General features: G+C 41.6%; 54 protein-coding genes (2 of these 54 cut by a window edge). 30 read left to right on the top strand and 24 right to left on the bottom strand.

Annotation, left to right across the window (positions count from 1 at the left end; all coding sequences use genetic code 11):
• The 3 genes from A3775_RS01290 to A3775_RS01280 form a co-directional block, all read left to right on the top strand.
• A protein-coding gene (locus A3775_RS01290) for a trans-splicing intein-formed DNA polymerase III subunit alpha N-terminal partner DnaE-N (RefSeq protein WP_066423511.1) crosses the window boundary here: on the top strand, positions 1-405 show its final stretch. It extends 2,223 nt beyond the left edge of the window; only the last 405 of its 2,628 coding nucleotides appear in the window; the start codon falls outside the window, past its left edge; its stop codon occupies positions 403-405.
• A 260-nt stretch (positions 406-665) separates the two neighbouring features.
• A complete protein-coding gene (locus A3775_RS01285) occupies positions 666-1,520 on the top strand; it encodes a sulfurtransferase (protein ID WP_066423510.1) in 855 nt (284 codons plus the stop codon).
• 68 nt (positions 1,521-1,588) lie between these two features.
• Positions 1,589-2,332 (top strand): DsbA family protein, encoded by a 744-nt coding sequence (locus tag A3775_RS01280; protein WP_066379172.1) that lies wholly within the window; start codon positions 1,589-1,591, stop codon positions 2,330-2,332.
• An 86-nt stretch (positions 2,333-2,418) separates the two neighbouring features.
• On the opposite strand, the gene A3775_RS01275 is transcribed toward A3775_RS01280, so the two are convergent.
• From A3775_RS01275 to petB, 6 genes are all read right to left on the bottom strand, one after another.
• Positions 2,419-2,790, bottom strand: coding sequence for a hypothetical protein (locus A3775_RS01275; protein ID WP_066379174.1), 372 nt, complete (start codon positions 2,788-2,790; stop codon positions 2,419-2,421).
• Positions 2,791-2,854: 64 nt separating this feature from the next.
• Positions 2,855-4,006 (bottom strand): glycosyltransferase family 4 protein, encoded by a 1,152-nt coding sequence (locus A3775_RS01270; protein ID WP_082803647.1) that lies wholly within the window; start codon positions 4,004-4,006, stop codon positions 2,855-2,857.
• A 520-nt stretch (positions 4,007-4,526) separates the two neighbouring features.
• Positions 4,527-5,528, bottom strand: a complete 1,002-nt coding sequence (locus tag A3775_RS01265) for a GDP-mannose 4,6-dehydratase (RefSeq protein WP_066379181.1) — start codon at positions 5,526-5,528, stop codon at positions 4,527-4,529.
• Positions 5,529-5,998: 470 nt separating this feature from the next.
• The gene (locus tag A3775_RS01260) at positions 5,999-6,427 is read right to left on the bottom strand and encodes an anti-sigma regulatory factor (protein ID WP_066379183.1); all 429 of its coding nucleotides are present in this window, start codon (positions 6,425-6,427) and stop codon (positions 5,999-6,001) included.
• Between the two features lie 288 nt (positions 6,428-6,715).
• A complete protein-coding gene (petD, locus tag A3775_RS01255; RefSeq protein WP_066379185.1) occupies positions 6,716-7,198 on the bottom strand; it encodes a cytochrome b6-f complex subunit IV in 483 nt (160 codons plus the stop codon).
• Between the two features lie 245 nt (positions 7,199-7,443).
• The gene (gene petB / locus A3775_RS01250; RefSeq protein WP_010997571.1) at positions 7,444-8,091 is read right to left on the bottom strand and encodes a cytochrome b6; all 648 of its coding nucleotides are present in this window, start codon (positions 8,089-8,091) and stop codon (positions 7,444-7,446) included.
• 545 nt (positions 8,092-8,636) lie between these two features.
• Here petB and ctpA point away from each other — a divergent pair.
• Complete coding sequence (gene ctpA, locus A3775_RS01245) at positions 8,637-9,893, top strand: carboxyl-terminal processing protease CtpA (protein WP_066423508.1); 1,257 nt, start codon at positions 8,637-8,639, stop codon at positions 9,891-9,893.
• A gap of 177 nt (positions 9,894-10,070) precedes the next feature.
• Here ctpA and A3775_RS01240 read toward each other — a convergent pair whose 3' ends face one another.
• On the bottom strand, positions 10,071-10,805 hold the full coding sequence (locus tag A3775_RS01240; RefSeq protein WP_066379191.1) for an MBL fold metallo-hydrolase: 735 nt from the start codon (positions 10,803-10,805) through the stop codon (positions 10,071-10,073).
• A 157-nt stretch (positions 10,806-10,962) separates the two neighbouring features.
• Between A3775_RS01240 and A3775_RS01235 the strand changes: the two genes are divergently transcribed.
• Entirely contained in the window at positions 10,963-12,441 is a 1,479-nt protein-coding gene (locus A3775_RS01235; RefSeq protein WP_066379198.1) for a site-2 protease family protein, read from the top strand.
• On the opposite strand, the gene A3775_RS01230 is transcribed toward A3775_RS01235, so the two are convergent.
• Positions 12,438-13,157, bottom strand: coding sequence for a Uma2 family endonuclease (locus A3775_RS01230; protein WP_066379200.1), 720 nt, complete (start codon positions 13,155-13,157; stop codon positions 12,438-12,440). The genes A3775_RS01235 and A3775_RS01230 overlap by 4 nt on opposite strands.
• A 356-nt stretch (positions 13,158-13,513) precedes the next feature.
• Here A3775_RS01230 and serA point away from each other — a divergent pair, with 356 nt between their 5' ends.
• Positions 13,514-15,094, top strand: a complete 1,581-nt coding sequence (gene serA / locus A3775_RS01225; RefSeq protein ID WP_066379203.1) for a phosphoglycerate dehydrogenase — start codon at positions 13,514-13,516, stop codon at positions 15,092-15,094.
• Between the two features lie 110 nt (positions 15,095-15,204).
• Complete coding sequence (gene prmA, locus A3775_RS01220) at positions 15,205-16,125, top strand: 50S ribosomal protein L11 methyltransferase (RefSeq protein WP_066423506.1); 921 nt, start codon at positions 15,205-15,207, stop codon at positions 16,123-16,125.
• 166 nt (positions 16,126-16,291) lie between these two features.
• Here prmA and A3775_RS01215 read toward each other — a convergent pair whose 3' ends face one another.
• The 3 genes from A3775_RS01215 to trxA all read right to left on the bottom strand — a co-directional run bounded on the left by A3775_RS01215 (position 16,292) and on the right by trxA (position 18,680).
• Positions 16,292-17,218, bottom strand: coding sequence for a GUN4 domain-containing protein (locus A3775_RS01215; protein ID WP_066379206.1), 927 nt, complete (start codon positions 17,216-17,218; stop codon positions 16,292-16,294).
• A gap of 15 nt (positions 17,219-17,233) precedes the next feature.
• A complete protein-coding gene (locus A3775_RS01210; protein WP_066379210.1) occupies positions 17,234-18,121 on the bottom strand; it encodes a hypothetical protein in 888 nt (295 codons plus the stop codon).
• A gap of 241 nt (positions 18,122-18,362) precedes the next feature.
• Positions 18,363-18,680 carry a thioredoxin gene (gene trxA / locus A3775_RS01205; RefSeq protein ID WP_066379212.1) on the bottom strand — a complete coding sequence of 106 codons (318 nt, stop codon included), beginning with the start codon at positions 18,678-18,680 and terminating at the stop codon, positions 18,363-18,365.
• 341 nt (positions 18,681-19,021) lie between these two features.
• Between trxA and fabG the strand changes: the two genes are divergently transcribed.
• The gene (fabG, locus tag A3775_RS01200) at positions 19,022-19,774 is read left to right on the top strand and encodes a 3-oxoacyl-[acyl-carrier-protein] reductase (protein WP_066423504.1); all 753 of its coding nucleotides are present in this window, start codon (positions 19,022-19,024) and stop codon (positions 19,772-19,774) included.
• A gap of 7 nt (positions 19,775-19,781) precedes the next feature.
• Here the strand turns inward: fabG and A3775_RS01195 are convergent, their stop codons facing one another.
• Positions 19,782-20,861, bottom strand: a complete 1,080-nt coding sequence (locus A3775_RS01195; RefSeq protein WP_066379216.1) for an MraY family glycosyltransferase — start codon at positions 20,859-20,861, stop codon at positions 19,782-19,784.
• A 157-nt stretch (positions 20,862-21,018) separates the two neighbouring features.
• Between A3775_RS01195 and groL the strand changes: the two genes are divergently transcribed.
• Positions 21,019-22,713 (top strand): chaperonin GroEL, encoded by a 1,695-nt coding sequence (groL, locus tag A3775_RS01190; protein WP_066379606.1) that lies wholly within the window; start codon positions 21,019-21,021, stop codon positions 22,711-22,713.
• Between the two features lie 198 nt (positions 22,714-22,911).
• On the opposite strand, the gene A3775_RS01185 is transcribed toward groL, so the two are convergent.
• Positions 22,912-23,628 carry a heme oxygenase (biliverdin-producing) gene (locus A3775_RS01185; RefSeq protein WP_066379219.1) on the bottom strand — a complete coding sequence of 239 codons (717 nt, stop codon included), beginning with the start codon at positions 23,626-23,628 and terminating at the stop codon, positions 22,912-22,914.
• Between the two features lie 511 nt (positions 23,629-24,139).
• Here A3775_RS01185 and glmM point away from each other — a divergent pair.
• From glmM to hpsP, 5 genes are all read left to right on the top strand, one after another.
• Positions 24,140-25,615, top strand: coding sequence for a phosphoglucosamine mutase (gene glmM, locus A3775_RS01180; protein WP_066423502.1), 1,476 nt, complete (start codon positions 24,140-24,142; stop codon positions 25,613-25,615).
• 120 nt (positions 25,616-25,735) lie between these two features.
• Entirely contained in the window at positions 25,736-27,379 is a 1,644-nt protein-coding gene (gene hpsL, locus A3775_RS01175) for a hormogonium polysaccharide biosynthesis protein HpsL (protein ID WP_066379225.1), read from the top strand.
• A 294-nt stretch (positions 27,380-27,673) separates the two neighbouring features.
• A complete protein-coding gene (hpsN, locus tag A3775_RS01170; protein ID WP_066423500.1) occupies positions 27,674-28,699 on the top strand; it encodes a hormogonium polysaccharide biosynthesis glycosyltransferase HpsN in 1,026 nt (341 codons plus the stop codon).
• A 190-nt stretch (positions 28,700-28,889) separates the two neighbouring features.
• Positions 28,890-30,065 carry a hormogonium polysaccharide biosynthesis glycosyltransferase HpsO gene (gene hpsO, locus A3775_RS01165; RefSeq protein WP_066379230.1) on the top strand — a complete coding sequence of 392 codons (1,176 nt, stop codon included), beginning with the start codon at positions 28,890-28,892 and terminating at the stop codon, positions 30,063-30,065.
• Between the two features lie 56 nt (positions 30,066-30,121).
• The gene (gene hpsP / locus A3775_RS01160; protein WP_066423496.1) at positions 30,122-31,312 is read left to right on the top strand and encodes a hormogonium polysaccharide biosynthesis glycosyltransferase HpsP; all 1,191 of its coding nucleotides are present in this window, start codon (positions 30,122-30,124) and stop codon (positions 31,310-31,312) included.
• Here hpsP and A3775_RS01155 read toward each other — a convergent pair.
• The 3 genes from A3775_RS01155 to A3775_RS01145 form a co-directional block, all read right to left on the bottom strand.
• Positions 31,309-32,430, bottom strand: a complete 1,122-nt coding sequence (locus A3775_RS01155) for a substrate-binding domain-containing protein (protein WP_066423495.1) — start codon at positions 32,428-32,430, stop codon at positions 31,309-31,311. The two genes, hpsP and A3775_RS01155, sit on opposite strands and share 4 nt — an antisense overlap.
• A 156-nt stretch (positions 32,431-32,586) precedes the next feature.
• Entirely contained in the window at positions 32,587-33,309 is a 723-nt protein-coding gene (locus tag A3775_RS01150) for a hypothetical protein (RefSeq protein ID WP_231866915.1), read from the bottom strand.
• 39 nt (positions 33,310-33,348) lie between these two features.
• Positions 33,349-35,061 (bottom strand): VWA domain-containing protein, encoded by a 1,713-nt coding sequence (locus A3775_RS01145; RefSeq protein ID WP_066379241.1) that lies wholly within the window; start codon positions 35,059-35,061, stop codon positions 33,349-33,351.
• A 370-nt stretch (positions 35,062-35,431) separates the two neighbouring features.
• Here A3775_RS01145 and A3775_RS01140 point away from each other — a divergent pair, with 370 nt between their 5' ends.
• A complete protein-coding gene (locus A3775_RS01140) occupies positions 35,432-36,070 on the top strand; it encodes a peroxiredoxin (protein WP_066379243.1) in 639 nt (212 codons plus the stop codon).
• A gap of 104 nt (positions 36,071-36,174) precedes the next feature.
• Positions 36,175-36,759 carry a Uma2 family endonuclease gene (locus A3775_RS01135; RefSeq protein ID WP_066423529.1) on the top strand — a complete coding sequence of 195 codons (585 nt, stop codon included), beginning with the start codon at positions 36,175-36,177 and terminating at the stop codon, positions 36,757-36,759.
• Positions 36,760-36,793: 34 nt separating this feature from the next.
• On the opposite strand, the gene A3775_RS01130 is transcribed toward A3775_RS01135, so the two are convergent.
• Positions 36,794-36,985, bottom strand: coding sequence for a hypothetical protein (locus A3775_RS01130; protein WP_066379245.1), 192 nt, complete (start codon positions 36,983-36,985; stop codon positions 36,794-36,796).
• A gap of 110 nt (positions 36,986-37,095) precedes the next feature.
• The gene (locus A3775_RS01125; protein WP_066379246.1) at positions 37,096-37,296 is read right to left on the bottom strand and encodes a hypothetical protein; all 201 of its coding nucleotides are present in this window, start codon (positions 37,294-37,296) and stop codon (positions 37,096-37,098) included.
• 209 nt (positions 37,297-37,505) lie between these two features.
• Between A3775_RS01125 and A3775_RS01120 the strand changes: the two genes are divergently transcribed.
• The 3 genes from A3775_RS01120 (at position 37,506) to A3775_RS01110 (ending at position 39,944) form a co-directional block, all read left to right on the top strand.
• Positions 37,506-38,480 (top strand): cysteine synthase A, encoded by a 975-nt coding sequence (locus A3775_RS01120; protein ID WP_066379249.1) that lies wholly within the window; start codon positions 37,506-37,508, stop codon positions 38,478-38,480.
• 271 nt (positions 38,481-38,751) lie between these two features.
• Positions 38,752-39,084: a ferredoxin gene (locus A3775_RS01115; RefSeq protein WP_066423491.1), complete on the top strand. Its 333-nt coding sequence runs from the start codon at positions 38,752-38,754 to the stop codon at positions 39,082-39,084.
• A gap of 53 nt (positions 39,085-39,137) precedes the next feature.
• Complete coding sequence (locus A3775_RS01110; RefSeq protein WP_066423488.1) at positions 39,138-39,944, top strand: DUF5331 domain-containing protein; 807 nt, start codon at positions 39,138-39,140, stop codon at positions 39,942-39,944.
• 19 nt (positions 39,945-39,963) lie between these two features.
• Here A3775_RS01110 and A3775_RS01105 read toward each other — a convergent pair whose 3' ends face one another.
• Both A3775_RS01105 and A3775_RS01100 read right to left on the bottom strand, forming a co-directional pair.
• Positions 39,964-41,001, bottom strand: a complete 1,038-nt coding sequence (locus tag A3775_RS01105; RefSeq protein WP_066379257.1) for an adenosine deaminase — start codon at positions 40,999-41,001, stop codon at positions 39,964-39,966.
• Positions 41,002-41,091: 90 nt separating this feature from the next.
• Positions 41,092-43,617: a PAS domain S-box protein gene (locus A3775_RS01100; protein ID WP_369817204.1), complete on the bottom strand. Its 2,526-nt coding sequence runs from the start codon at positions 43,615-43,617 to the stop codon at positions 41,092-41,094.
• Between the two features lie 683 nt (positions 43,618-44,300).
• Between A3775_RS01100 and A3775_RS01095 the strand changes: the two genes are divergently transcribed.
• Both A3775_RS01095 and rplY read left to right on the top strand, forming a co-directional pair.
• Entirely contained in the window at positions 44,301-45,644 is a 1,344-nt protein-coding gene (locus A3775_RS01095) for an adenylosuccinate synthase (protein ID WP_066379261.1), read from the top strand.
• Between the two features lie 98 nt (positions 45,645-45,742).
• On the top strand, positions 45,743-46,042 hold the full coding sequence (gene rplY / locus A3775_RS01090; protein WP_066379263.1) for a 50S ribosomal protein L25: 300 nt from the start codon (positions 45,743-45,745) through the stop codon (positions 46,040-46,042).
• 27 nt (positions 46,043-46,069) lie between these two features.
• Here rplY and A3775_RS24855 read toward each other — a convergent pair whose 3' ends face one another.
• Positions 46,070-46,219: a hypothetical protein gene (locus A3775_RS24855; RefSeq protein ID WP_231866914.1), complete on the bottom strand. Its 150-nt coding sequence runs from the start codon at positions 46,217-46,219 to the stop codon at positions 46,070-46,072.
• 117 nt (positions 46,220-46,336) lie between these two features.
• Here A3775_RS24855 and A3775_RS01085 point away from each other — a divergent pair, with 117 nt between their 5' ends.
• The 4 genes from A3775_RS01085 to A3775_RS01070 all read left to right on the top strand — a co-directional run bounded on the left by A3775_RS01085 (position 46,337) and on the right by A3775_RS01070 (position 49,637).
• The gene (locus A3775_RS01085; RefSeq protein ID WP_066423484.1) at positions 46,337-47,881 is read left to right on the top strand and encodes an AAA family ATPase; all 1,545 of its coding nucleotides are present in this window, start codon (positions 46,337-46,339) and stop codon (positions 47,879-47,881) included.
• Positions 47,882-47,955: 74 nt separating this feature from the next.
• Complete coding sequence (locus A3775_RS01080) at positions 47,956-48,456, top strand: hypothetical protein (protein ID WP_066379266.1); 501 nt, start codon at positions 47,956-47,958, stop codon at positions 48,454-48,456.
• Positions 48,457-48,539: 83 nt separating this feature from the next.
• Positions 48,540-49,331 carry a YdcF family protein gene (locus A3775_RS01075; RefSeq protein ID WP_066379267.1) on the top strand — a complete coding sequence of 264 codons (792 nt, stop codon included), beginning with the start codon at positions 48,540-48,542 and terminating at the stop codon, positions 49,329-49,331.
• 75 nt (positions 49,332-49,406) lie between these two features.
• Positions 49,407-49,637 carry a hypothetical protein gene (locus tag A3775_RS01070; protein WP_066379268.1) on the top strand — a complete coding sequence of 77 codons (231 nt, stop codon included), beginning with the start codon at positions 49,407-49,409 and terminating at the stop codon, positions 49,635-49,637.
• Here A3775_RS01070 and A3775_RS01065 read toward each other — a convergent pair.
• Positions 49,634-49,906: a ferredoxin-thioredoxin reductase variable chain gene (locus tag A3775_RS01065; protein WP_066379270.1), complete on the bottom strand. Its 273-nt coding sequence runs from the start codon at positions 49,904-49,906 to the stop codon at positions 49,634-49,636. The two genes, A3775_RS01070 and A3775_RS01065, sit on opposite strands and share 4 nt — an antisense overlap.
• A gap of 1,321 nt (positions 49,907-51,227) precedes the next feature.
• Positions 51,228-53,213 carry a 4-Cys prefix domain-containing protein gene (locus tag A3775_RS01060; RefSeq protein WP_066379272.1) on the bottom strand — a complete coding sequence of 662 codons (1,986 nt, stop codon included), beginning with the start codon at positions 53,211-53,213 and terminating at the stop codon, positions 51,228-51,230.
• Positions 53,214-53,448: 235 nt separating this feature from the next.
• On the opposite strand from A3775_RS01060, the gene A3775_RS01055 reads away from it, so the two are divergent.
• Both A3775_RS01055 and A3775_RS01050 read left to right on the top strand, forming a co-directional pair.
• A complete protein-coding gene (locus A3775_RS01055) occupies positions 53,449-53,886 on the top strand; it encodes an NfeD family protein (protein ID WP_066379275.1) in 438 nt (145 codons plus the stop codon).
• A 54-nt stretch (positions 53,887-53,940) separates the two neighbouring features.
• Complete coding sequence (locus A3775_RS01050) at positions 53,941-54,915, top strand: SPFH domain-containing protein (RefSeq protein WP_066379284.1); 975 nt, start codon at positions 53,941-53,943, stop codon at positions 54,913-54,915.
• Positions 54,916-55,026: 111 nt separating this feature from the next.
• Here the strand turns inward: A3775_RS01050 and A3775_RS01045 are convergent, their stop codons facing one another.
• Entirely contained in the window at positions 55,027-55,431 is a 405-nt protein-coding gene (locus A3775_RS01045) for a Fur family transcriptional regulator (protein ID WP_066379613.1), read from the bottom strand.
• A 490-nt stretch (positions 55,432-55,921) separates the two neighbouring features.
• Between A3775_RS01045 and purS the strand changes: the two genes are divergently transcribed.
• The 3 genes from purS to A3775_RS01030 form a co-directional block, all read left to right on the top strand.
• Complete coding sequence (gene purS / locus A3775_RS01040) at positions 55,922-56,200, top strand: phosphoribosylformylglycinamidine synthase subunit PurS (RefSeq protein WP_066423483.1); 279 nt, start codon at positions 55,922-55,924, stop codon at positions 56,198-56,200.
• A gap of 99 nt (positions 56,201-56,299) precedes the next feature.
• Positions 56,300-56,974, top strand: a complete 675-nt coding sequence (purQ, locus tag A3775_RS01035; RefSeq protein ID WP_066379290.1) for a phosphoribosylformylglycinamidine synthase subunit PurQ — start codon at positions 56,300-56,302, stop codon at positions 56,972-56,974.
• A 504-nt stretch (positions 56,975-57,478) separates the two neighbouring features.
• Positions 57,479-57,671, top strand: the start of a protein-coding gene (locus A3775_RS01030) for a hypothetical protein (RefSeq protein ID WP_066423482.1). 1,733 nt of this gene lie beyond the right edge of the window; 193 of the gene's 1,926 nt are visible here — the first part of the coding sequence; its start codon is at positions 57,479-57,481; its stop codon lies off the right edge, out of view.

Genomic DNA, 57,671 nt, shown 5'->3' with positions numbered 1-57,671 from the left:
AAGCAGCAGGAAAAATTTATTGATGGAGCAACTAAGAATGGTGTAAAAAAACAAGTAGCTGAGAAGCTATTTGATGATATGTTGAAATTTGCTGAGTATTGCTTAAGTTATGACACAGAAATTTTAACAGTTGAATATGGTTATTTACCTATTGGTGAGATAGTAGAAAAAGGTCTTGAATGCACAGTATTTAGTGTTGATATTAATGGCATTGTTTACACCCAGCCTACTGCACAATGGCATAATCGCGGACAACAAGAAGTTTTTGAATATAGTTTAGAAGATGGTTCAGTAATTCGGGCAACAAAAGACCATAAATTTATGACTCAAGATGGGCAAATGTTGCCAATTGATGAAATATTTGAACGAGGTTTAGACTTATTACAGGTAAACCTTAAAATGTAAATAAACTTAGGGCAAAGTACAGCAGCTAATGATGTCATTACCTTACGGCTAATATCCAATTTCAACAAACCTCTGCGTTACTTTGCGTGAACCTCCGCGCTCCTGGAGCGTTAAAAAATCAAACAGAACTGGTGCAAGATATCAAACTACAAAAGTTATTCGCCAACAATTAACATTCATTATTCTGTAAATTTCATGCCAAAATGCCAATCAGGTGAGCGCGATAATGCCCAATGACACGGTAACAGCAGCATGAAAGCGTGAATATAAAACTCCTCATTTCTCCTCAAGAACTCACGTCTTTGTTAGCAGAAAAATCGCCACAAACTGTCATTATCGATACGCGAAGCCCAGAAGAATATGCTAGTTCTCACATTCCTAAATCCATCAATATTAGAGATTTTTTCACTTATCTTTTAGATAATTCCTACCCAGCAGGATTAAAGCAATTGCAAGAGTATTTTGCTCAACTTCTGAGTGATGTAGGAATATCTGGGGCAGAAAGATTAATTGTCTATGAAGATGCTTTAAATAAAGGTTACGGCCAATCTTGTAGAGCAGCTTTTTTACTCCAGTATTTAGGATGTCCTCATGTATATGTTTTACACGGCGGATATCAAGGTTGGTTGGCTGCGGGTTTACCTACTACCGATGAAGTTCCTGAAGGTGAAAGCAGCATATTTAGATTGCATCCCCAGGCGGAGATGATAGTGACGACTATCCAAATGTTGCAAGCAATCAACAATCCAGCAATTATAAAATTGGATGTGCGCGATCGCAACGAATGGCAAGGTTTAAGTTCTTCACCCTACGGTACTGATTTTTGCCCCCGCAAGGGCAGAATTCCTCATGCTGTATGGTTAGAATGGCATCGTTTGATGACATTTGAATCGGGAATACCGATGTTTCGTTCACCAGCAGAAATCTTAGAAATTTGTGAATCTGTTGGGATTACTTCCGAGTCAATAGTGTATGTTTACTGCTTTAAAGGTTCTAGGGCTGCTAATACACTGATTGCTTTACAACAGGCTGGAATTCACGCCAAAAATTATTTTGGTTCTTGGAATGAATGGTCTCGTGACAATTCATTACCGATTGATGCCACAGTTATATAATTTGTAATTATCACTGGCTGGCATTTCAGGGAATACTAGAGAAATATTAATGTCTCCAGTATTTTGCTATGCGTCAATTTTTGCAGTATCTACGTACCTGGGCAATAATTAGCTTATTGTCTGTAGTTTTAGCTTGGTCATTTCCTGCACAAGCAGCCAGTAAAGTCAACCCCCAACTAGAACAGCAAGTTTTAGAAATTCTCCGCCAACACCCAGAGGTGATTATTGAATCTGTCCAAGCATACCAACAACAACAGCAACAAACACTAAATCAAGCCCGACAGACATTTTTGCAGGATTTGCAAACCAACCCCCAAGCAGTTATTGCTTCTTCTCCTACTATTGGAGGAACTGCATCAAAAACTTTGTTAATCGAGTTTTCTGATTATCAATGTCCCTACTGTGCTGAAGCTCATACAAAATTAAAGGAGTTGTTAGCCAAGCATGAAAATGAAGTGACATTAGTTTATAAACATTTTCCCTTACCAATTCATCCCCAAGCTATACCAGCAGCAAAAGCGGCTTGGGCTGCAAATCAGCAGGGAAAGTTTTGGCTGTATCATGATGCCCTATTTACAAATCAAAAACAATTAGGTGAAGATTTGTATTTAGATATTGCTAAAAAACTGAATCTAGACTTAGAAAAATTTAATCGCGATCGCCTACTTGCTGATCCTGCTATTCAACAAGATATGCAACTAGGTGAACAACTGGGAGTTCCTGGTACACCCTTCTTTGTGATGAATGGGAAAAATTACTCTGGCGCAGTCCAGTTATTAGAAATCGAGAGTAAACTAGCTGAGGCAGCATAAAAATTGACCGTAACGCACCAAGATTTTATGAGGTGCGTTGCACTTGGCTTTAACGCACCCTACAATTTAATGTTTACTTTATCAATTTAATCTTCTAATTGCTGAGTTGGTACTTCAACGGCGGTAATATCAATTGTGCCTTCGGGTGCGAAGCGGTGAAAATGGCCTTTTTGTACTGTGAGTTGTTCGCCACAGTTAGGACACTGCAATTGACTATTATTTAATCCTGTAAATTCATATTGGCAGACGGGACACTGATCAGTTACTAGGTTGCGTTCCAGCCACCAACGAAACCCGAAAAATGCGACTACAGGCACTAGCAACATTAATCCAAATAGAATCAACAACGAATTTACCAACCAACCCAAACCAAATGAAGTCAGTAACCAGAAAATTACTAACACAGTCAGCCAAGGGCGGAGATTGTAGAGATTCAGTTGAGAATTGTTATAGTTCATTTTTAAATACTATCTTGCTCTCCTTCTAGGATAGCGAGTTTAGTTGTTAGTCATTGGTGAAAAACTATGAACTCTCAAGTAAGGACAAAAGCTGTTGTTTCAAGGCTTCCATGCCAAAATTTGCGATCGCTTGTTCTCTTAGCCATTGTCCATCACAACGTTGATCATCTCCTTTGAGAATTTCGATACAAGCTGCGGCTACAGCTTCAGGATCGCGGTGAGGAACTCGCCAACCGACTTTACCATCCTGTACTGGATCGGCTGAACCATCGTCATCACCGGACAACACTGGGACACCACAGGCCATAGCTTCTAAATATACAATCCCGAAGCCTTCTTGAGAGGGCATAATATAAGCATCGGCGAGGCGGTAGTGCGATACTAAATCATCTGTGGGGACAAAACCAGCAAAGACAACGCGATCGCTTACTCCTAAATCTTGGGCTAGCTTGGCTAATCTTGGTTGGTCATCACCGCGACCAATTACCAAATATTTTACATCTGGAAATACCTGGGCGATTTTGGGCAGGGCGCGAATTGTCATATCTACGCCTTTATATATATCTCCTGACCAGAGTCGTGCTACAGTCATGATCACTTTGGCATCTGTTAAGCCGTACTTTGTGACTAATTCTGGTAGCTTCGCGCCGGCGGTAAATTTTTCGCCATCAATGGCACAAGCTAGCATTTTGACTTGATTTGGATTTATACCATTAGCAGCACAAGCGCGATCGCGACTGTAGCGGCTGATTGTCCAGATATCGGTGGCTGTGGCTAAAGCACGGCGTTCTTTAATGTTGAGGGGTTCCCAAACTTCTTTTCCATAAGTCAGGACAGTGTAAGGAATTCCCAAGGGTTGGCACAGGGTTTGTATTAATACAGCCAGGTTGATATGACCACAGAAAACACGTTTGGGGCGTTTTTGCAGTAAATACTTCAGTAATACCCCAGCCATTTTGATTCTGCCTATCTGGGGTGATTGATGGTGAAAATAATGAAATTTTAAGCGATCGCACTCAAACTGATTCGAGCATTCAGGACTATCTCGCAACAAAAATACTTCTGCTTGATAACCTGGATTCAACTCCAAATAAGCGCGGAAAATATCTTTAACATAAGATTGAATTCCACCTTCCCGTGCAAAAATCTCTAAGAACACGAAGATATGGTCGGCTACTTTGCCAGAATTTTCACCTAATTTTAAATTTTTGGCCACTGTATTAATTAATTAAGTAGAAAGACACACAATAACTGAACTATGTGAACCCAGGTCAAGATAGGGAAACCTTTTTGTCTGCCTCCTGCCTTATCGCTATGACAATTATTTATGTCAATCTACTTAGTATTGATATTTTCTTGATACGGGTAGTTTGAACTATCCTGGCTTTGAAAAACCAGGATTCCGAACTGATATTGCTACGTGAGCTAAAGCTACACTCCGCAATGTTTGTTCTGCTCCAAAGGGTCTTAGACTGGTTCAAACAGTCCTACTCGCCTCGACCAATTGCTTGGCTGTACGGCTACTTTTGGTCAACTTATGATGCTTTTTGTTATGGGTTTTTCACCAGCATCATCAGCAAAAATTTACCATAAGTCTCGCCTTAAAACAACAGGTTAAAACCTGTTGAGTCGTGTTACCCCTGCGGGAAAGCAAGCTACATCCCCTCTCTAAAGAGCAGGGGTTCTCACACTCCCACTATGTTTTGATAGGCAAGAATGCCATCACCAGCACTCTATTATACGAGTAGTTGTTTTTCAGAAATTTGAGTAACTTGACGGTTTTGCAAGCGGTCTATATCTGTTTTTACCATTGTTTCTAAAAGGTGTTCAAAGCTGATTTCCGGTTGCCAATTTAAATTGGTTTTGGCTTTGTTGGGGTTGGCTACCAGTTGAAAATGTTCGTCTGGTCTGAGTAAATTTTGATTAATGACTACGTGATTTTGCCAATTTAATCCTACGCTATCAAAAGCCAGAGATACTAATTCTTTCACACTGTGTAGTTTGCCTGTCCCAATCACGTACTCTTCTGGTTCTTCAGCTTGTAGCATCAACCACATAGCTTTAACATAATCTCCGGCAAAACCCCAATCCCGTCTAGCATCTAGATTACCCATTTCTAGGGTGTCAGCTAAACCCAACTTAATTGATGCAACTGCTAAAGAAACTTTACGGGTGACAAATTGAGGTGCTCTGAGCGGAGATTCATGATTATATAAAATCCCACTGCAAGCAAATAAACCATAACGCTGACGGTGATGTACCATCGTCCAATGAGCGTGTAGTTTGGCGGCTGCATACGGATTTTTCGGTCGAAAAGGAGTTTCTTCATCTTGCGGAGAACAAAAGACATCTCCAAACATCTCAGAGCTACTAGCTTGATAAAAACGTGTAGATAAACCCACTTGTCTGACTGCATCTAATAGTCTTGTTGCAGTACCAGTGATTAAATCAAGAGTTCCTAGTGGATCTTTCCAAGAGTCAGGGACAAAACTCGGAGCTGCCAAATTATAAATTTCTTGGGGACGCAGTTGTTCTACTGCATTGAACAGGGCTACGCTATCTCTTAAATCGACTGTATAAATTTCTACTTGATTGGCTAAATTTCCCAATTTCGTCAGATTTGGTTGTCGGTGTGGCGATACTAATCCCACTACCTTATAACCATGCTTGAGGAGTAAATGGCTGAGATAGTAGCCATCTTGACCAGTAATTCCTGTAATTAGGGCGGTCTTAGTCATATATTTTTTCCTATCTCCCCTTTCTACACTAAAAGGTGATTGCGTACCAGCGTAAAATTACTTAGAATAATTGCGTGAGCATTGGCGACCCTAGTATATTTGTCTAGACCCATGACCACACCAGATAAAACTAGCAAAAGTAATGCCCAATTCTAGCAAAGTAGTCAGGATAAATTGTATGTAATACTTACTAGGATAAAAATTAAATTTTATACAATCAATATGAATGTAATTCTATCACTGACAGTTGATTGGCATCAGAATGATACAAATACAACTCCTTGATGACAGAGATGAAAATGCTTAACGGAACTTGAGATCAGAGGGAATTAAAATATTGTCAATAAATACACAGAAATTCAATCTTGTAGAAAAACTGTAAGACTCGTTGGTACTTCCAAAAGCGGTTTTCTGTGTAGTAAAAACCTCCCGCTACACCTCGCGCTGAGGTTAGCGGGGGCAGGTCAATGTCATAAGTATTTGAGTATCACCAGACAATTTCTATTATCATCGCTACGCTCATAAACTACACGGTCAACTAAGCGACGCAGCAGAAACCAACCATAACCTCCTACTTGTAGAGTACCTGGTTCTGGTTCGGCGATCGCATTTGGATCAAAAGGATGACCGTGATCCCAAATTCTAATTTCTAATCTGTCAGACCATAGACTCACCTCAATGTCTATGGTTGTTTCCGGTGGTAAAGCGCGATGAGCGTGACGCACTGCGTTGGTAAAGCCCTCTGCTAATGCTAAATTGAGGCGATAAACTTGGGTTTCTGACCAACCAAGGTGAGACAAGTATTTTAAGGAAAATTCCTCAAACCATTGTTGAACTTTGTTGAGGAGCTTCAGTTCGCTGTTTACCGTCAGATGGTCTTGCTGCATTATGCCAAGCATTGACCGTAGCTTAAATTGAATATAAGTGAGAGGTTTTTGAATCTATCGTTCTTCAGTCTATTTTAGATTTTGGCAGATTTTTTGGTTCCAAAACTAAAAAGTTGCATACACAAGCTAAATTCACTAAAATTGACGCTTGTTAATTGGTTTCAACAGCAGATCACCTGGAGAAATGAACGGCGGTTGATGCCATAGACACCCTGCAAGGTGACTTGTCATCAGACATCATAACTTCAGATATCTGCTCTTGAAACCTACAAGCGTCAAGATAGCTTTTTGGTGACTAACTTAGAACAATCCCAAGGTCAAAGATTTTTCCAAAGGTAAAGCAGCACCAATACCTAGCCACAGAGTAACCAAAGTCCCAAACAAGAAGACTGTGGTTGCTACTGGACGACGGAAGGGGTTTTGGAATTTGTTGACGTTCTCAATAAAGGGAACGAGGATTAATCCCAAGGGTACGGAAGCCATTGCTAACACTCCCAACAGTTTGTTAGGAAGCGATCGCAAAATTTGGAATACAGGGTACAAATACCACTCTGGCAAAATTTCCAATGGTGTGGCGAAAGGATTCGCTGGTTCACCTGTCATTGCTGGGTCTAATACAGCTAAAGCCACAATACAAGCGAAGGAACCCATGATGACTACTGGGAATACATACAGTAGGTCATTAGGCCAAGCTGGTTCGCCGTAGTAGTTATGTCCCATACCTTTGGCGAGTTTGGCTCTTAACTTAGGATCGCTCAGATCGGGTTTCTTTTGTGTTGCCATATTTAAATGCGCTCTCCTGCTGGAATTTCACTTAAAGCTTTGATTACAGCCATCAATGAATTTAGGCAAACCTAACGTAAAACTAGCCTGAATCTTCTGTTTTTGGGTAGTTTACCTGAAGTCTCAAATACAAGCATTATCCTTGTGGGAATGAGTCATTAATTGCTGATTTTCCATCAGTTTAAAGCAAATGACTGTTTCTTGTAACTGAGTGCTGTTGCCTGTTGACATTGGGGCTTCTGAAATTACAAGGGGCCGGAAATACCTTGTTTACGGATCATCAAGAAGTGGAACAGCATGAAGACCGCAATTAACCAAGGTAGAACGAAGGTGTGCGCGCTGTAGTAGCGAGTCAAGGTTGCTTGACCAACACTAGAACCACCACGCAGTAGGTCGGAAATCAGTACGCCGACTACAGGAATTGCTTCTGGTACGCCACTAACGATTTTCACAGCCCAGTAACCAACCTGATCCCAAGGCAGAGAATAGCCTGTTACTCCGAAGGAAACTGTGATTACAGCTAGGATCACACCACTTACCCAGGTCAATTCGCGGGGCTTTTTAAAACCACCAGTCAGGTACACCCGGAAGACGTGCAGAATCATCATCAACACCATCATGCTGGCTGACCAGCGATGGATGGAGCGAATCAGCCAACCGAAGTTAACCTCATTCATGATGTACTGCACTGAGGAGTAAGCTTCAGCCACTGTGGGCTTGTAGTAGAAAGTCATTGCAAATCCAGTGGCGAACTGGATCAAGAAGCAAACGAGGGTAATACCACCCAGACAGTAAAAGATGTTGACATGGGGAGGGACGTATTTGCTAGTTACATCTTCAGCGATCGCCTGAATTTCCAAGCGTTCCTCAAACCAGTCGTAAACGTTGGCCATACAATCTCAAGTTCCTAAAAATCAGTTGCGGTTGATTCAATCTCCCAATTGGCAATTTTGGGATTTTCTCGTCAGAGGATTTTATGTGTTTGCTTTTGCGTTTTGATAGTGCTAAAAGTTTATCAACTTAACACTCTTTGACACTCCCCGAAATTTCATTTCAGGGATTCTTGCTTCGCTTCGCGACGCTAGCGCGAACACAGGGAGACCCAAACAACCGGACGCATCGAGAAGTTCAGATTACTTTACCCGCGCTAACGCGCCGCTACGCGAACAGCAAGCATACACCGACTGCCCGACGGCGTTGGTAAATATGGAATATATTGCGTTCTCTTTGCAAGCCAACCATGATTATGGAGGGTACAAAGTAGATCATATCCTGTTATCAGGTATATACAGGGGCATACAGGACATCAGTTGTTTAACAACTTGATGAGAAGAATGCACCACTTCTATAAAAAAAGTAACATAGTCGAGAGATAGATTTCATCAAACAAGAGACAACTAGATAATTCTCGGCAATTTGGCTAGAGGTGAATTGGAAAATGGGGTTCATGCACAAACAGGTTCTGCGGCTAGGATTTTCACTATTTTTGGCTTTTGGTTTAGCTTGGGGTGCAGTCATGCAACCAGCAAACGCATTGACAGAAGAACAAAAATTAGTTTCAGAAGTTTGGCGAATTGTAAATCGGACTTATCTGGACGATACGTTTAATCATCAAAACTGGGCAGCAGTGCGGCAGAAAGCCCTAGAAAAACCGTTTAAAGACCAAAAAGCCGCTTATGTAGCCATTCAGAATATGCTCAAGACCTTAGATGACCCTTTTACCCGGTTTTTAGACCCTGAGCAATACCGCAGTTTGCAAGTGAATACTTCAGGAGAACTTACGGGTGTGGGTTTACAAATTGCCCTGAATCCCGAAACCGGAAAATTGGAAGTAGTTTCTCCTATAGAGGGTTCGCCAGCCGAGAAAGCGGGAATTAGATCACGCGATCGCATTCTCAAAATTGAAGGATTTTCTACAGCCAACCTGACTCTCGATGAAGCAGCCGCCCGGATGCGCGGCCCTATTGGTAGTCTAGTCACACTCATAATTGAACGCGATGGAGAAGGAGAAAAAGAAGTTAGAGTAGTGCGCGATCGCATTGCTCTAAACCCTGTTGTAGCGGAATTACGCACTTCCCCCGAAGGTAAATCTATCGGCTATCTTCGCCTAACACAATTTAATGCCAACGCCTCCACAGAGTTGGCACACGCCATATCTAGTTTAGAAAAAAAAGGGGCGGATGCCTACATTCTAGATTTACGAAATAATCCTGGAGGCTTACTACAAGCTGGCATAGAAATCGCCCGTCTATGGTTAGATTCCGGCACTATCGTCTACACCGTCAATCGCCAAGGCATTCAAGGCAGTTTTGAAGCCTTCGGCCCTGCTTTGACAGATGATCCTTTGGTAGTCTTAGTCAATCAAGGAACTGCCAGTGCTAGCGAAATTTTAGCTGGCGCACTCCAAGACAATGGTCGCGCCAAATTGGTGGGCGAAACTACTTTTGGCAAAGGTTTAATACAATCTTTATTTGAACTGTCTGATGGTTCTGGCTTGGCGGTGACTATTGCCAAGTACGAAACTCCCAGTCACCACGATATTAATAAATTAGGTATTAAACCTGATCAAGTGATTTCTCAGCAACCAATCACCCGTGAACAGATTGCCACAGCAGCCGATTTACAATACCAATCAGCACTGGAAGTGTTGAGGAAAGATTCTGTTGTAGCTGGTTTGGGGAATAGAGACAAATAAATTCAAAATTCAAAATTCAAAGTTCAAAATTAGGACTTACGCACTCGCAACGAAAATCAAAGCTTTGGGATTGCTACCCTTCGGTAACAATGACGAAAATACGTTATTTTTGCGTAAGTCCCAAAAATTACAGAATTCTTGAAAACAATCTCCTTTGTCTCCCTTATCTCCCTTCTTTCATAAAATCGCTTGTTTGTGTAACAAAGCTTCTAAATCTAGAGACTTCAGACGGTGGTAAGCTTGGTCAATTACACGTTTACCTCTGAGAAAACCAGTGTTAGCACCAGGACAAATATATTGCAGCGTATCTGGCGTAAAGTTGTCTAATAATGCTTGTATGTTCTTAATTTGTCTAGGCCAGTGAAAAGTTTTTGCTGTCCGTAATGGTACTGGTTCGCCTTGCTGGTTGGGTAATAAATGACGACCAGAAAACAGGATGCCGCCTAGTTGACTGTAGTATAGACAAGAGGAACCGGGAGAATGTCCTGGTGTCCAAATTAATTTGGTTGTGCTGTCTAGTGTCAGTTCTTGAGTAAAAGTAGTGACTGTCAACCCTGGTAATAAATAGGCTTCTTGCTCTTGAATGATTACCTCACAATTAAAGCTTTGCTGAATTTCTGAGGTTTTACCAATCGCACCGCGATGGGTGATAAATAACCAGCGCACACCCCCATGCGATCGCAAAAAATCTTGATTTATTTCGTCTAAAGCCGGGCAGTCTATCAGGATATTCCCTTGATTTCTTACAATGAAGTAAGAAGTACCCCCCAATGTGTCCCGATTTGGTGGAAAAGCAAAAATAGAATTGAGCGCGAAGTCTGAGCCGAGGTTTTCTTTGCTTGCAACTTCGTCAGCAAAAACAACCCGTGGGGACTTAGTTGTATTACTTGGCTGTGGTGGTAAGGGACGCATGAACAAACAAAAACTGAGGAGTTGTGAAATTATCGTGACAGAGTTAAAAAACTCTGTTAACTTTTGTAACAAAAATGAGTTGAAAGTCTGGTATGTAGTGAAAGCGATATTGCCAAAACTACAAATCAGGCTGTGTTTCTAAATTACCAAAGAGCAAATGACATTCTGGTTTCTCCTGCTACTGGGCATAGCTACGTATTTAATGGTGCAGCGCAGTGTGGCTAGCATCACCCGTACACCAATCTGGTTATTGTGGCTAGTGTTAATGACACCAGCATTATTATTGAGTGGCTGGACATTGATGTATGGTGTAAAACAACCTCCGCCGCCATCACTGATCATCTGGCCCTCAATCATCTGCCTTTTGTTATACTGGCTGTTGTTCCAGTGGGGACGGCGATCGCCGGGAAACACTCAAACTGAACCCCAAACTCAAACATCACAATCGGCTATTCATCCTACCGCAGAATCAGTGCCTGTGCGTCCCATTGAACCTACAGAAGAAACCCAACTGCGAAATTGTTTTCCCTGGTCTATTTACTATATTCAGAACATTGAGTATAGACCCCAGGCGATTATTTGTCGTGGTCAGTTGCGAACAACACCTATTCAAGCTTATCAACAAATTCGGGCAAATATTGAAGCAGAATTTGGCGATCGCTTCTTAATTATTTTTCAAGAAGGTTTTAATGGTAAACCCTTCTTTGTCTTAGTTCCCAATGCTCAAGCAGCTAAAGCCGGTAGTGCCAAAAAACCAGAAAAGTTAACTAGACCAGGATTAGCTTTAATACTTGTTTTAGCAACTTTGGTAACTACAACTTTAGTGGGAGTCAGAATCGCTGGTTTAAATCTGACAACTATCTCCTCAAATCCCACAATCCTGTGGCAAGGATTACCCTATGCTTTAGGATTAATGACAATTTTGGGGATTCACGAATTAGGACATTATTTAACAGCCAGGTACTACAAAATCCGCTCCACACTGCCTTATTTTATTCCCATCCCGTTTTTCTTGGGAACGTTTGGCGCATTTATTCAAATGCGGAGTCCTATCCCCAACCGCAAAGCTTTATTTGATGTGAGTATTGCCGGGCCTCTGGCGGGATTTATTGCCACATTACCTTTAATTATCTGGGGTTTAGCGCATTCAGATGTTGTTCCTTTAACTGAAAAAACCGGACTTTTGAACCCCGATGCACTTAATCCTAAATATTCCATTCTTTTGGGATTAATTTCTAAATTAGCTTTGGGGAGTGCATTAACACCAAAATCAGCCATTGATTTACATCCGGTAGCGGTAGCTGGTTTTTTAGGATTAATCGTCACCGCCTTAAATTTAATGCCTGTGGGACAATTAGATGGTGGTCATATTGTTCATGCGATGTTTGGACAAAAAACCGCGATGTTAATCGGTCAAATTTCCCGGTTGTTGCTGTTACTACTGTCTTTAGTCCAACCAGAATTCTTTGTCTGGGCAATTATTTTATTGTTTATTCCCTTAGTGGATGAACCTGCCTTAAATGATGTCACCGAACTAGATAATAAACGTGACATTTTAGGTTTATTGGCAATGGCTTTGTTAGTGATGATTATCTTGCCAATGCCACAGGCGATCGCGAATTTATTACAAATCTAACTCAAATTATCTGGGTCGATGCCCAAAGCTCTTAATTGCTCTGCCAACCTTTGAGCGCGTTGAGCCTCCTGTTGAGCGCGTTGTTCTGCTAACTGCGCCTGTTGTTGTGCTTGCTTAATTTGTTCTTGTGGTGTGGGATAGCGTTTCCCTTCCCTGTCGTACCAATACATCCATTCTCGCGTTACCCCAGAATAATCTCCCCGTTCACAACCAATTCCTAAGCCAATTTCTGGTAGCCAAACCGGGTTTCCTGGTTGTAACTCATATCTACCGTTAACTAATTTATGTACCTCCAAACGGGGTTTACGGCGACGGCGAGAAGAATAAATCACGTAATAGAGTACACCTAAAGCCGCATACTCATCTAATTTATCGCTGTATTCTTTGCGATAGTTTGGGGAAACGACTTCTAACACCAAAATCGGTATAACTTGTTCATCCCAAAGCACATAACTAGGACGCAGTTCCTCATCGTAAAATCTTTCTACCCCTAGACTGAGAAATCCATCTGGGACAATAGGAGGTTGATCAGGATGATAATAAATACCCATATCCACCCCAAAAAACCAGTCCATACGTTCCCCCCACAGTAGCAGGAGAATAGCTTTTAACAACCCTGGTATGAGTTCTTGCAGTTCATTATCCACAGGCGTTTCATCAGAGTCCGGTAGTTCGTCGGCTGAGGGTAAATACCTTGGTAGGTTGAAGTTTAACATGACTGGTTGCCCCAAATCTCATACACCAGCGTCTTTACAGGAATTATAGCCATATCTTCTACTGACACGAACTAGCTGCTGAGTCATAAAAATAAATAATCTATATATAGATTTTTAGTGCGATTCATGGTTTATCATTTATCGGCAGGATAGTGTAAGCAGCCGCTCATCTTCACATAGGTAGGGGTTAGTAGCAGACTATTCCTGTACCCTGATACTCTGTTATCCTCAAGTAAGAGGTGTGAGTACAGCATTAGCTGATATTAAAACCAATATTTTTTGCTGAATGGCCACGAATAAGGACTAAACTAAAAAGTCTTGTGCAGCAAAACTCTTAACTTATAAATGATCTAATCATGTCTAAGGTTCTTGTCTCCGATCCTATTGACCAGGCTGGTATTGACATTCTTTCCCAGGTTGCTACTGTTGATGTCAAAATAGGTCTTAAACCAGCAGAACTAATAGAAATTATTGGCGAGTATGACGCGTTGATGATTCGCTCTGGAACACGCGTCACTCAGGAAATTATTGAAGCTGGAACTCAGCTAAAAATTATCGGTCGGGCTGGCGTGGGTGTTGATAATGTGGATGTGCCGGCTGCTACCCGTAAAGGTATTGTTGTAGTTAATTCCCCGGAAGGTAACACCATCGCCGCAGCTGAACACGCCTTGGCGATGATGTTGTCTTTGTCGCGCCACATTCCCGATGCCAATGCTTCTGTAAAAAGCGGTGTGTGGGATCGTAAAACCTTTGTTGGTGCGGAAGTATATAAAAAGACTATCGGTATTGTGGGCTTGGGTAAAATCGGCTCTCATGTCGCCGCAGTTGCCAAAGCTATGGGGATGAAGTTATTAGCTTATGATCCCTTTATTTCCGCAGAACGAGCCGAACAAATTGGTTGTCAATTGGTGAATTTTGACTTGTTGATTCAGCAAGCTGACTATATCACCCTGCATATTCCCAAAACTCCAGAGACAACTCACCTGATCAATGCTCAAACCCTGGCAAAAATGAAGCCCACAGTCAGGATTATTAATTGCGCTCGTGGTGGGATTATTGATGAAGCAGCGTTAGCCGCAGCGATTAAAGAAGGGAAAATTGCGGGTGCAGCTTTGGATGTGTTCGAGTCTGAACCATTGGGTGAATCAGAATTGCGATCGCTCGGTAAGGATATCATCCTCACCCCCCACTTAGGCGCGTCCACTACAGAAGCACAAGTTAATGTAGCTATCGACGTAGCTGAACAAATTCGCGATGTGCTTTTGGGTTTACCCGCCCGTTCCGCCGTGAACATTCCCGGACTCGGCCCCTCTGTCTTGGAAGAACTCAAACCTTATATGCAGCTAGCAGAAACCTTGGGTAACTTGGTCGGACAGCTGGCAGGTGGTCGGGTAGAATTGCTCAATGTCCGCCTACAAGGTGAACTCGCCACCAACAAAAGTCAGCCTTTAGTTGTAGCAGCACTCAAAGGTTTGTTATATCAAGCCTTACGAGAACGGGTAAATTACGTTAACGCCAACATCGAAGCTAAAGAACGGGGAATTAGAGTCATCGAAACCCGTGACGCATCACTTCGTGACTACGCTGGCTCATTGCGTCTAGAAGCTACAGGTACTTTAGGCACTCATTCTGTCACTGGTGCATTGTTAGGTGATAAAGAAATTCACCTCACCGATGTTGATGGGTTCCCGATTAACGTCCCACCCAGCAAGTATATGCTGTTTACCCTGCACCGCGATGTACCGGGAATTATTGGTAAACTGGGTTCTCTTCTAGGTAGCTATAATGTCAATATTGCCAGTATGCAGGTAGGCCGCAAAATCGTGCGTGGTGATGCGGTTATGGCTCTCAGCATTGATGATCCCTTACCGGATGGTGTCTTGGCTGAGATTACCAAACAGCCAGAAATCCGTGATGCGTATACAGTAACTTTATAAAGTTTTGGGTGCTGAGTAGTAAGTGCTGACTTTCTACTCAGCACTCATTACTCTTGTCCAGACGCGATAAATCGCGTCTTTATTCAGCACCCAGCACTCAGCACAAAAAAATGGCAAACACTTGGTGGGAATTACAGGTTTTATGTGAACCAGCGTTAGAGGACTCGGTTTCTTGGCGACTGGAAGATTTTGGCTGTCGGGGTACAGCTAGTGAAAGTCAAGGAGTTTCTTGTCTGGTTAAAGGTTACTTACCTGCATTTCAAGCACAGCAACTAGATTTAGCCGCACTGGGGTTATTGTTACAACAAGATGCTTTATGTTTAGGATTATCTATTCCTACGCTCAATTGGCAGATCATAGACGAAGAAGACTGGGCAAGTAGTTGGAAACAATACTGGCATCCCCAAGAAATAGGCGATCGCATCCTGATTAACCCGGCTTGGCTACCCTTACCAGAAAACTTAGACAGGTTAGTAATTCGCCTCGATCCAGGTGTAGCATTCGGCACAGGCAACCACGCCACAACCCAGTTATGTCTAGAATCCCTAGAGATGCGTCTGAGTGAAGTACCACAATCTTTTATGGGGAAAGCTGCTCAAAAAGAACCTGTAATAATTGCGGATATTGGTTGTGGTTCTGGTATCCTTTCTATCGGGGCAGTGCTATTAGGTGCGGAGAAAGTTTATGCAGTAGATACTGATCCCTTAGCGGTACAATCTACCTTTAGTAATCGCGCACTCAATGATGTTAATCCAGAACGCCTAGTACCAGCAGAAGGGAGTGTAGATATTGTCAAGAAATTAATTGACAAGCCAGTAGATGGAATTGTCTGCAATATTTTAGCTGATGTAATTATTCAATTAGTCCCAGAACTCAGCGAAATTTCTAAACCGAGTACCTGGGGAATTTTTAGCGGTATTTTAGTTGAACAATCAAAATCTGTAGCTGATGCTTTAGAAAAACATGGCTGGGTTGTCGCTACCATGTGGAAGCGGAAAGAATGGTGTTGTTTAAATGCCCGACGTTCTTAAGCTTGGTTGTAGCGTCAAAACACATTAGTAGCGTGACAAAAAAAATATTTAGTCGGTTTATTCGGTGTGGGTTCTCACTCACATTTCTGTAGGAAACCCAACACTAATATCATAGTTGGGTTGCGCTACGCTTAACCCAACCTACATCTAATCCTAGATTTTTCGATTAATAACGTGACAAAAAAACCTTGAGTCTGTGTGCAACTTCACCAACATTTCTACAACCTAAACCTACTAAACGCGATGTAGACGGTAAGTGTCCCTTATTAGCATCTAAATTGAAAGTATAGTCATCATATTTTACCCATTCACTATTAGCTAGACTTGCTAGCCATCCCACCCTATAAGCAAAGTGCTTATACTCTTTTCTGGCTTCCCAAAGAGTTTTTTGAATACTAAAACCAAATCTTCCTTGACTATATTTAACCCAGAGATTATTAATCATCACGATGTCATGACGAGGCAATTTTTTAATTTGATCATCATCTAACCAACCTTCTTCTTGACGATTACAAATTTTGAGGAGATTTAAATAAGTTTCTTTGTCAGCTTCCTGCCATCGATTTTCTGCTAAAAGTTGTTGCAACTGTCTATAATCTACCCCAGATGTATGAGAAACAAGGGTTAACTCTGCTGTTAATTCAGATAATTGCAACTGTAGATTTGATAAAGATTGTAAAATTTGTGTTTGAGAATCTATCGGCTGTGTTTGAGAAACAATATGAGATACTTGCTCTTTTATTTGTGCTAGTTCTTCAATAATTTGCTCATTGAATTTTCTTTCATTAATCATATTCTCTTTTATAGTTTGTAATTCTTGTTGAGCAGTTAGTGCTGCTTCTTCCATATCAGCTAAACTCATTTGAGTTTCTGCTGCTTTTTTCTCAACATCTTCTAGTCTTTCATAAATATGCTTAAGCTCTGTTTTCAATTCTTGAATTTCTGATTGCAAAGGCTGAGGAACAAAATCAATTTTTTGTAAGTAAATTGCTTTCATCTCCTGCAATTCTTCACGGCTGCGCCTAAGTTCTTCTATGGCTCGCTCGTAATAGCCTAGAGGTGTTTTAGATTGATTCTTATCCGCTTTAAACATAAAGACATTAAATAATTAAACTTCTGGATTATCTTGCAATAGTTTTGGTGAAGAATTAGTCTCTAACATCAAGCTATCTTGAGCATCATAAGTCTTGATGATGCTCCGCCAAAATTCACAAAGTAAACCATATTTAATCCAATCTTGAATAGCTCGATGTTTTAACTCTGGAGATTTGCTCACTAAAGCAGCCATGATTGTGGCATTATGTTGTAGTTGTCCATAGATTTTTAAAACTTCATCAACAGGGGTGTTCTCATTTAACTTACTTAGTTCGTAACACTCGTTTAATTCATAAAGCTCAATATCAGAAAACATCCCGCCGGGTTTCCATGATATCTTGAGCTTTTGTTTACATTTATCTAAAGGAGATGGTAAGGCGTGAACTAAATATTTTCTCAACTCATTTTGTAAAACAGCAGCGTTACGATCAAGACACTCACATAGTTTATCTACTATTTGATTCGCATCTCTAAACAAGTTACTCTCTAATTTCTCAATTCTATCTAAACTTTTATCAAGACTGTCGTGGGTATTATTAATAGCTTCCATTACAGCTAACGCCATTTGATTAATTCTGTTCTCTAGATAAAAGTTTGTTTGGTTAATAGTTTCACTGATAGCTTTTGCTCTAATATTATCTATTGTTTCTAGGTAATGTTTAATTTTGGCATCTGCTGTATTTAAGATTTCATAAATATCAACTTTAGTTTTATTTTCTAATTTCTCAGTATCTTCTATTGCCTGATGAATGCGTTCTTTAATTATATAATCGAGTTTGTCGGCTAAAGGATAAAGCTTGTCATCAAACAAGCCATTTATGTTATCACGACAGTCTGAAACAATCTCCTTTGCTGCACTCTCAAATTTTTTAACAAGTCCTCCAAACAGAAAACCTAACATTTCTCAACACCCTGTAATAGATGAATTAGTAAGCAGTTATGCGTTTAAAAATAACATATGTCTTTGTAAGCGTCAAGTATAAATAGCTGCGGATTGCAACCGGATAGAATCCAAATTCATCTGCGTTTATCTGCGTTTATCTGCGTTCAATTATTTTTCTTCTCACTGATTTGAGAACCGCAATAAATTCATAAAAAAATGTGTAGAGATGCTAATTTTTGCATCTCTAACTTAATATTAATTACAGAAAACTTTGCAACCGGTTAACTAAATCAGGTGTTTGCAACACACCTTCAATCCGATCCACTGGTTGACCTTGTTTGAATAAAACCAGTGTTGGTAGAGCATAAATTTCGTACTGGCTGGCTAATTCTGTGTATTTTTCCGTGTCAATTTTGACAATGCGGATGCGGTTATTGAGTTGAGCATTTACTTGCTCTAAAATTTTCGCCATCATCTGACAAGGGCCACACCAATCAGCGTAAAAATCTACTAAAACAGGTAAATCAGAACCAGACAGCATTTCTTCAAAGCTGTTGAATTGCTTTTTAGTAGTCATGTGACACACACCAATTTTTTATTCATTGAATTCAATATTAATGTGTGGTTTCTGAAAACGGTGTAACATTATTTTGTTTTTATTGTTGCTAAATTTATCCTCTGATTCTTCAGGTATATATACATGGGAGTGAGGAATAGGGAATAGGGAAGATATGTTTATGCTGTGTAGTGGCTCAACATAATTCAATATCAAATCATCATGCTGTAGATCCCCGATTTCTTTGATAAGTCGGGGATCTGATCAATTTTCAATTTTAAATTTTCAACTCTTGGTAAGTTGTAGGTACAAATCACCATAAGATAATTAGCGCGGGAATTTGCAATATTGAGGAATAGTTTATGGCAATTATCAGTGAAAATTTAAAGGGACAAGTTGCAATTATCACAGGTGCTTCACGAGGAATTGGACGAGCGATCGCACTAGAATTAGCTACCTACGGCGCGACTGTAGTCGTCAATTATGCTAGTTCTAGTGGTGCGGCTGACAAGGTAGTAGCAGAAATCACTCAAGCTGGTGGAGAAGCGATCGCCCTACAAGCTGACGTTTCCCAAGCCGAGCAAGTAGACACCATGATCAACGCCGTCATAGACAAATTCAAACGCGTTGATATTTTAGTCAACAATGCAGGTATCACCCGCGACACCCTACTTTTACGGATGAAGCCCGAAGATTGGCAAGCAGTGATTGACCTCAATCTCACGGGTGTATTTTTATGTACCCGCGCCGTCAGTAAAATCATGCTCAAACAGCGTTCAGGAAGGATTGTCAACATTACCTCCGTAGCCGGACAAATGGGTAATCCTGGTCAAGCTAACTACAGTGCTGCAAAAGCTGGCGTAATTGGCTTTACAAAAACCGTCGCCAAAGAACTCGCTTCTCGTGGAATCACCGTCAACGCCGTCGCCCCTGGCTTTATTGCCACGGACATGACCAAGGATCTGCAAGCCGATGATATTCTCAAATACATTCCTCTAGGTCGCTACGGACAACCAGAAGAAATTGCTGGGATGGTGCGCTTCCTCGCTGCTGATCCGGCTGCTACCTACATTACTGGACAAGTGTTTAATGTCGATGGCGGAATGGTGATGTAATTCCTAGTTACTGGGTACGGAGTTTATGCCACACAGTGAAACCGAGCAGGATAATAATCCCACTGGTAGTGGTAACAATTACTGCCGCACTCATACCTTGGACTCTCATCGCCAGCAAATTACAAATTAAGGTAATTGACCATAAGGTAAGTGCCGCACGGCGTTGAGAAAATCCCCAAGCCAGGAGACGGTGGTGTAGGTGGTCTTTACCAGGGGTACTGAGGGGGTTTTTACCTGCTAACAGCCGGCGGATAAACACCTGTGTAGTATCTAACACAGGCAACAGCAGGAATAAAACTGCGGGGCCTAGAGCATAGATGGTATTCTCTTGCAGATTACCTAAAATACTGGTTGCAGCCAGCACATAACCAAAAAAGTAAGCTCCGGCATCACCCATGATAATCCTTGAGGGGTGGAAATTATGGCGCAAAAAGCCCAAAGCTGCACCCCCCAAGGCTGCCAACACTAAGATAGCCGCAGCCCGATTGGGAAACTGGGCAGCAACCCCTAATAGACTCATGGCAGTGATAAAACTAATTCCTCCCGCCAAACCATCCATCCCATCCATCAAGTTGACAGCGTTGGTAATCCCGACTATCCACAGCACAGTCAGCAACATCGAGAGAATCGAGTCAATCGGCGTACCGAGAACAACATCAACGCTAATCCTATTCGCAAACAGTAACAAAGCCGTGATAATTTGCGCCCATAAGCGTACAGAGGGGGGTAATCCGAACTGATCGTCAATAAAGCCGACCAAGACGAGAATTGAACCTCCCAGTAAAATAGTCAATACCTGAGCCAACACATTTTGCAGTTCAATTGGGCGCAAAAGGCTGGCTAGTACCAATGCGGCGATTACTCCCGCATAAATAGCTAAACCGCCAGCATTCGGCAATGGTTCTTGGTTGAGTCTTCGGGCGTTTGGTTGGTCAGCCCAACCCACCCGCAACGCAAATTTACGAATTGTGGGAATTAAACGCCAAGTTACCACCCAAGCCAAAACAAACGTAATTACTACTGCCAACCAGCCGGAACCGCTAGGGTTAGCAATGCCAATAGATTTAAGGGAGTCGTAGAAATTCATCTCCCGATTTAACCATTACTGCCAGTATCCTACATGAGCATCAAGTGTATATTAATCAATTTTTGTGATTTTCAGATGTGATCTGGTTAACTTGGGTCTTAGCACTCTGAACCTGTGAGTGCTAAATTGTCTAATGGAACTGCTAGAGAAAGGAAACATGACAAAGATTATTTCATTCGATGAAGACGCACGGCGCGCCCTAGAACGGGGTGTCAACGCCTTAGCTGATGCTGTAAAAATCACTTTGGGGCCAAAAGGTCGCAACGTACTTTTAGAAAAGAAATTTGGTATCCCCCAAATTGTCAATGATGGGATCACTGTCGCTAAAGAAATTGAATTAGAAGATCCTTTAGAAAATACTGGTGCTAGACTCATCCAAGAAGTAGCATCTAAAACAAAAGATGTAGCTGGTGATGGTACAACCACCGCGACTGTTTTAGTCCAAGCCTTGGTAAAAGAGGGTTTGAAAAACGTAGCGGCTGGTAGCAACCCAGTCAGTTTAAAACGTGGCATTGATAAAACTACTGAGGCATTAGTAGCAGAAATTGCGAAAGTAGCCAAGCCAGTTGAAAGCAGTGCGTTGGCATCGCCCGCCGCAGGCATCGCTCAAGTGGCTACTGTATCTGCTGGTAACGATGAAGAAGTCGGCAATATGATTGCCGAAGCAATGGAAAAAGTCACCAAAGACGGTGTAATTACCGTTGAGGAGTCCAAATCCCTCACCACAGAACTAGAAGTCGTGGAAGGGATGCAAATTGATAGAGGTTACATTTCCCCCTACTTCGTCACCAATAACGAACGGATGACGGTAGAGTTTGAAAACGCCCGCATCCTGATCACCGACAAGAAAATCAGCAGCATTCAAGAATTAGTTCCTGTATTGGAAAAAATCGCGCGTTTAGGTCAACCACTGCTGATTATTGCTGAAGATGTAGAAGGAGATGCCTTAGCAACTTTAGTAGTCAACAAAGCGCGGGGTGTGCTGGCTGTAGCTGCAATTAAAGCCCCCGGTTTTGGTGAACGCCGCAAAGCCTTGTTGCAAGATATCGCCATCCTCACCGACGGACAAATGATTTCTGAAGAAATCGGTCTGAGTTTGGATACCGCTACTTTGGAAATGTTGGGAACTGCCCGTAAAATCAGCATTGACAAAGAAAATACCACCATTGTGGCTGGTAGTGCTGCCAAGCCAGAAGTACAAAAGCGCATTGGTCAAATTCGCAAGCAGTTGGAAGAGACTGATTCTGAGTACGATAAGGAAAAACTGCAAGAACGTATTGCCAAGCTAGCTGGCGGTGTAGCAGTGATTAAAGTCGGTGCAGCCACAGAAACCGAACTCAGAGACCGTAAATTGAGAATTGAAGACGCACTCAACGCTACTAAGGCGGCGGTAGAAGAAGGTATTGTTCCTGGTGGTGGTACAACCTTAATTCACTTGTCGAAGAAAGTAGACGAAATTAAGGACAGCCTGGACGCAGAAGAAAAAATCGGGGCTGACATTATCAAACGGGCTTTAGAAGCACCTTTACGTCAAATTGCGAACAATGCTGGTGCAGAAGGTTCTGTGATTGTTGCCCAAGTTAGAGATAGTGAATTTAACATGGGTTACAATGCGGCGACTGGCGAATTCCAAGACTTAATTGCGGCTGGTATTATCGACCCGGCGAAAGTTGTCCGTTCTGCTTTGCAAAATGCTGCTTCAATTGCTGGTATGGTTTTAACCACAGAAGCGATCGTTGTGGAAAAACCAGAGAAGAAACCTGCTGTTCCTGCTGATGCTGGCATGGGCGGCATGGGCGGCATGGGCGGCATGGGCGGCATGGGCGGCATGGGTGGCATGGGTATGTTCTAAGGGACTGGGGACTGGGGATTGGGTACTGGGGATTGGGGACTAGATAGAAGTTCTTCTCTGCTCCCCCTGCTCCCCTACTCCCTACTCCCCACCCCCAAAGACTAGGGGCAACTTCCCTAAAATCGCCTGTTGAAAACAGATGAACTCAGGGAAGCTGCCCCTTAATTTTGCTTAAAGTTCGGTTACAAAAATTTACATTTACTCAGCAGTTGCCAGTTCGGTGCTACCGCGTGTGCGGCGGCGGGTTAAGGTGTTGTACAACATCGTGCCGATGGCTTTGATTAAGTTACCTTCTAATTCTTGGAACATCTTCATGTTCATGCCAAAGGCGGCGTTAGCTTCTTCGACAATGCGATCGCCTGTAGCATCATCAATCGGTAACTCATCCAAACTTTGACGATATTTAGCTTTAAACGCCTTCTCGTCGGAAATCTCGTCAAATTCATAAAAAGCTGTTCCCTGTCCTTCACCCAGATTCATGGCGGTGACAGCAATATTTTTGAGAATTTGACCTCCAGATAAATCACCCAAGTAACGGGTGTAAGAATGGGCAATTAATAACTCTGGTTCAGTAGCGGAAATTTCGCGTATGCGTTGTACATAGGCTTCCCCGGCTGACGATAACTGGATTTGTTCCCGCCAGTTAGCACCATAGTAATAATTCAGGTCTTGCTCTAAGGTATGCTTACGGTTGAGTTGGGGAAAATTGATTTTAGATAAAATCGGGTGCTGGCTGTGCTTTTCCATCTCCTCTTCCATCGCCGAGTAGATGTAGTAAAAGTTAGCCACTAGCTTGCGGTAAGAGTTTTTCTCAACAACCCCTTTTAAAAAACACTTGACAAAACCCACATTTTCTGCCATTGTGTGGGCTTTTTTTGTACCTATACGCAGTTTGCTTGCTAAATTGCTGCTCATACTAAACTTCTCAAATTTAAAGGGTCAACTGCCAGAGTCTTGAGTTACGAACGGCTAAAAAATGCCATTAAAACGTTACATTAGAACTATTTGATGAGAATTTATATTAAAATTTTTTAAGCGCAAACAACATATAGTTTTGTTAACAATTACCTGACGTGATGCGTGTTCCCGTTATTTATCTGGGGGATATAAGCAATTGACTGAATTTATAGGCAATATGTAGAGACGTTTTATACAACGTCTCTACATTTGCAAGGGAGTTTTTTCTTCCCCTGTACCCCTGTGTTTGTTGAAAGATAACGTCTCTAGATGGAAGAATTTACCAAAAAATTGATAATTTTTCAGCAAAATTACTGAAAATTAACAGTTGAGAGACTTGTTCTGCTCAGAAAAATAAATATCATAAAGACAAAACAAAAGGGATTGACTAGGTTCTAGAGAAGTCAGATTTGTTGAATCAGTTGTAAAGTAATATTTTTCAGTGTGAGTGTGTGGGGTGTTTAAATTTATGGTTTCATCGATAACTCGGAATCAAGCTGATATTAGAGTAGTTACTGCTTGTGAAGCTGAGAAACTGGGGAAAGGACAACAGAGGAATGAGGGGTTAAATTTGCTATCCCTACCCAAAACGCCCCTATTTGGGACTGATGGGATTCGTGGTAAAGTCGGAGAATTACTGAGTGCGCCGCTAGCATTGCAAGTGGGTTTCTGGGCTGGTGTAGTTCTACGTACCCACGCTAATCGAGTCGGGCCTGTAATTCTAGGACAGGATTCGAGAAACTCCAGCGATATGTTAGCTATGGCTTTGAGTGCGGGGTTAACATCTGCGGGCATCGAAGTCTGGTATTTGGGATTATGTCCTACTCCTTGTGTGGCTTATTTGACTAGCAGTAGTGAAGCTATTGGTGGGGTGATGATTTCTGCTAGTCATAACCCACCAGAAGATAATGGGATTAAAATTTTTGGTGCGGATGGTGCTAAGTTACCCCAGGCTTTACAAGCGGAAATTGAAGCCGGATTACGTGGAAATACAGAATTCATTGACAGTGTAAGTGATTGCGGTCGGCATTACTCTCGTCGGGAATTAATCGGGAATTATGGCGCAGCGTTGCAACAACCTTTGCAAGCATCAGTTAATCTTCAAGGTATGAAGATTGTTTTAGACTTGGCGTGGGGGGCGGCTGTTGGGTTAGCACCATCGGTATTTACACAAATGGGCGCAGAAGTTATCTGTTTGCATAATCAAGCCGATGGCGATCGCATTAACGTAAATTGCGGTTCTACCCACTTAGAAACTCTACAAGCTGCCGTCCAAGAACACAATGCTGATTTAGGTTTTGCTTTTGATGGTGATGCTGATAGAGTCTTAGCTGTAGACCACACTGGCAGATCAGTTAATGGTGATTATATTCTTTATCTCTGGGGACAGCACCTTAAACAACAGCAACAACTGCCAGATAACTTGATTGTATCGACAGTCATGGCGAATTTAGGCTTTGAAAGGGCATGGAAACAACAAGGTGGTAAATTAATTCGTACTGCTGTAGGCGACCAATACGTACAAGCCGAAATGCTGAAGACGGGAGGGGCGTTAGGTGGTGAACAGTCTGGTCATATCCTTTGTCGTCACTACGGAATTACCGGGGATGGTTTGTTAACTGCTTTACATTTAGCCAGTTTAGTCAAACAGGCTGGTGTTTCCCTAGCCGCATTGGTAGACGAAAGTTTTGATACCTATCCCCAATTGTTGCGGAATGTGCGAGTTATAGACCGCGATCGCCGTTTGAGTTGGCAAAATTGCGAACCGATACAACAAGCGATCGCCTCTGCGGAAGCCGCAATGGGTGATAGTGGTAGAATTTTAGTCCGCGCCTCTGGCACAGAGCCAGTAATTAGAGTTATGGTAGAAGCCGTTAATGCTGAACTGGCTACCTACTGGACAGAGGAATTAGTAGCACAAGTCCAAGCACACCTAGTCAGCTAATCTAACTATCTTCCTGTCAGCCAGTTCGTAGTCAGGACTTTAGTCCTGATATTTCTCAGCACGCTTCGTGCTTACTACCAACCCGGAAAACGAGCTTGGCTGATAGGTGAGAAAATTTCTATGGCGACAAAAAGCAAATCATCCCGTGCTAAAAAATCAAAAAAGCCGCTAAAAACAGAAACTCCTCCCCTCAGTCTCAAAGAGAGATTAGCCCAAAAACGTCAAGCAACCAAAGCGCGTAAAGAACTAATTAACCTCCTGACAAAAGCTTCCGGTGTCAGCCTGTTTATCGGAATTTTGCTGTTTCTTGTAGCAGGAATCAAGGCCGCAGTTCCGGCTGTATTAGGAATCATTATCATCACCCTGGCCTACAAATATCCTCGTACAGCCTTGATTGGATTTATAATTTACGTACCTGCTGGCGGCACAATCACTTATTACATAGGCAACAGTCCCATTTTGCAATTAGCAAAAGATGCCTTTTACGTTCCTGCCTTGATTGCATATTGGCAAATGTGCCGACAGCAAAAATTACCTTTCATCATTCCCGCAGCGATTAAAACCCCATTATTTATCTTATTGGGGTTGTGTATGCTAACTTTGGTGTTTATCAATGGTGGACAGCAACTAAACCCCCCTCCTGTAGGACTTTTAGAAAAAGCTCCCAAGGAAATCCCTATAGGTATGGGAATTCTAGGATTAAAAGTATTTTTGGGTTACGTACCTCTGATTAGTTGCGTTTACTACTTAATTCGCAATAAACAGGATTTTTTATTTATATCGCGCTTACAAATTAGCTTAATCCTGACCTGTGGAATATTAGGTATAGTACAATACTTATTCTTATTGACAGGTATCTGTGAAGGTACTAGAAACGCATCAGGAGCAGACTTATTTAAAGCCACACTAGATGCTCGGTGTTTCTTTGGTGGTTCCTTAGTTTTTAGTCCCAGCCAAGGGATGATTCGCCTACCTGGAACGTTTGTTGCTCCTTGGCAGTGGGCATGGTTCTTAATTTCTAGCACATTTTTTACTTTTGCTAGTGGTTTTTCAGATCCTAAGATTATTTGGCGGGTTATCAGCCTGGGTTCTATGGCTGTAGTTTTCGTCAATGCCGTGATTTCAGGACAAAGAATTGCTTTAGCATTAGTACCAACCTGCTTTGTTCTGCTGTTAATCCTCACTGGTCAAATTGCTAACCTTAAACGCTTTCTGCCCATTGGTATAGGACTCGTCGCTATCTTGGGAATTGCAATGGTGAGTAACCCTGCTGTTGTTCAAGAAAGGACTGAGAGTTTTATGAGTCGTTGGGAAGCTTCACCACCTCACGCCTTTATCGTCCAGCAGTTTGAGGAGAACACGAAAAATGTAGATTCTCCTATAGGCAGTGGTTTAGGTAGAGCAACTAACTCGGCTCGCAGTTTGGGTAAAACTAAGCTAGTGGAAACCTACTACCCCAAAGTTATGTATGAAGTGGGCATTATGGGATTATTGGGTTTTGTTGGCTTGGTTACTACCCTGACATTTACTGGTTTTAAAACCTATCGTTCCATAAAAAACCGTAATTTCCGCAGTTACGCTGGTGCTTTATGGGTGTTTATATTGTTTATAAGTTACAACACTTATTATTACCCCCTAGATGTAGATCCGGTAGCTGTTTATTATTGGTTTGCTGCTGGCATCCTCTTTAAATTACCAGTGCTGGATCAAGAAGAAAGGAAAAATGAAGAACTTGAACAAAAAGCAAAAAGTTTTGTCAAGTAACACAGTAGTAATACTGTATGAATTACTGCCCCAATTTAAACATATTCTCAAAGAGTTTTGGTCAACAAGATGTAGAGACGTTGCATGCAACTTGGCTTTTCCCATTTTTCTCGTTGTAATTTAAGCTCTAGATTGTTTGAAGAAGTTTTAAGAATCAGACACAAATAGACAAAGTATTATTTACGTATATTTATTTACAAAATCAGAAAACTATGTAATAAAAATGGTTAGCTATTTGCCGAAAAAGTCAAAGTAGATGTTAATAGCGTATTTAGTTAATTTATTCGCAAAAATATGAATGTTCAGCCTTTAGTTACTATAATTATCCCCACCTACGGTAGAGAAGAAGCATTACGAGATAGCATTGCAGATGTCTTAAATCAAAATTACCCGAATTTTGAGGTGTTGGTGGTAGACCAATCACCACAACATAAACCAGAAGTTCAAACTTATCTAGAAGAAGTAGCAGCAGCAGAGAAAATTAAATGGTTTCGCTTAAATTGGGCAAGTTTGCCGGGGGCAAGAAATTATGGTATCAGAAGGGCTGCTGGTGAAATCATAATTTTTATTGATGATGATGTGAAATTAACCCCTGATTATATCTCAGCCCATCTGAAAAACTACGCAAACAACCCAGAAATAGGTGCGGTGGCTGGACGGGTATTTGACAGAATGAAATTAGGTGATTCTGGGGGAGAGTTGGAAATTGAATATCTCCCACCAGAAGCTATGAACCCTGGTATTGCTTGGTATCACATTGATTTAGTACATACCATCAAACCCCAACAAGTGCTAACTGCAAGGGGTTGCAATATGTCTTTCCGGCGGGAAATTTTCACTAAATATGGACTGCGGTTTGATGAGAGATTTCGCGGTAGTGCGGTAAGGGAAGAATCAGATTTTTGTCTGAGGTTGCGTCAGACAGGGTATAAAATTTGGTATGACCCAGAGGCGTACTTAGTACATTTAGGGGAAGAAACAGGAGGCTGTCATGATATTAGTATGCGATCGCTCAAATATCAAATCACCTTCTATCACAATCACTTCCTCATGGGGTTGAAAAACCTCACCGTCAGCCAAGCTTTACGTCTATTCGCCCGCTTATTTGATTGTCATGTTTTAGGTCGTCCCCCATGTCATAAAAGCGGTTCACCGATAAAAATTTTGGTTCGTGGTATATTTTATAGCTTTGGTTTCCTCAAAGCTTTAGGAACTGTCATTCAATCAAGTTGGAATGATGGACAAATTTATAGTCGTCTTGATCAAATTCAAAATTCAAAATACCCTACGGGAAGGCAAGCCTACAAAATTCAAAATTGAATAAACCACAGATAAATCCTGCGTCTTGAATGAATTTTGCTTCCCATGTTTTATTGTCCATAAATACATTCAGGAACTTGAATACTTTTTGGGTTCAATTAACAATCAACCATCAACTATCAACCATCAACAGACATTAGTTTTGAATGAAAATTCATGACTACTGAACACTAAATATTACTTCACATTTATGAAAATCTTAGTTGCCAGTCATACATATATTGTAGACCTCAATTGTGAAAAACTTCGGGCTTTATCGCAATTAGAACCGGGTATTGAAGTAACAGTTGTAGTTCCGAAAGTCTGGAAACCTGGAGGTGTACAAAATAAAATTATTGAAACTCAATACCGGGATGAAGGCGCATTTAAAATAGTTCCAGTTTCTAATTTTAGTCAAAACCATCAAGGTTTACTGACCTTTGGCACTGATTTAATATCTGTATTGCGAGAATTCCGCCCCCAAGTCATCCAAGTAGAACAAGGTTCTAGGGGTTTGGCTTATACTCAAATGATTGTCTTAAATCAGCTGTTAGGACTAAAGGCGAAAAATATCTTTTTTACTTGGTGGAATTTAGCTTATGAATTAAAATTACCAGTGGCTTTATTAGAAAAATATAACCTGAATCACAGTCACGGTATTATCTCTGGTAATCAAGACGGAGCAGAAATTTTACGACAACGGGGCTATAATGGTGAAATTAAAGTTATGCCACAATTAGGTGTAGATGAAAATCTGTTTACACCAAAAGCACAACCAGAATTAGCAGCTAAATTGGGCATTAAACAAAATGATTTTGTTGTCGGGTTTGTCGGGCGGTTTGTTCCCGAAAAAGGTTTATTAACCCTAGTAAATTCCTTGGTTAAATTAAAAGAACAGCCTTGGAAATTATTACTACTAGGACGGGGAATTTTAAAAGAAGCATTAGTTAAGATAGTAGCAGAGAATCATCTTGAAGATAGGGTGATTTTTGTAGAAAGTGTCCCTCATGACGAAGTTGCTAACTATATTAATTTAATGAGTACCTTGGTACTGCCATCAGAAACGACGTACCAATTTAAAACTTTAACTTCTGTGGGTTGGAAAGAACAATTCGGTCATGTAATTATTGAAGCAATGGCTTGTAAAATACCTGTAGTTGGTTCTGATTCTGGGGAAATACCTTATGTAATTGGTGATGCTGGTTTGGTGTTTCCTGAAGGTAAGACTGAAGCTTTGGCTGATTGTTTATTACAACTGATGCAAAAACCAGATTTGGCTAATAAATTAGGCGAACTGGGTTATCAAAAAGCGATGGATAAATACACGAATAAAGCTTTAGCCAAGCAACAATTTGAGTTTTATCAGTCATTAGTTATTAGTCATTAGTCATTAGTCATTAGTTATTAGTCATTAGTCATTAGACTAATATGTAAATAATAGAAATGAAAGTTTTACAAATTGTTCCATCTGTTTCTTTAGTTTATGGCGGCCCTAGTCAAATGGTACTAGGATTAGCCCCAGCTTTGGCTAAAGAAGGGGTCAAAGTTACGTTACTAACTACTAATAGTAATGGTGATACGGGTCAAAAACCTCTGGATGTACCTTTAAATGTACCTATTCCACAAGATGGTTATGAAATTATCTATTTTCGCTGTGCGCCATTTCGCCGTTATAAATTTTCTCTAGATTTACTCAATTGGTTAAAAACTCACGCGAAAGAATATGATTTAGCACATATTCATGCTTTATTTTCTCCTGTGAGTAGTGCGGCAGCGTTTGTATGTCGTCAACAAAAACTACCTTATATTTTACGTCCTTTGGGGACACTTGACCCGGCTGATTTAAGGAAGAAAAAGCAATTAAAACAGCTTTATGTAAAACTTATTGAAAAACGTAATTTAGCTGAAGCAGCAGCAATTCATTTTACCAGTGAACAAGAAGCGAAAATCTCGGAAAGGTTTGGGGTGGCGACGCGAGATTTAGTGATTCCTTTGGGTGTAATTCCACCGTCAATTTTAGCCGACACTCAGAAACAGTTGCTAAATAGTAAGTTGGGTGTACCAGAAGATGTTCCTTTGGTGCTGTTTATGTCACGGGTTGAACCCAAAAAAGGTTTAAATTTGTTGATTCCGGCACTAGAAAAACTGCTACAATTAGGGATGAAGTTTCATTTTATTTTAGCTGGTGCAAATCCCCAAGACCCAGCTTTTGAACAAAAAATTAAAGATGAAATTGCTAATTCACCTTTAAAACAGCACACTACTATTACAGGTTTTGTCAGGGGTGAATTAAAAGCTAGTCTATTACAAGCGTCTGATTTATTTGTCTTACCTTCGTATTATGAAAATTTTGGTATTGCTGTCGCTGAAGCAATGGTAGCAGGAAAACCTGTAATTATTTCTGACCAAGTGCATATTTGGCAACAGGTACGCGATAGTCAGTCAGGCTGGGTAGGGACAACTGATGTAGAATCATTGGTAGACTTGCTGCAACAAGCTTTGCAAAATCCCCAAGAATGTCAACGTCGGGGTGGCAATGCGAAAAACTATGCACTTTCAAATTTTAGCTGGGATGCGATCGCTCAACAAACCATCCAAGCCTATCAAACAATTATCGCAAATCAGTTAAATTAATTCGCTCGTTCCCATAAACGCTGAATTTCTCGAATCGCCTGGGTGTTGGGTGGTGGTATAGTTTGGACAGTGGGTTTAACCTCAGCACCAGGAATATTTTGATTCCACGGACTGTTAGGTACTGTTTTTAAGTTTACAGCATTATTCACCGGACGGAAACCATACTGAACCAAGACAGCTTGTTGTGCGGGTTGTGTAAGGAAATCCAAAAATTTCCTTGCTGCCTTTGCTGTACTATTATCAACATCCCGACGGAGAATAGCGGCTGTTGCTATCGACTCACTCGTAGGATTTAAATAATAGATTTGGTAAGGTCTACCTTGATTCGCTGTAGACTGTTGCCAACGATAGAGGGCTATACTTTCATATACTGTAGCCACATCCGCATCGTTAACACCTCTGCTAATAAACTCTTGTAAAAGAATATCTGTAGACCGGGGTGGTTGATAGACCGACTTTTTCACCAACCCAAACAAAGACTGTACAGAGGAATTATTAAAACTATTTAGGTTGATATTACCACCTAATTTTGCTTGTGTCCAGAGATTGAGAGTTAGCTGACCACTATTAGACCGAGTGGGGTCTGTCGTGACAAAATCAAAACTACCCCAGTCATTCACACCACCAACCTTTCCCCAATTACCTGCTTGCATAGCTTGTTCAACTTTATCCCATTGGAAACGTCCATCTGGGAACAGAACTTTACCCCGTTGCGGCCAGGCAATAGCGACGAGTAAAGTTTTAGCTATAGGTTTAGGGGTATTATAAAACGGGTCAATGTTGTTAGTAGTGCGTAGGCGATCGCGCAACTCTGTTAAAATTTCCCCATTAGCTGGAATTAACACCGACGGTTTAAAATCATTCTTTTGGTCAACATAATTATTCACCATTTCCTGCGAACCCTGAAATTTCAGGTCTAACTTAATATTCGGGTTTTCCTGCTGAAATTTTGCTTCTAATTGTTGTAGAGGTTCTTGTAATTCCGTACCACTAACAATTACAACAGTTTGCTGTAAACCAGGAACAGGTGCATAAGTTAAACCTAACGCTGCAATAATGATAGCGATAGAGATAAAAACCTGTTTTTTGCGTTTAGATTTTAATTTTTTCTTCTTCATATTATTTTTTAGTGACGAGGAAATAACCAAAACTAGAAAATATCAAGAAAAACCGTAAAACCCCCACCAAACAATAAATGACCAAAATATTGCTAAAAACCCTCAAAAAAACTCTGCGTACCTCTGCGTTTCCTCCGCGCCCCTCTGCGTTTAAAATCATTGTCTGACAACTAAATCCAGACTTTCCGACAAACTATAAAGTTCATCAGCAACTAATTGCAACTGATGAATTTGTTCACCATCACTTAAATCAGATGTTCTTAATCCTGTTTGCAATTTTTGCGAAACCCCAGCAAAATCTTGCATCAAAATAGAAATATTAATTATTCTAACTAGACGACCATCTTCCCCCGCTTGCGCCAACTTAATATTACGTTTGAGACTATCAGCCAACTGATTGAGATGTGTTTTAGCTATCCCAGAACTAGAAGATAATTTCTGCTTAACTTCCTTAAGCTGTCCTTTTAACTCATCAACAGAAAGTAGAGAATTACTACCTTGTAAATGCTGCACCAACAAATCAAATTTACCAGGAAAATCAGCCACGCGATCGCAACTCATAGAAACCGTAGTCAAAAGTTCCACCTGAAAAGTATCAGTTAACAACCTTTGCGCTTCCAAACGCAGAGACTTAGCCTGATTAACTAACACCAAAGCAGACTTTTTAACTCCTAATATTTCCCGTTCCAACTCAGGGTTATCCAACTCCAAACATCGAGATTGACGAGACTGCAAAAAACTAGCCCCAGTCATAGCAACACCAATTGCCAAAGGAAGCATAACAGGACTAGGCAAACTTACCAAACGCACACCAACAAACAGAGTCACCCCCCCACCTAAAACAGCCAACGGATAATAAAGTGGATTAACCAACCTCATAATAAATCCCCCTCAAAAAAACTCCGCGTACCTCTGCGTTTAAAACTCCACCTGTAAATCAGACATCAACCGCGAAATAGTCTCAGGTTCACCATGAGAATAATACCCCCCATTAGCCTCAGCAATTTTTTTCAAAGCGTCAGGATTAAACTCACCTTCCTTACCATAACCAACCGTAAAAAAGCCAATTCTTTGGTCAGTAGAAAAACCGCTTTTTTGCAACTCAGTTGATAATTGATCCAAAGAAACCTGCGAACCAGAATCTTCGCCATCAGTTAAAATCAAAACGGCATTAATAGCATCTTGACGACGATTTTGTTGTAACCAATTGCGAGCTTGTAGGGCAGCATCATATAATTTTGTTCCACCATCAGCCCGCAGACCGTTAATAAATTGCAGACCGCGATCGCGCCCTTGGGGTGTACCATCTACTAACACTGGCGGACGAATCTGGGAATCAAAATCTATTAACGCAATTTGTTCCTTTGCGCCCAGATTTTTCACATAATTTAACAAAGTATTTTGGACTGCTGGTAGCTTGTTTCCTTCCATTGAACCGGAAGAATCAACCACTACCACCACTAGAGAAGGTTTCTTAGATGCTTCCTGCCATGATTTCAACATAGCATCAACCACTTCCGGTTGAGGTGGTCGTAGAGAATCATACTTAGCTTGAGACTCCACCCCAAACTCAGATGAAAATTTTACACCCAAAGCTACACCGGGAGTTCCTGGCCTTAAACCCAAATCAGTGGCAATTTTTTGAGTGTCAGGCGATCGCCAATAACTGATAAACTTGTCAGCAGCCGTCTTTTCATCAGCACTCACCCAAGGCGCATTCGGCACAATTGCCCGCATATTAGACGTAAACGTTGCTTTGGGATAAACTGCTGTATAACGCTGCTGTCCTGGTTGCAAGCCAGAATTCGCCACAATCACACTAGACTCATAAACAGACCCAACAGAAGCCCAAAACGTCCCATTTTTGACCATTGCTTGGGCAAGAGAATGAGTAGAAACCCCATAACGGGTAATTTTGCTTTGAATTTGCTGAATTTGCGGCTGAAACTTCTGCACATCCGCAATAGTCAACTCTTCAGGACGCTTACCTGATACACTAGCGTATTGAGCTACCAAAGTCTGCAAACCCGAATTAGAACGAGTTGGTGCAGTGTGGACATAGTTAACAGTTAAAGCTGGCGCAGATGAATCAATATCCTGGTGAGTCTTAGCTGTTACCAAAGCTTGATAAGGATCAGCAACCTTTCGCAAACCTCCAGCCAAGTCAGACTGAGCCATAAACACCATTGGCGAATTCGCTATTAAAGGCGCGTCAGTAATTTCGGGGATATAATTCTGACCGGGGAACAGTTGATTAATTCGGTAAATTAACTGACTATGGTATATCTCCCCGTCCAAAGAAATAATTGTAGGTAAATCTGGCGCATCTTTTTGCAAAGTCCCATTTTTCAGTTGCGTGGCGGAAGTAACTACCTTTGTCACCACATCGCCGCTACCCTCTGCTTCACAACTGACCCGAAAAGCTTTACCATTATCTAACTTTGGTTGAGTAGCATTAAAATTTTTGGCTGCTTGGTTGCAAAAATCCCCTAAAGCACTACCCACCAAAACCTTAAGTTGCAAACCCGTAAAATTATCATCCGAGTTGGCATTACTATTACAAGCTGTTAGTAACAGTATACCAAAGGCAAACGTCAACCGTGTAATTGACCAAGACCCTTTGAGAATCATGTATTTATCCCAGAAACTCAGTTATTGATTAGGGAATGGGGAAGAAGTCTCTTTGACTTCTAGCTTCGCAAACATCAAATAGAGTTTTATATAACTATCACAGATTATACAAGTACCTCGACAAACTACAAATCCTTGGCAGAGGATTCCAGAAAACTTGTCAAAATTATTGGGCAAGAAAAAATACAAATACATTGATTTGTGCAATAATCAGAATCCGTCAGTTATTTTTCCCCATCGCCACAGACTTGTTAAGGTCAACAAAGTTGAACTTTTGTTAAAAACAACTCAAAGCCGATGGGAAAATCGGTGTTGTTACGAAACAACACGTTAAGATACATAGGCGATATTTAACTACAGGGAATCTTATATGGCTCTCCGTCTTGGTGATACAGTACCTAACTTTAAGCAAGCGTCTACACATGGCGACCTAGATTTTTACGAATGGGCTGGTGATAGCTGGGTGGTGCTGTTTTCTCACCCTGCTGACTACACCCCAGTATGCACAACTGAATTAGGTACTGTTGCCAAACTCAAACCAGAATTTGACAAGCGTAACGTGAAAGCGATCGCTCTGAGCGTCGATGATGTAGAATCTCATAACGGCTGGGTAGGCGACATCGAAGAAACACAAAGCACCAAACTCAACTACCCAATTTTGGCAGACGCAGATCGTAAAGTTTCTGATCTTTACGACATGATTCACCCCAATGCTAACGCAGCTGTCACAGTGCGTTCCGTGTTTGTCATTGACCCCAACAAAAAACTGCGTCTTTCCTTCACCTATCCCCCCAGCACCGGACGCAACTTTGACGAATTGTTGCGGGTTATTGACTCGCTACAACTCACCGATAACTACAGCGTAGCTACTCCAGCCGACTGGAAAGATGGGGATGATTGTGTAATTGTACCATCTTTGAAAGACCCAGAAGTATTAAAAGAAAAATTCCCCAAAGGCTACAAAGAAATTAAACCCTACTTGCGGATGACTCCACAGCCTAACAAGTAAATTTTTCAGTCATTTCAAGTAGAAGACGCAAAGATACTGGTTGGTAGCTTTGCGTCTTTTTGCGTTTGGGTAAAAATAAAGATAAAGCCAGCTATGGAAAGATTATGCTGTCATCTCCCTTAGTCATCCAAATTCCGCCATCAATGCAAATGACAGACGAACAATTTTTTGAATTCTGTCAGATAAATCGTGACTTACGCATTGAACGTAATCAGTTAGGAGAAATATCAATTATGCCCCCTACAGGTGGAACAACAGGCAATAGAGAGTTTAATATTGCTGTACAGTTAGGAGTGTGGACAGAACAGGATGGTACAGGTATAGCGTTTAGTTCTAGTACAGGATTTAAGTTATCCACAGGTGCAGAACGTTCTCCTGATGCAGCTTGGATTAAATTAGAACGCTGGAATACGCTTTCGCCACAACAACAAGAACGGTTTCCTGCGATTTGTCCTGATTTTATCGTGGAACTGCGATCGCCTAGCGATAATCTGCAACCCCTGAAAGATAAAATGGCAGAATACATCAAAGAACCAGGGATACAATTAGGCTTTTTAATTGACCGCAAACACCGCCAAGTTTATATTTACCGTCCTGGTCAACCAGAGGAATGTTTAGAAAATCCTGATACCGTGAGCGCAGACTCTATTTTACCAGGATTTGTCTTGAATATGAGTAAAGTTTGGTAGAGTAGTATTTCTGATTATAAACATTCCTACCTATTTAAACATCAACATTGATTTGTTCTATCTGCCTAGCTGCTTTATCCCACAACTTAGCTGTAACTTCATCTTGCCAATGAGTGCGGAGATTTTCGGCGTGTTTGTGAGAGATTCGCTCTAGCATTTCTAAAATGGCAGCTAATGTCAATTTATCAACTAATGCTTCCAAAACTTCCATATCTTCATGTTTCATAATCATACAGCTAAATGCCGCCTCTGTGTTTGAGTTGCTCTGTGTTCAGAGTAGGGAAAAAAATTGAAGAATTTGTGAGGATATACATTTTTGGTTGAGCGATCGCCTGATTATTGAGAAGTATTTGGAGTTTTAGTTGGCGGATATTTAATTTTGCCCTCGCTGTAGCCTAAATCATACATACTCGCCCCTTGAGCATCCTGTTCTGGTGAAATTTTCGGTTTTCCAGCCCAAGCATCAGATTTTCCTAAGTTAAACCAGTCTTCGTCCGTCATTTCAGCATCGAATCTGTTTTTGGTTGCTTTGTTCATGATGCACCTATCAGTGGCTAGGTTTAGCAGTTGCCATCATTTTTGATGTTGCCATGATGTTTTGAGCAAAACCTGCACCCTGAGAAATAACCAGTATTTGTAGTATTTGTAGTGGACTTGCTCAATCTACGAGCAAAGCATACACCCCCTGAGTAATGAGACAATTATGAGCCACAATTTTTATAAGTAAGAACTCAAGTAAAATCACAATGGATATCAAAAATGGTTTCATAGGCACTGTTGGCAATACACCACTGATTAGGCTCAAGAGCTTCAGTGAAGAAACAGGGTGTGAAATCCTCGCTAAAGCAGAATTTCTTAATCCAGGTGGTTCTGTTAAAGACCGGGCTGCATTGTATATCATCAAAGATGCAGAAGAAAAAGGTCTACTCAAACCCGGTGGTACAGTAGTCGAAGGCACGGCTGGTAATACAGGTATTGGACTCGCGCATATTTGCAATGCTAAAGGCTACAAATGTTTGATTATCATTCCTAACACCCAATCACAAGAAAAAATCGATGCACTCACCGCTTTAGGTGCAGAAGTCCGTCCCGTTCCCGCCGTACCCTACAAAGACCCGAATAACTACGTCAAACTATCCGGTAGAATTGCGGCTGAGATGGATAATGCTATTTGGGCAAATCAATTTGATAATTTAGCTAACCGTCGCGCCCACTACGAAACCACAGGCCCGGAAATTTGGACGCAAACCGATGGTAAAGTTGACGGTTGGGTAGCTGCAACTGGTACTGGCGGAACATTTGCTGGTGTAGCCATGTACCTGAAATCACAAAACCCAGCAGTTAAATGTGTAGTTGCTGACCCGATGGGTAGCGGACTCTATAGCTACATCAAAACAGGTGAAATCAAGACAGAAGGCAATTCTATCACTGAAGGCATTGGTAACAGTCGCATCACTGCCAACATGGAAGGCGCACCAGCCGATGATGCTATCCGAATAGATGATCAAGAAGCCTTACGGGTAGTTTACCAGCTATTGCGGAAAGATGGTTTATTAATGGGTGGTTCAACAGGTATCAATGTCGCTGCTGCTGTAGCTTTAGCCAAGCAATTAGGCCCTGGACATACCATTGTCACTATCTTATGTGATAGCGGTTCACGGTATCAGTCGCGGATATTTAACCGGGAATGGTTAGCTGCTAAAGGACTGTCTGTAGATTAGTTATTTGTTATTAGTCATTAGTCATTAGAGGATGTCTGAGAAGTTAAGAAGGATACTAAAAACCCCTCTCCAAACCTCTCCCCTGCAAGGAGAGAGGCTTTGAAACCCCCATTCCCTTGTAGGGAAGGGGGGCTGGGGAGTTAGGTTTGAGTGACTTTGATGTTAATAACAATACTTTTCAGACATCCTTTTAGTCAGTTTTCCCTCCTACCTGTAAGGGTTTAGCAATGCTAAACCCCTACCATATTGATCAATAGGGTGTCATTGAAACATGAATAATATTACCCAACCATCAAACTCGCTCAACACAAATCAACCTGAGACTTCCAGATGTGTGAGAGTCTGCCAACATCGCACTTGCAAAAAACAAGGTGCAAAGGAAGTATTAGCAGCTTTTACAGCTTTGCCGGTTGCTGATGTCACGGTGATAGCTAGCGGTTGTTTGGGACAATGTGGTAATGGGCCGATGGTGTTAATTTTACCTGATATGGTTTGGTATAGTGGCATTCAACCCCAGGAAGTGCCTTTATTAGTAGAAAAGCATTTAATAGGTGGTCAAATAGTGCAGAAGATGCTCTATTATCGGTTTCATCGGCAAGGATAAAGCCAATTATCAATATACAGGTCTGCACTATTTTTGACTCTAGCGAGGCATCCATGAATATTCAGGAGCTGCGTCAATCCTTAAAAATGAAGTGGCTAAGTTACTACGAGGAAAATCGTCCTTGGTTAGTCAAAATGCGAGTTTGGGCTACTTATAATGGTATAAGACGGCCTTCTTCTGGGTTTATGTTGGCAACGCTGTCTGGTTTAGAGCCAAATTTTGCTGAGATTATGGCGTTTCTTGTAGAACTGAATAATAACCCTGATGATATAGTTGCAGCTTTGGGTCTTAATTTTAATCCTGATACAGAATTAAACTCAATTTCATCACAGTCGGATTTGGCTGTCAACCCACCAGAAGATGATTTTCCAGAAGAACCACCAGTAACATTGATTCCATTGATCATTGACGATGTTCCCACGCCTAATACCAACGGGCAGAATGGAAAACAGCAGGTGGTGACACCAGAGATACACGAGTCTAGGATGGAAATTGTACCGATTGATCAACCTAGAGATGCGATCGCCTCTAATGCTAAAATACCTCCTCAACCTACCCTCACCATCACCCCCAACACACCTAAACCTTTACCATCTATCGGTTTGAAACTAGCTACCGCACCCTCTCGCAATGGTAAAATACTACGTTCACTAGAAATTACTACGACCGTACCCAGTAAACCAAAAACCCTGATTTCTTCAACATCAACCACAGAAATTTCCCACAACGGCAAATATCAGCATAAAAAACCACCCAAACCCATCAACAAAGTTAATCACATACCTCATACTAATGCCAGTAATTTGGCTTCTTGGGTAGATGAATTTTGTCAGGGTACTGGGTGGGAAGTCGGGGTGTAGGGGAGAATGACTAATGACCTTACATTACCAAAGCTTTGGCTGGTTCTGATTTAAGTAACCCATTCAACAAATATTCTGGGCGTTGACGATAAGGCCAAGCAAAGGCATGACGAAAGGCGGCATCTTGACAAGCTTGCAACTGCTTAAAATTAATTATGTCGTAAGTCAAGAGATTTTCATACTCAAACGGCAAACGCATATTATGCAAGCCAGCGTTATCAGTGCAAATAGCTATGTCTACCCCTGCATCAAAACATCGGTCAAATACTAACTTCAGTTGACGGATATCTTGTAAAGTCCCCGTTTTCAGGTAAGTTGTGGGGCAAACTTCTAAACACTGCCCCCTTCTAGCTATTTCTGATAGTAACTCAGGATACAATAGGGGAATTTGGATACCGTGACCTATTCGCATCAGGTAAGGTAAAAGTTCTGGGTAACAACCCGCCGTAGTTTCGTACAGGTGTCCTGTGGTGTTAATGTCTAGCGATCGCGCATAATTATAGAGACTAATCCATTCGTCTAGGCGATCGCTATAATAACTATCACCCCCCGCTACATCCACAGCACAAACATAATCTCGATGTTGCGCTGCTAAATCAATAATCGCTTTATTCACCTCATAAGGTAAACGCGAGTGCATACAAAGAATTTGACTGGTGACAATGGGATACTCTGGTAACTGACTCGCTTTTCCCACCACTGCCACAATTTCCGCCATTTTGTCAATTCTCTCGGATTGACTTAAATGCTCTGGTGTCCGTAAATAGGGAGTATAGCGTAGTTCCAGATAAGCCAAATTTTCAAAAATGTAAGCACCCCGCACTAAGCGGTAAATAAAGTAGGGTAATGTCTCAACCGTCTGCACACTTTCTACTAAAGTGTGCAATTCTAGGTATTCGTCTAAAGTATTGCGTGGTCTGGTGTAAAAATCTTCAAACTCTGGATAGTTGTGAAACCGGGAAATTAACTCTGATGAATGTCTCTCGAAATACCGCCATAAGACACGAGGGACAACGGAACCGCCCAAGTGTCTATGTAACTCAGCATATAAAGCCATAGTGATAAATTGTCTATATAAGTTTACTAATATTAACAAAAACGCTGAGAAAAAAAATCTATATCCTCAGAAAGATTGTTCAATAGTTCGTCAATGATGCTGATGTACAGTTTTGATGGTTTGTAGTAACTCTTTAGCAGTACAAGGCTTGGATAAAAATGCTCTTATCCCCATGCTAGCAATTGCTGTAGACTGTGGAGCAGATAACAACCCACTCATGGCAATAATTTTGATGTCGGGATTAATATTTTTTAACTGGCGGATAGCGATCGCCCCCTCCATTGCTGGCATCATCATATCTAGCAGCACTAGACTAATTTGCTCTTGGTTCTGAGTATATACTGATACTGCTTCCAACCCATCCCCAGCAGTTAATACCCGGTAATTGTAGGCTTCTAGAGTGGATTTAGTAATTTCGCGGATAATCGCCTCATCATCTACAACCAAAATTCCTTCCCCATGTCCGGTTGGTGGTTCCATTTCTACCGCCGCAGTTGATTGCATACGATTAGATACCACAGCCGGCAAATACATCTGAAATTTACTGCCTTTGTGTACCTCACTCTCAACGCTGATAAACCCACCGTGATTGTTAATAATACTCACAGCAGTAGACAAACCTAAACCCGTACCTTCACCTACCGCTTTGGTAGAGAAAAATGGCTCAAAAATCTGAGATTGAATGTTTGATGGTATGCCTACACCCGTATCTTCAATAGATATAACAATATAAGAGTCTGATTCTGAAGCTAGTACCACATTCTCGGCGGATATCTTCAACATCCCACCATCAGGCATAGCATCACGGGCATTAACTACAAGATTCATCAATACCTGATGTAGCTGGGTAACATCTCCAGAGACATACCAAAGATTATCCGCGATATCTGCCGAGCAAATAATAGACTTGGGGAAGGTTTGCTGGACAATTTGCTCAATTTCTTGGAGGAGATGTTTAACTTGTACAATTGTCTTCTGCCCTTCAATCCCCCGCGCAAAAGATAATACTTGCTTAAGCAAATTTGCGCCCCGTTTGACATTACCTTCTAAGGTGTTCAGCAATTTTTGCATTTGTTGGTCATGCAATTTCATCTGTAAAAGCTGAACTGACATTAAAATGGGAGCGAGGATATTGTTAAGGTCATGGACAATACCACTGGCTAGAGTACCAATAGTTTCGAGACGTTGCGATCGCATCAGTCGCGCTTCCAATTGTTTTTTCTGAGTGATATTAGTATTTACACTCAAAATAGATTTGGGTTTCCCCTCCTCATCCCTCACCAAAGTCCAGCGACTTTCGACGATAATTTGTTTACCATCTTTCGTTAGCTGATGTAACTCACCTTGCCACTCACCTGTACTAATAACAGTAAATAATGCCTCCTCTAGCTGGCGGCAATCGCCTTGATGCAACAGTTCGAGGATATTTTTCCCTAAAGCTTCCTCAACCTTCCAACCATACAAACGTTCTGCGCCTTTATTCCAAAATAGAATTTGGTTGTGAATATTGCCTACCAAAATTGCATCAGTCGCCACATCTAACAGTGCAGCTTGTTCGTGGATTTTCTGTTCTGCTTGCTTACGCCGAGTAATATCTCGTGTCACCGCTAAATGTAGAAATGTCCCATCCGCTTCATTGATGAGTGGTACAGCGTGAGTTTCCATCCAACGACGAGTACCCTTAAATCCTTCTAGCTCAAACTCTAAGCTGCCTTTATTACCCTGACAAACGCTTTGATGCAAAGCCGCAAAGGCATCTCGATATTCTGGTAAAATATTCAAATCAATCGGCTTGCCAATCAGAGTATCCGCATTTTCTACTTCCATGATTGCCAATCCAGAAGCATTAATTTCTAACAGCTTGCCATCCCTAGCAATTAACTTAATACATTCTGGTTCAGCGTCAATAATTGCTCGTAGTCGATTTTCACTTTCATGCAAAGCAATTTCAGTTTGCTGGAGTCTGCTAAGATAACGCCGTAGCAAGTCATACACAAACCCTAGCAGCAGCACATTCACCATCATAGTCAGAGAAAATGTTGCCAGTGTGGTTTGAAGAATATTTGGTGACTGCTGTAGTGGAATTTCTGCTGTGGTTAATGCTGTGTCAATTAACTGTTGGATATCTTGGCTAAGTCTCAGCGTCTTGTTTTGATGAGATGATACTAGCTGTTGAGCAACTGCAAAACCTTGCTGTTGATTAACAGTAACTTCTTGCTGGAGTAGATTTTGCTGTTCGGTAACTTTTTGTTTCAGGAGGGAAATCCATTGCTGATGTTGGTGTGGTTTAATGGTGAATGGGCGGAAAATTTGGATTTGATTTTGGATTTGTTCCCTAGCACCCACGTAAGTTGTCAGCGCATCTGTGTTATTAGTGAGTAAGTAATGAAGTTGGGCAATTTCCGCATCTTTTAGTGTGGAAAACATCATCGTTAGCTGCGTTTTAACCTGATGATTTTCTGCCACCCATTGCTGATGATGACATAATTTTGTGATGTTGCTGTAGGAAACTACAGCATTGGTGAATAACACTGCTAACGCCAGAATAAATATGCCTTTTAGCTTGTGGATGAGAGAAAATTTCATCATGCGATCGCCCTTTATGTCGCCGCGCACTCAAACAGTGAGAATTCAAGACTACAGTTTTTCAACTGACAGTGAGTCTGAAAATTACTGATTTTAGTTATTACCCCAATTTTTCTTTAACCGTAATTATTTACTACCACGCTGACAAAATCACCGTCTCAAAGGTTCCTTCTATTAGGCAAAATAGCTGAATCAGCATTTTGTTTAACAATAAAGTGTAACTTTAACTACATTTATGCGGTAATTTGATGATGAACCACCTGAAATCTGTCTTGCTGGTTTTATATCCCAGACATCCAGATATTCAGATTTGATTTATCCAGAGAAAATAGGAATATTTTTCTCCAAAAATTATTGCTGTTAATTATGTTAGTTATTCAATATATCCTGAAAAATAAGACTATGGTGATTATGTAATAGTCTCATGCTTTGATGTTTTAGGTTGTGATTTGGATCACAACTTTCACCATCCTAAAAACAGCAAAGATTAGTCAGCTTAAACGAGCAAGAATTACTAAAAAATAGGCAAGTCTGAAATAGCAATTTATGCTACATATACATGATCAGGTAACAACAAAAAACTGATACATTTTGTGAAAAAAAGATGAATTGAGCAAAATATCTGAAAAATGGCTGTCTGTTGTATTGACAGATGTCAAAGAATATGTATATATTAGATATTTGTGGAAACTTTACCTCGATAAAATAAACTCTTGGCTAACGTCATTGTCATAGGCGCCCAATGGGGCGATGAAGGAAAAGGTAAAATAACTGACTTACTCAGCCGCTCCGCAGATGTGGTAGTCCGTTACCAAGGGGGTGTTAACGCTGGACACACAATTGTAGTGAAAGGTCAGACCTTTAAACTGCACTTAATACCCTCTGGTATTTTGTACTCGGATACAGAATGTATGATCGGCTGTGGAACAGTCATCGATCCACAAGTTTTAATTGCAGAACTCGACCAATTAGAAAAGTTAAATATTTCTACTAAAAATCTGCTCATTTCCGAAACTGCCCACGTAACCATGCCCTACCATCGATTAATCGATAAGGCATCAGAAGAACGGCGCGGTAGTCATAAAATCGGCACCACTGGTCGAGGGATTGGCCCTACCTACGCAGATAAATCAGAGCGTACAGGTATCAGGGTACTAGACTTGATGGATTCAGAGGCACTACGCGAGCAGTTGGAATGGACGATTAACTATAAAAACGTTATTTTAGAAAAACTGTATAACATACCACCCTTAGATCCGCAACAGGTAATTGACGAGTATCTAGGGTATGCAGAACGTTTGCGTCCTTACGTAGTGGACACATCGCTCAAAATATACGATGCGATTCAAAGGCGGCGTAACATCTTATTTGAAGGCGCACAAGGTACACTGTTGGATCTAGATCATGGAACCTATCCCTATGTCACCTCCTCTAACCCGGTAGCTGGGGGGGCTTGCGTAGGTACAGGGTTAGGGCCGACAATGATTGACCGGGTGATTGGTGTGTCAAAAGCCTACACAACGCGAGTCGGTGAAGGGCCATTTCCCACCGAACTGCATGGTGAATTAGGTGAATTACTGTGCGATCGCGGTGCAGAATTCGGTACAACTACCGGACGCAAGCGGCGTTGTGGCTGGTTTGATGCCGTCATCGGTCGTTATGCCGTGCGAATTAACGGTATGGACTGCATGGCGATTACCAAACTCGATGTCCTCGACGAGTTAGAGGAAATCAAAGTTTGCGTCGCCTATGAGATTGACGGCGAACGCTGTGAACACTTCCCCACAAGTGCGCGTCAGTTTGCTCGCTGTCGTCCGATTTACAAAACCTTACCAGGGTGGCAAGTGCCAACAACACAATGCCGTACCCTGGAAGACTTGCCACAGCAAGCATTGGACTATCTCAAGTTCTTAGCAGAACTCATGGAAGTCCCGATCGCGATCGTCTCTTTAGGCGCAAGCCGTGATCAAACCATAATTGTCGAAGACCCCATTCACGGGCCAAAACGTGCCTTGCTGCACGCCGATGGTACTCCCGCTTCCTTGCTGAGTGCTTAATTAAAAGTCAACAGTCAATAGTTCCAAGTCAAAACTCATGACTCATGACTAATGACTAATGACCAATAACTAATGACAACTAACAACTGATAAATTGTATGGCTCTGACAGTCGAATCTCAAAAACGACCAGAAGGAAGCAAACCCAATGCTTTGCGTCGTTCTGGACTTATCCCTGCTAACTTGTACGGTCACAACATTACAGAATCAATTTACTTAGTAATTGATGCTAAAACCGTTGACCGTCTACTGAAAGCAGCTGCGGTTAACAAAACAGAAATTGAATTGAACATTCCCGATCTACAATGGCAAGGTACAACTGTACTCAAAGAAGTACAAAAACATCCAGCCAAGGGTACACCTTACCACCTGAGCTTTTACGCTACTGCTAAAAACTAAGGCTGGTAGAAAATTTGTCTTAACTTGTCATTTAAAGTTTGTGATAATTGCTGATGATACCAGGGGTAAAACCCTGGTTTTTTGTTGTTTGGCTTTTCCGGCTTTAAGTTCGTAGTAAGCGGCTCTAGCCCTTATCTGGTTGATGTAGCCTTGAATAAAGAGGACGAAAGTCCTCACTACCAACCCTTCTCAGGACGTTAATTCTGATTTAGTTGATGTAGCACAACAGAGGACTAAAGTCCTCACTACCGACACTAGCAACCAAAAAAAATTAAATTTTTGTCCCACATTTTTATGACTGAAGTAACTCTTCCAACTTTAATTCAGCAAATGTTACAACCGGGATTCTATCCCCATCCTGTGACAGAACCGATTCAACTGATTCAAACCCATGTTTCTTACGTGCTGCTAACTGGGGATTATGCCTATAAATTAAAAAAACCAGTAAATTTTGGGTTTTTGGACTTTTCCACACTAGAGAAACGCCAACATTTTTGTCAGGAAGAACTGCGGTTAAATCAACGGGGGGCGGCTGAACTGTATTTGGAAGTGTTACCTATAACTTTGATAGGTGAGCAATACACTCTCGCAGGAACGGGTGAGCCTGTGGAGTACGTGTTAAAGATGTGCCAGTTTCCCCAAGAGACTTTACTGAGTTCACTGTTTGCCCAGGGTAAATTAAACGAGACACACCTCGAAGAATTAGGTCGGGTAGTAGCTCAATATCACGCTAAAACTGAGACTAATGACTATATTCGTAGTTTTGGGCAAGTAGAGCAAATTAGAGTGGCGTTTGATGAAAATTACGAGCAAACTGAGAAATATATTGGAGGCCCCCAAACTCAGCAACAGTTTGAGGAAACCAAAGCTTACACCGATGATTTTTTTGCCACAAAACAAGAATTATTTCAACGCCGCATCCAAAATAACTACATTCGGGAATGTCATGGTGATTTGCACCTGAGAAATATTTGTCTGTGGCAAGATAAAATACTGTTGTTTGATTGTATTGAGTTTAATGAGCCGTTCCGCTTTGTCGATGTCATGTTTGATATTGCTTACGCGGTGATGGATTTGGCAGCCCAGCAGCGTCCAGACTTGAGTAATGCTTATCTCAACACTTACTTAGAACAGACTGGCGACTGGGAAGGTTTGGAGGTATTACCTATATATCTCAATCGTCAGTCTTATGTACGGGCGAAGGTGACATCATTTTTATTAGATGATCCTGGTGTACCTGTGGAGGTAAAAGCAGAAGCCAGCAAAACAGCCGCCCAATATTACAAACTAGCTTGGGAGTATACTAAACCCAAACCAGGAAAACTGATTTTAATGTCGGGGTTATCCGGTTCTGGGAAAAGTACAACCGCAAAATATATAGCACGACAAACGGGAGCAATTCACATTCGCTCAGATGCGGTTAGGAAACACTTGGGGGGAATTGCTCTACAAGAACGTGGTGGCGATGATTTGTATACGCCGGAAATGACCGAGAAAACCTATGCACGGTTACTAAATTTGGGGATTATACTAGCTAATCAAGGTTATACTGTGATTTTAGATGCTAAGTATGATAAACAAACACTGAGACAGGAAGCGATCGCACAAGCTCAAAAGCATCAACTACCCCTGCAAATTATATTCTGCACCGCACCGTTAGAAGTAGTAAAACAGCGTCTTGTCAACCGTACTCATGATATTGCTGATGCCACAATTGATTTATTAGATTCCCAACTCAAGCAAGCAGAACCCTTTACTGATGCTGAAAAACCTTACGTCCAAAATTGGGATACAACTGAGCCACCACAAACACAATTGCAGCAACTAATTAGCCAATAGATTAGCAGGTGTAGGAGGATTAAATTGTCCCTTACACCCCTCCAGACAAGCATCCCTACACCCCTATTTATCTCATGGCAAATAATAACAACCTCTTCAATTTCACACCTGAGTCCCTAACTCAATTTTTATTTGGGGCATTCATCACTTTTATATTGACTACAACAGGAACACCAATATCCCTGAGCCTGTTTCTGGGCATTCTTGGTTGGTTTGCTTTGGGTTGGTTTACTAATGCCAGTAAAACCAGTCCTCAGCCCCCCACAGTCCCCTCCTCTGATGGTATTGATGCCGGACTAAAATATTGGTTATTTTTCTTGCTAGGGTTTGGGTTGTTAGGATATCCAGCACCTATGAGTATTTTGTTAGGTGCTGTAGGTGCTGTAGGTGGGGGTTGGATTATTGCTTGGTGGAGAAGTCAGGAAGAAACTAGAACTCAATTACCAGTAGAAACTGTAGAAACAGTGGAAGGTGAACAGTCTACCGATAGAATCACCAGACGGCAAACCAGAAGGGCTAGCCGTCGTTATCGTCGCACACCTGGAAGTTTTAATTTCAAGTTTTGGAATAAATAGTTATTAGTTATTAGTCATTAGTCATTAGTCATTGGGAAAAGTTCTTCTCTATTGTTCCCCTGTCCTATTCCCTATCCCCTAATATGTTCTTATATCTCTCTAAATTACTGCCACTATTTTTCTATCCTTTGGGACTAGCGAGTATCAGTTTAGTAGTGGCATTATTTACGCTGTGGAAAAGACCACGTATAGCAGCGATCGCCGTCTCTTTGGCGTTAGTTGTATTATTACTCTGTAGTAATGCTTGGGTGGCAAAATACTTAGTGCGATCGCTAGAATGGCAAAATATGCCACCGGCACAGTTGCCTACGGCTGACGCAATTGTAGTATTGGGAGGTGCCACTAAATCAGCCTTTCCGCCTCGCCCTGGGGTAGATTTAGCTGAACAAGGCGATCGCGTAATTTATGCGGCTCAACTATATCGCCAAAAAAAAGCTCCTATAATCGTACTGAGTGGCGGACGTATTGATTGGCGTGGTAGTGGTTCCCCAGAATCAGCAGATATGGCGGATATCCTGACATCTATCGGTATCCCATCTGAGGCACTGATTCAAGAACCAGACTCCCTGAATACCTATCAAAATGCCGTCAATGTGAAAAAAATTCTCGATGCTCGTGGTATTCGTCAGATACTGTTGGTAACTTCAGCGATACATACACCGCGATCGCTCAAAATTTTTCAGCGTCAAGGTATTGATGCTATCCCCGCCCCAACTGACTTTCTTGTGAGCCAAAATGAATTACAAGAAATTAGCAGAACTCCTAAAGCCGCCATCCTGAGTTTATTACCGGATACGGACAACTTACACCAATTTACTAATGCCCTCAAAGAATATATCGGTACTTTCGTCTATTGGTTACGCGGTTGGCTGTAATTCTTAGTCATTAGTCATTAGTTATTAGTTATTAGTTATTAGTCCCCAGTCCCCAATCAAGAGTCCCTAAAAACTATGTCTGAAAATCTGCCTCACATCATACCTGGACTGCCACCGGAAGTTGACGAAGGTTTCGCTACATACCATACAACTAAGCAGTTTTATTATGAAGTGCAAACGCGCTTAGAGTTTCAGCGTTATTGTGAATGGTATAACCAGACTGCCGAACAACACCGTCAAGAACTCAAAAAAATGCGCGGCGAATTGAATATTTTCAGGTTGTTTCGCCGCCAATCATCAATTTAGATTAGTTCGATTTCATTTTCTCGCAAGTGGACTTTAAATTTTTTACTCACTTGGACTAACAAGGGGAAATTAGCACTCACAGGTCTACCTTGCCATTGAGTGACAATCTGCACAATTTCGCCTTCTATGCCTTTGATGTCAAAAGCTTTACCACGATGTTCAGGATGATGATAAACTACCACCGACTCTTTAACACGGACGCGATCGCCTACTTTCATATCAATATTTTTACCTTGCTTTTGCTGTTCTACAAGTGTCTCCACAACCAACCCTCACTCAACTAACTGACTTTTTACCCATAAACTGTTGACAACAGTCACTTCCATAGCGTCAATCTTGACAGATGCTTTATTTCACGCTTCTGTACCTGTTATATAAACAAAGCCTGCCCGTGCAGGCTGTGAGAATGATTAATCAGCAACATCAGAATTTCTGATTAGACTTATAATGTATTAACAGGTTTACGCGGGAAAACCCTGTATTTCCTAGTCCCTGCTAGCAATCAAGCGCAAACTGCATAAACGCTTTTGCGGCTACTCGTAGGTACGACAGTTGTCGCCAAGCAGCAGTTGAGTGGCAGGGTAATCCACAACGCTTTTTCTCATCAATGCACTTGTTCACTCCCACAGGTGGTTTAAAAGTACATTTTCGAGGTTAGATAGGCAAACAGGGCAAGAAAAACCCACTTTGCTCTTGATTTGCGCTTTAACGATAAATTCAATTCTACAACAATCGGAACTCATAACTCAAAACTCAGTACATAGCACTTTACAAGTATTGGAGCAGAAAGCCCACCAGTAACAGGCTGAAAATCCAAAAAATTTTCAGCCTGTTACGTCCTTAAGGGGTGGGGACGGGCAGTTTCCTCAAGTCGGGAAACCCGCCCACGGAACTGCCCTCATGAATGCGTTGCGGCTGTCTTCCGCCGTCTTAGTCCTCTAATCAATTCCCGTAAAATGTCGGTTTGGGTTGTGCATTTTTGGTCACAATATTGTTTGAGCAATTCTTTTTCTGCCTCTGTTACACGAAAAGTTATAAAAATCTCAGGTTTAGGCAGATCAAGATACCACATAAAAAGGTATCTTTATTATAGTGGTCAGGGGAATTAAACAGTGCTGAAAAACTTGCTCAAACTTACTCAAAATCCACTATGATTAGGGATAAGCGAAAACCAAGCTAAAAAAATTTTAGGCTTGAGAACCTGTACAAAACTTTTGAGAGTAGCCAGCCTGTAGCAAGGTAATTGAGAAAATCCAGAAATTTTAAATGGCTGAAAATCAGGGAGTAAAGTAGCAAAGCCTCTCAATGTAAAAACTCCAAAATAGGGTGAGTTACGCCCGATTTTAAGCCTGTGGACTGGATAATGCCGACATTACCAGAATGAAACAGGAAGCTAACGTCTTAAGTCTTTGAACAGATTTAAGCAAGTTTAGTTTAACGGCATACCGGATCTGGCTTCTGTAATGGAGTAAAAAGCTTGTGGACAGACCCACCTCTGGCGTAATTAGGAAACTGATTATGGTAAGTGGACTGGATGAATCAAGAATCCCATCGGCTTTTAGCCGTGGGAGTGTCAACAGGACAGAAAAATCATTCCTGTGGTGGACAAAGTTGTTGGACACTAGAGGGTAATTTTCGGCACATTTGTTGCAAAGTTTGCGGATGGAGTTGCCACCAAGCAAACAGTCCGATTCCAGTCCCCGCTACTAGCAAAGCGAATAATCCTCCTAGCAGTAAAAAAGGCTGACGTTGACGAGTTGGTTTTTGCGCTGGGGCTGGGCTGGGTTCATCCTCTGCCAAATCCAAATTTAACAGTGCTTGAGAACTTTCTGTTAATGTTGTTTGTGCAATTTCTGCCAAGTCAGATTCTGCTTCAATTTCTGCCAAAGCAGATACTTCGGTTTCTGGTGGTTCTGATGGCGGAATTGCTACTGGTGGCGGTGGTGGCGGCGGTATCGGCACTAAGGAGTCTTTGGCAATCCGGCAAAAAGTCAGCACCACTGAAGTATTATCATGACCATTTTTTTCGTTGGCTAAATTAATCCATTCACGGACGGCATCTTCCACCGCCAACTGTCCTGTTAATACAGGTAATGCGTAATCCTGCCAATATTTTTCTACTAAATTGTTATCACTTAAACCATCTGAACACAGTAGTAATATACCATCTTCATCCAAGATAAACCTTTGAATTACCAACCTTAAGCCTTCCGCATCTCTAATACCCAAGGCTTGAGTTAAGGCGTGAGCCTCTGGTTTTTGGAGTGCTTGACGATACATAGCCCGTGCCAAGCGCACCTCCCTAGTTGCCACATCATTATCTATGGTAAGTTGTTGGCAGTAGTTACGAGTTATCCAGTAAGCGCGACTATCACCCACACTAGCCAAGTAAAGCTCATGGGCGTTGTTAGACTGCCCACCAGACTGTTTCAAGGCTCGTTGCGGCACTTGTAAAGCCATCACCAGAGTTGTCGCCATTCGTTCTCTGCCTTGGCGTTTCAGTTCGTCATTACGGGAGCTAATCAGGTTATTCACTACCCTGATGCAAGCCTCTAACTGTTCTTGTAACAATTTGGGTGGCACAAGTTCAGTTTGTTCGGCTACCTCTGCTAATAAAGCACGGATTTGTAATTTTAAAGACTGGATTGCTAATTGACTTGCTACTTCGCCGCCTTGATGTCCCCCAATACCATCGCAAACAATAGACAAATGAGGCAATAATGAATCATCTGGATTATCGTTAGTGTTGGGGTAACAAGTGTCTTCATTTTGTTGTTGTTGGATTCCTATATCTGTAGCCCCTACTACCTTCAGATTTAATGGTAATTCTGCGGCTGTTGAGAGCAATAAACTATTAAGTTGAGTTTTAATAGTGTCTAACTCTACCTCAGAGTTAGTCATTAGCTGGACTATATGCCTTAATTCTGAGACTATCGCCTGATTAGCGGCTTCTACTAGAGGCTGCCACGCGTCGGCTAAATCCAGTAACCTAGGCGGTGAACTGGTTGTGGTGTGTAGTTCTAAAAGTCGCACACACCAACCTTGAACTCGCAGGTTGTCTGGGATGAGTAAACTTTGCGCCTGCCCGAATTTTGATAACGGTGTCCAAAGTTGAAGAATTTGCCAGAGCCAATAAACTTGTCTGACTGCTTTGGCTTGCTGCCAAGCTGCGGTAAGGCAGGGGTAAAGATTTCCTTGCTCATCGATGGGGACATTTTCTAGCAGCAGAATATCATTTGTACCTTCTTCCCCATTGGAAACAAAGCCATAGGGTTGGGGAAGGTGCAAACGCTCTGATTGTAGGCGTAAATACGGAATAACTACTGGTGGTAATTCTGCGGGGATAGCTGGCGGTAGTCTTGGTTGAGTATCTAAGTAAATTTGCTGTGCGATCGCCTCATATCTATCTACTAATTTTGTACCTAGGGGAGTTTTCGCCGTTAATGAGCCAGTAGCCCAGAGATAACGGTAAACCAAGGGAGTTTGACAACTGGCACAAACCAGATCACCCACAGAATTAATCGGATTATCGCAGTCTGGATTTATACAGTAAATTACTCTTTGAGTAGAAATCATAAGTATTTATTTAAAAATAAATCGGCTTGTGAATTTCGATTAAATTTAGCTGTCAAAGACTTGCAGCCTAGAATAGACTGGATGTGTCTAGTCCTGACTACAGATTGTTACTGAATTTAATCACAATTATTTGCAAAAAAGACTAAGTTTTTCTGTAAACCGCTAGTGTCGGTATGTATCTACTCTCAGATATTTATAAATGTACGTTGCATGATGTAGTGTCTAGGTTGAAGCTATGCCGAGTTCTACTTTAATCTGGCTCGTGGCAGGTTCAGCACTGTGTTTAACAGAACTATTTTTACCGTCGGCTTTTATCGCCTTCATGATGGGTATTAGTGCCTTAATTGTGGCACTGCTATCTCAATTCGGTGTGACGAGTTTATGGTTGCAAGTTATAGCTTGGCTATTGCTTTCTACCTTGTTGGTTTTATTTTCTCGGCGGTTTTTGCAACCGCGACGACGCAAGTCAAAAATTCAAGATGCAATTATAGCCGAGACTTTAACGGAAATTCCAGCAGGTAAAACAGGGCGCATTCTCTACGAAGGCAATTCTTGGCGGGCGTTATGCGACGACGAACAACTCAGCATTCCAGCGCATCAAAGGGTTTATGTAGTTAGAAGGGAAGGTACTACATTGATTGTGATGCCAGAAAATTTGTTGCATAGTCTTTAGTTGTTAGTCATTAGTCATTAGTCATTAGTTCAAAAAACTCAGGAGCAGCGATAAATGTTAGAAAACTTTTTTTTACTTGTATTTTTGGCACTGGGGGGTTCTGCCGTTGCTGGTTCTGTTAAAGTCGTCAATCAGGGTAATGCAGCGTTAGTAGAAAGATTAGGTAGTTATAACAAAAAACTTGAGCCTGGGCTGAACTTTGTTATTCCTTTTTTAGATAAAATTGTCTATCAAGAAACTATTCGAGAGAAAGTTTTAGATATTCCACCCCAAAAATGTATCACCCGTGACAACGTAGGTATTGAAGTGGATGCAGTGGTGTATTGGCGGATTGTGGATATGGAAAAAGCCTGGTATAAGGTAGAAAATCTCCAGTCGGCAATGGTGAATTTGGTGTTAACTCAAATTCGCTCGGAAATGGGACAATTGGAATTAGACGAAACTTTTACCGCCCGCGCCCAAATTAATGAGATTTTGTTAAGAGATTTGGATATTGCTACTGATCCTTGGGGTGTGAAGGTGACGCGGGTAGAACTGCGAGATATTATACCTTCTCAGGCGGTGCGAGAGTCGATGGAGTTGCAAATGTCAGCCGAACGCCGCAGACGGGCAGCAATTTTAAATTCTGAAGGTGAGCGAGAAGCGGCTGTTAATAGTGCCAGAGGTAAAGCGGAAGCCCAAATTTTAGATGCAGAAGCTCGGCAAAAGTCTGTAATTTTACAGGCAGAGGCGGAACAAAAAGCCATCGTCATGAAAGCGCAAGCGGAACGTCAACAACAAGTTCTCAAAGCTCAGGCGATCGCAGAATCCGCAGAAATTATATCCCAAAAAATCAACTCCAATTCTACCGCCCGTCCAGCATTAGAAGTGTTGTTAGCTTTAGGCTATCTAGATATGGGTTCTACTATCGGTAAGAGCGATAGTAGCAAGGTGATGTTTATCGACCCGCGTACTATCCCTGCTACCTTGGAAGGTATACGCTCTATTGTTTCAGATACGCAAACGAATGTTGTCGGCAATGGGCGTTAGTCATTAGTCATTAGTCATTAGTCATTAGTCATTAGTCATTAGTCATTAGTCATTAGTCATTAGTCATTGGTGAAGTATTTTTACTTTGAGTGGTGGACTTTTGACTTTTGACTATGAACTAATATCACTTGCATGATTCATTTGACATTTACCACACAAGCCGAAAAACTCTAGGGTGTGGTAAAAAATTTTAAATTTGTGGGTGGCTTGTAGTTGCGCTTCTAAATCATGCACAGGGCATTGATGAATGGGAATTGACGCACCACATTGCAAGCAAGTAAGATGATGTTTGTCTTGGTGTACTAGACTATACAACGCTTCCCCGTTAGACAAAGTACGTACTTGTACCAAACCTTCGAGCTTTAAGGCTTCCAAGGAGCGATAAACCGTAGCTAAACCCATACTTTGATTACGATTACGTAGTTCCACGTAAATATCCTGGGCGGAAATACCTTGTTTGACGGTTTGCAGCAGGTTTAAAATTCGCTCTTGGCTGCGGGTGCGGATGGCTCTCATAGACATTTTGATAATTTGCCACTGTAGTTGGAACTGTGATACTGGCTAACTCAATCAATCAACACTAACTGTTCCATAATCTTATTTTTACTTAGTTGGGGCAGAAAGTTATCGAAAAAAAGGTCTAAAACCCCGTCATTCTACGACTGCTTTTTGGTAAAATATTATTTAGGTCGCTGACCGTGAGAACGATGTTCGCGAAGCGTCTCGTTCGCGTAGCGTCCCGCAGGGAAGAGAGGAAACAGGGAAAACGTCCTACTCCGTACTGTAAGGACAGAAAAAATCAAATAGGGCGGGGCGCGTCCAAATTAACGCTTGTGGGAGTAGCTCGTCAAGAGGCTTGCCCCTAAAGGGTGTAGTCGAGCTAGACATGATCGTGTAAGACCAAGATTAGCATTGCTAGTGGAGGCAGTGATCAGCCCAAGAATCACCGAACTTTTAGGGCGGTGAGTCGTCAAAGTATAGCGATCGCAGTATTCAAAAAAAGCCCGTGCAAAGCAAGTATTTAGCCAAAATTTTTGTAACTCTTCGTCCTTCAGTCTTAGATCCGGCTGGTGTGGCTGTACAATCTGGTCTAAAGCAAATGGGATACGGCAACGTAGAAAATGTGCGGATTGGTAAGTACATTGAATTAACGATTACCTCATCTGATGAGAGTAAAGCGCGTCAAGACATGGAACGCATCTGCGATCAAATGTTAGCTAATCCTGTGATCGAAAATTACCGTTTTGATTTGATTGAAGTCGAAACCCAAACGGGAGTGTTTTAAGGGCAAGTAGGGGGAGATGAGAGGCAAAGGAGCAGAGGAAGCGAAGGGGAAAAATCCCATCCCTTCCAATCCCCATTGACTATTGACTATGGACTAATCATGAAATTTGGTGTAGTAGTTTTTCCAGGTTCTAATTGCGATCGCGATGTGGCTTATGTCACCAGAGACATACTAGGGCAACCCACGCGCATGGTTTGGCATCAAGACACGGATATCGATGACTTAGATGCGATTATTGTACCAGGGGGATTTAGTTACGGCGATTATTTACGCTGTGGTGCGATCGCGCGGTTTTCGCCGGTGATGCAGCAGGTAGTTAGCCATGCACAGAAGGGTAAGTTAGTCTTGGGTATTTGTAACGGTTTCCAGGTGTTAACTGAAGCCGGACTTTTGCCGGGGATATTGACAAGAAATCGGGATTTGCATTTTATCTGCGATCGCGTACCTTTAAAAGTTGAGAATACAAGTAGTCCTTGGACTCAAGCTTACACCACTGGTGAAATTATCACCTTACCCATTGCCCACGGTGAAGGAAGATTTTACGCTGATCAAGCAACTTTATCTGAAATTGAAGAGCATGGGCAAGTGGTGTTGCGTTATGCTGGAGACAATCCCAACGGTTCATTAAACAACATTGCTGGGATTTGCAATCGTCAAGGTAATGTTGTAGGTATGATGCCACACCCAGAAAGAGCAGCTGATTCTATGCTTGGCGGTAGTGATGGCTTGACTTTATTCAAAGGTTTATTAGAACAGGTGGCGGCGTTGGTGTAATCTTCACCTTCCCATCCCAGTTAAACAACATCAAGGCACAGTCAGACTGTGCCTTTATGACGTTATCTTTCAGGTGACTGTTGACATACTCCCCACCCTAGAAGGGCGGAGATTCTAGGTTCAACCAGCGATTGCAGGCTTTGCCCGTCTTATATCGCCTCGCCCAACAGACAATGCCCTGCCTGCTTCTGCTATTCTATCAGAAAGCCGTCCTAGAAGGACGGGGAACCTCAAACCCATTTCTTCGGTAACATCAAAATTTAATTAAATTTATTTGAATTTTAGTAAACTTAATTAATTCCGTCTGAATAGTTACTAATTTTAGTGAATAAATAATTTGAATTGGCTCAGATTCAAACAGCATAACATCTGGTGGAGTTGTATATTATCTGTCAAATTTTGTACAGTATTTATCATGCACTATGGCATCCACACTGACTTGATAAATTGCTAAGTAGATCAAGCATATAAACAATTATTTTATCCAAGCAGGTGGATTAACAAATGTCAACCACTGATGCAAGTAAAGAGTTTATACAATGGATACAAACATTTGATTATCGGTGTTTACATAACAAAGAGGATGTAGAAAAAAATTTTGTTATCCCGTTATTTCGTTATTTATCTTATCCAGATAAATGTTGTGTTAGTAAATATAACTTAAATAGTGACAATCAGCCAAATCAAGAGAAAAAGC

Origin of the sequence: Anabaena sp. 4-3, assembly GCF_001597745.1 — a bacterium.
GTDB lineage: Bacteria > Cyanobacteriota > Cyanobacteriia > Cyanobacteriales > Nostocaceae > Trichormus.
This window is presented reverse-complemented; position numbering and strand designations above follow the sequence as displayed.

Excerpts from the sequence above, each read along its gene's own strand:
- A3775_RS01105 (WP_066379257.1), bottom strand. The coding sequence starts at position 41,001 with ATGGCTTTATATGCTGAGTTACATAGACACTTGGGCGGTTCCGTTGTC.
- A3775_RS01210 (WP_066379210.1), bottom strand. The coding sequence starts at position 18,121 with ATGTTAGGTTTTCTGTTTGGAGGACTTGTTAAAAAATTTGAGAGTGCA.
- A3775_RS01050 (WP_066379284.1), top strand. The coding sequence starts at position 53,941 with ATGTTAGAAAACTTTTTTTTACTTGTATTTTTGGCACTGGGGGGTTCT.
- A3775_RS01070 (WP_066379268.1), top strand. The coding sequence starts at position 49,407 with ATGTCTGAAAATCTGCCTCACATCATACCTGGACTGCCACCGGAAGTT.
- A3775_RS01260 (WP_066379183.1), bottom strand. The coding sequence starts at position 6,427 with ATGCTTGGCATAATGCAGCAAGACCATCTGACGGTAAACAGCGAACTG.
- A3775_RS01185 (WP_066379219.1), bottom strand. The coding sequence starts at position 23,628 with ATGAGCAGCAATTTAGCAAGCAAACTGCGTATAGGTACAAAAAAAGCC.
- A3775_RS01235 (WP_066379198.1), top strand. The coding sequence starts at position 10,963 with ATGACATTCTGGTTTCTCCTGCTACTGGGCATAGCTACGTATTTAATG.
- rplY (WP_066379263.1), top strand. The coding sequence starts at position 45,743 with ATGGCTCTGACAGTCGAATCTCAAAAACGACCAGAAGGAAGCAAACCC.
- A3775_RS01230 (WP_066379200.1), bottom strand. The coding sequence starts at position 13,157 with ATGTTAAACTTCAACCTACCAAGGTATTTACCCTCAGCCGACGAACTA.
- ctpA (WP_066423508.1), top strand. The coding sequence starts at position 8,637 with ATGGGGTTCATGCACAAACAGGTTCTGCGGCTAGGATTTTCACTATTT.
- A3775_RS01280 (WP_066379172.1), top strand. The coding sequence starts at position 1,589 with ATGCGTCAATTTTTGCAGTATCTACGTACCTGGGCAATAATTAGCTTA.
- A3775_RS01110 (WP_066423488.1), top strand. The coding sequence starts at position 39,138 with ATGAATATTCAGGAGCTGCGTCAATCCTTAAAAATGAAGTGGCTAAGT.
- A3775_RS01080 (WP_066379266.1), top strand. The coding sequence starts at position 47,956 with ATGGCAAATAATAACAACCTCTTCAATTTCACACCTGAGTCCCTAACT.
- A3775_RS01075 (WP_066379267.1), top strand. The coding sequence starts at position 48,540 with ATGTTCTTATATCTCTCTAAATTACTGCCACTATTTTTCTATCCTTTG.
- prmA (WP_066423506.1), top strand. The coding sequence starts at position 15,205 with ATGGCAAACACTTGGTGGGAATTACAGGTTTTATGTGAACCAGCGTTA.
- hpsL (WP_066379225.1), top strand. The coding sequence starts at position 25,736 with ATGGCGACAAAAAGCAAATCATCCCGTGCTAAAAAATCAAAAAAGCCG.
- serA (WP_066379203.1), top strand. The coding sequence starts at position 13,514 with ATGTCTAAGGTTCTTGTCTCCGATCCTATTGACCAGGCTGGTATTGAC.
- A3775_RS01045 (WP_066379613.1), bottom strand. The coding sequence starts at position 55,431 with ATGAGAGCCATCCGCACCCGCAGCCAAGAGCGAATTTTAAACCTGCTG.
- A3775_RS01055 (WP_066379275.1), top strand. The coding sequence starts at position 53,449 with ATGCCGAGTTCTACTTTAATCTGGCTCGTGGCAGGTTCAGCACTGTGT.
- A3775_RS01060 (WP_066379272.1), bottom strand. The coding sequence starts at position 53,213 with ATGATTTCTACTCAAAGAGTAATTTACTGTATAAATCCAGACTGCGAT.
- A3775_RS01215 (WP_066379206.1), bottom strand. The coding sequence starts at position 17,218 with ATGTTTAAAGCGGATAAGAATCAATCTAAAACACCTCTAGGCTATTAC.
- A3775_RS01120 (WP_066379249.1), top strand. The coding sequence starts at position 37,506 with ATGGATATCAAAAATGGTTTCATAGGCACTGTTGGCAATACACCACTG.
- A3775_RS01115 (WP_066423491.1), top strand. The coding sequence starts at position 38,752 with ATGAATAATATTACCCAACCATCAAACTCGCTCAACACAAATCAACCT.
- A3775_RS01275 (WP_066379174.1), bottom strand. The coding sequence starts at position 2,790 with ATGAACTATAACAATTCTCAACTGAATCTCTACAATCTCCGCCCTTGG.
- A3775_RS01150 (WP_231866915.1), bottom strand. The coding sequence starts at position 33,309 with ATGAGGTTGGTTAATCCACTTTATTATCCGTTGGCTGTTTTAGGTGGG.
- groL (WP_066379606.1), top strand. The coding sequence starts at position 21,019 with ATGACAAAGATTATTTCATTCGATGAAGACGCACGGCGCGCCCTAGAA.
- petB (WP_010997571.1), bottom strand. The coding sequence starts at position 8,091 with ATGGCCAACGTTTACGACTGGTTTGAGGAACGCTTGGAAATTCAGGCG.
- hpsO (WP_066379230.1), top strand. The coding sequence starts at position 28,890 with ATGAAAATCTTAGTTGCCAGTCATACATATATTGTAGACCTCAATTGT.
- glmM (WP_066423502.1), top strand. The coding sequence starts at position 24,140 with ATGGTTTCATCGATAACTCGGAATCAAGCTGATATTAGAGTAGTTACT.
- fabG (WP_066423504.1), top strand. The coding sequence starts at position 19,022 with ATGGCAATTATCAGTGAAAATTTAAAGGGACAAGTTGCAATTATCACA.
- A3775_RS01240 (WP_066379191.1), bottom strand. The coding sequence starts at position 10,805 with ATGCGTCCCTTACCACCACAGCCAAGTAATACAACTAAGTCCCCACGG.
- A3775_RS01195 (WP_066379216.1), bottom strand. The coding sequence starts at position 20,861 with ATGAATTTCTACGACTCCCTTAAATCTATTGGCATTGCTAACCCTAGC.
- petD (WP_066379185.1), bottom strand. The coding sequence starts at position 7,198 with ATGGCAACACAAAAGAAACCCGATCTGAGCGATCCTAAGTTAAGAGCC.
- A3775_RS01155 (WP_066423495.1), bottom strand. The coding sequence starts at position 32,430 with ATGAAGAAGAAAAAATTAAAATCTAAACGCAAAAAACAGGTTTTTATC.
- hpsN (WP_066423500.1), top strand. The coding sequence starts at position 27,674 with ATGAATGTTCAGCCTTTAGTTACTATAATTATCCCCACCTACGGTAGA.
- hpsP (WP_066423496.1), top strand. The coding sequence starts at position 30,122 with ATGAAAGTTTTACAAATTGTTCCATCTGTTTCTTTAGTTTATGGCGGC.
- trxA (WP_066379212.1), bottom strand. The coding sequence starts at position 18,680 with ATGACTACTAAAAAGCAATTCAACAGCTTTGAAGAAATGCTGTCTGGT.
- A3775_RS01265 (WP_066379181.1), bottom strand. The coding sequence starts at position 5,528 with ATGACTAAGACCGCCCTAATTACAGGAATTACTGGTCAAGATGGCTAC.
- A3775_RS01125 (WP_066379246.1), bottom strand. The coding sequence starts at position 37,296 with ATGAACAAAGCAACCAAAAACAGATTCGATGCTGAAATGACGGACGAA.
- A3775_RS01135 (WP_066423529.1), top strand. The coding sequence starts at position 36,175 with ATGCTGTCATCTCCCTTAGTCATCCAAATTCCGCCATCAATGCAAATG.
- A3775_RS01085 (WP_066423484.1), top strand. The coding sequence starts at position 46,337 with ATGACTGAAGTAACTCTTCCAACTTTAATTCAGCAAATGTTACAACCG.
- A3775_RS01140 (WP_066379243.1), top strand. The coding sequence starts at position 35,432 with ATGGCTCTCCGTCTTGGTGATACAGTACCTAACTTTAAGCAAGCGTCT.
- purQ (WP_066379290.1), top strand. The coding sequence starts at position 56,300 with ATGAAATTTGGTGTAGTAGTTTTTCCAGGTTCTAATTGCGATCGCGAT.
- A3775_RS01130 (WP_066379245.1), bottom strand. The coding sequence starts at position 36,985 with ATGAAACATGAAGATATGGAAGTTTTGGAAGCATTAGTTGATAAATTG.
- A3775_RS01145 (WP_066379241.1), bottom strand. The coding sequence starts at position 35,061 with ATGATTCTCAAAGGGTCTTGGTCAATTACACGGTTGACGTTTGCCTTT.